37 protein-coding genes (1 of these 37 running past the window's edge) are annotated in these 41,763 nt (G+C 46.3%); 6 read left to right on the top strand and 31 right to left on the bottom strand.

All coding sequences use genetic code 11. The annotated features are described in order from the left end of the window. Positions 1–12 precede the first annotated feature (12 nt). The 7 genes from DWX00_RS15230 to nagA form a co-directional block, all read right to left on the bottom strand. A complete protein-coding gene (locus tag DWX00_RS15230) occupies positions 13–627 on the bottom strand; it encodes a hypothetical protein (protein WP_147398268.1) in 615 nt (204 codons plus the stop codon). Positions 628–745: 118 nt separating this feature from the next. Next, positions 746–1,393, bottom strand: coding sequence for a helix-turn-helix domain-containing protein (locus DWX00_RS15225; RefSeq protein ID WP_055220951.1), 648 nt, complete (start codon positions 1,391–1,393; stop codon positions 746–748). Further along, positions 1,374–2,051, bottom strand: a complete 678-nt coding sequence (locus DWX00_RS15220; protein WP_082426280.1) for a DUF3990 domain-containing protein — start codon at positions 2,049–2,051, stop codon at positions 1,374–1,376. Before DWX00_RS15220 ends, DWX00_RS15225 begins: the two co-directional genes overlap by 20 nt. 208 nt (positions 2,052–2,259) lie before the next feature. Further along, positions 2,260–3,018, bottom strand: coding sequence for a hypothetical protein (locus DWX00_RS15215; RefSeq protein ID WP_118595657.1), 759 nt, complete (start codon positions 3,016–3,018; stop codon positions 2,260–2,262). A gap of 191 nt (positions 3,019–3,209) precedes the next feature. Next, entirely contained in the window at positions 3,210–5,192 is a 1,983-nt protein-coding gene (metG, locus tag DWX00_RS15210) for a methionine--tRNA ligase (RefSeq protein ID WP_118595656.1), read from the bottom strand. Positions 5,193–5,654: 462 nt separating this feature from the next. After that, positions 5,655–6,395 carry a glucosamine-6-phosphate deaminase gene (nagB, locus tag DWX00_RS15205; RefSeq protein WP_022462921.1) on the bottom strand — a complete coding sequence of 247 codons (741 nt, stop codon included), beginning with the start codon at positions 6,393–6,395 and terminating at the stop codon, positions 5,655–5,657. A gap of 34 nt (positions 6,396–6,429) precedes the next feature. Then, positions 6,430–7,539, bottom strand: a complete 1,110-nt coding sequence (nagA, locus tag DWX00_RS15200) for an N-acetylglucosamine-6-phosphate deacetylase (protein ID WP_055220960.1) — start codon at positions 7,537–7,539, stop codon at positions 6,430–6,432. 242 nt (positions 7,540–7,781) lie between these two features. Here nagA and DWX00_RS15195 point away from each other — a divergent pair, with 242 nt between their 5' ends. Genes DWX00_RS15195 through DWX00_RS15180 form a run of 4 tightly spaced genes read left to right on the top strand, consistent with a single transcriptional unit; the run spans position 7,782 to position 10,812 of the window. Continuing rightward, complete coding sequence (locus DWX00_RS15195; RefSeq protein WP_022462919.1) at positions 7,782–8,597, top strand: MurR/RpiR family transcriptional regulator; 816 nt, start codon at positions 7,782–7,784, stop codon at positions 8,595–8,597. Then, positions 8,563–9,027 (top strand): DUF2752 domain-containing protein, encoded by a 465-nt coding sequence (locus DWX00_RS15190; protein ID WP_118595655.1) that lies wholly within the window; start codon positions 8,563–8,565, stop codon positions 9,025–9,027. Before DWX00_RS15195 ends, DWX00_RS15190 begins: the two co-directional genes overlap by 35 nt. Positions 9,028–9,042: 15 nt before the next feature. Continuing rightward, positions 9,043–9,441 carry a DUF4234 domain-containing protein gene (locus DWX00_RS15185; protein ID WP_022462917.1) on the top strand — a complete coding sequence of 133 codons (399 nt, stop codon included), beginning with the start codon at positions 9,043–9,045 and terminating at the stop codon, positions 9,439–9,441. An 18-nt stretch (positions 9,442–9,459) separates the two neighbouring features. Then, positions 9,460–10,812, top strand: coding sequence for an MATE family efflux transporter (locus DWX00_RS15180; protein WP_118595654.1), 1,353 nt, complete (start codon positions 9,460–9,462; stop codon positions 10,810–10,812). Positions 10,813–10,991: 179 nt separating this feature from the next. Here DWX00_RS15180 and DWX00_RS15175 read toward each other — a convergent pair whose 3' ends face one another. From DWX00_RS15175 to DWX00_RS15165, 3 genes are all read right to left on the bottom strand, one after another. Continuing rightward, positions 10,992–11,525: a cob(I)yrinic acid a,c-diamide adenosyltransferase gene (locus DWX00_RS15175; RefSeq protein ID WP_022462915.1), complete on the bottom strand. Its 534-nt coding sequence runs from the start codon at positions 11,523–11,525 to the stop codon at positions 10,992–10,994. Positions 11,526–11,665: 140 nt separating this feature from the next. Beyond that, complete coding sequence (locus tag DWX00_RS15170) at positions 11,666–12,211, bottom strand: NADH peroxidase (RefSeq protein WP_022462914.1); 546 nt, start codon at positions 12,209–12,211, stop codon at positions 11,666–11,668. 170 nt (positions 12,212–12,381) lie between these two features. Beyond that, positions 12,382–12,780 carry a Fur family transcriptional regulator gene (locus DWX00_RS15165; RefSeq protein WP_022462913.1) on the bottom strand — a complete coding sequence of 133 codons (399 nt, stop codon included), beginning with the start codon at positions 12,778–12,780 and terminating at the stop codon, positions 12,382–12,384. Between the two features lie 513 nt (positions 12,781–13,293). Between DWX00_RS15165 and DWX00_RS15160 the strand changes: the two genes are divergently transcribed. Further along, entirely contained in the window at positions 13,294–14,445 is a 1,152-nt protein-coding gene (locus tag DWX00_RS15160; RefSeq protein WP_022462912.1) for an ROK family transcriptional regulator, read from the top strand. 425 nt (positions 14,446–14,870) lie between these two features. Here DWX00_RS15160 and rsmA read toward each other — a convergent pair whose 3' ends face one another. The 4 genes from rsmA to ileS all read right to left on the bottom strand — a co-directional run bounded on the left by rsmA (position 14,871) and on the right by ileS (position 24,550). Then, entirely contained in the window at positions 14,871–15,743 is an 873-nt protein-coding gene (gene rsmA, locus DWX00_RS15155; RefSeq protein ID WP_022461748.1) for a 16S rRNA (adenine(1518)-N(6)/adenine(1519)-N(6))-dimethyltransferase RsmA, read from the bottom strand. 15 nt (positions 15,744–15,758) lie between these two features. Beyond that, positions 15,759–18,653 (bottom strand): hypothetical protein, encoded by a 2,895-nt coding sequence (locus DWX00_RS15150; protein ID WP_118595653.1) that lies wholly within the window; start codon positions 18,651–18,653, stop codon positions 15,759–15,761. 207 nt (positions 18,654–18,860) lie between these two features. Then, entirely contained in the window at positions 18,861–21,323 is a 2,463-nt protein-coding gene (locus DWX00_RS15145) for a glycogen/starch/alpha-glucan phosphorylase (protein WP_118595652.1), read from the bottom strand. 107 nt (positions 21,324–21,430) lie between these two features. Then, positions 21,431–24,550: an isoleucine--tRNA ligase gene (gene ileS / locus DWX00_RS15140; RefSeq protein ID WP_118595651.1), complete on the bottom strand. Its 3,120-nt coding sequence runs from the start codon at positions 24,548–24,550 to the stop codon at positions 21,431–21,433. A 487-nt stretch (positions 24,551–25,037) separates the two neighbouring features. Between ileS and DWX00_RS15135 the strand changes: the two genes are divergently transcribed. Continuing rightward, the gene (locus DWX00_RS15135; protein ID WP_118595650.1) at positions 25,038–26,174 is read left to right on the top strand and encodes a glycerate kinase family protein; all 1,137 of its coding nucleotides are present in this window, start codon (positions 25,038–25,040) and stop codon (positions 26,172–26,174) included. Positions 26,175–26,281: 107 nt separating this feature from the next. On the opposite strand, the gene DWX00_RS15130 is transcribed toward DWX00_RS15135, so the two are convergent. The 17 genes from DWX00_RS15130 to DWX00_RS15040 form a co-directional block, all read right to left on the bottom strand. Beyond that, positions 26,282–26,728 (bottom strand): GNAT family N-acetyltransferase, encoded by a 447-nt coding sequence (locus DWX00_RS15130; protein ID WP_118595660.1) that lies wholly within the window; start codon positions 26,726–26,728, stop codon positions 26,282–26,284. Positions 26,729–26,741: 13 nt separating this feature from the next. Next, positions 26,742–28,430: an AAA family ATPase gene (locus DWX00_RS15125; protein ID WP_118595649.1), complete on the bottom strand. Its 1,689-nt coding sequence runs from the start codon at positions 28,428–28,430 to the stop codon at positions 26,742–26,744. A gap of 113 nt (positions 28,431–28,543) precedes the next feature. Next, positions 28,544–29,083, bottom strand: coding sequence for a kinase (locus DWX00_RS15120; RefSeq protein WP_227094162.1), 540 nt, complete (start codon positions 29,081–29,083; stop codon positions 28,544–28,546). An 80-nt stretch (positions 29,084–29,163) separates the two neighbouring features. After that, positions 29,164–29,913 (bottom strand): nucleoside phosphorylase, encoded by a 750-nt coding sequence (locus DWX00_RS15110; protein WP_118595647.1) that lies wholly within the window; start codon positions 29,911–29,913, stop codon positions 29,164–29,166. Positions 29,914–29,999: 86 nt separating this feature from the next. Continuing rightward, complete coding sequence (locus DWX00_RS15105) at positions 30,000–30,491, bottom strand: hypothetical protein (RefSeq protein WP_330416979.1); 492 nt, start codon at positions 30,489–30,491, stop codon at positions 30,000–30,002. Then, positions 30,460–30,942, bottom strand: coding sequence for a prolyl-tRNA synthetase associated domain-containing protein (locus tag DWX00_RS15100; RefSeq protein ID WP_118595646.1), 483 nt, complete (start codon positions 30,940–30,942; stop codon positions 30,460–30,462). Before DWX00_RS15100 ends, DWX00_RS15105 begins: the two co-directional genes overlap by 32 nt. Before the next feature lie 38 nt (positions 30,943–30,980). After that, positions 30,981–32,567 carry an AAA family ATPase gene (locus DWX00_RS15095; protein ID WP_055225808.1) on the bottom strand — a complete coding sequence of 529 codons (1,587 nt, stop codon included), beginning with the start codon at positions 32,565–32,567 and terminating at the stop codon, positions 30,981–30,983. Positions 32,568–33,030: 463 nt separating this feature from the next. Then, positions 33,031–33,720 carry a TMEM165/GDT1 family protein gene (locus DWX00_RS15090; RefSeq protein ID WP_118595645.1) on the bottom strand — a complete coding sequence of 230 codons (690 nt, stop codon included), beginning with the start codon at positions 33,718–33,720 and terminating at the stop codon, positions 33,031–33,033. Between the two features lie 12 nt (positions 33,721–33,732). Further along, positions 33,733–34,734, bottom strand: coding sequence for a calcium/sodium antiporter (locus tag DWX00_RS15085; RefSeq protein ID WP_118595644.1), 1,002 nt, complete (start codon positions 34,732–34,734; stop codon positions 33,733–33,735). Positions 34,735–35,194: 460 nt separating this feature from the next. Further along, on the bottom strand, positions 35,195–37,159 hold the full coding sequence (locus DWX00_RS15080; protein WP_118595643.1) for an ABC-F family ATP-binding cassette domain-containing protein: 1,965 nt from the start codon (positions 37,157–37,159) through the stop codon (positions 35,195–35,197). A gap of 419 nt (positions 37,160–37,578) precedes the next feature. Beyond that, positions 37,579–38,067 carry a hypothetical protein gene (locus DWX00_RS15075; RefSeq protein WP_117510553.1) on the bottom strand — a complete coding sequence of 163 codons (489 nt, stop codon included), beginning with the start codon at positions 38,065–38,067 and terminating at the stop codon, positions 37,579–37,581. Positions 38,068–38,344: 277 nt separating this feature from the next. Next, positions 38,345–38,869, bottom strand: a complete 525-nt coding sequence (locus tag DWX00_RS15070; RefSeq protein WP_055225836.1) for a GNAT family N-acetyltransferase — start codon at positions 38,867–38,869, stop codon at positions 38,345–38,347. Positions 38,870–38,894: 25 nt separating this feature from the next. After that, positions 38,895–39,335, bottom strand: coding sequence for a GNAT family N-acetyltransferase (locus DWX00_RS15065; protein WP_117510551.1), 441 nt, complete (start codon positions 39,333–39,335; stop codon positions 38,895–38,897). Positions 39,336–39,362: 27 nt separating this feature from the next. Beyond that, positions 39,363–39,857: an AAA family ATPase gene (locus DWX00_RS15060; RefSeq protein WP_117510549.1), complete on the bottom strand. Its 495-nt coding sequence runs from the start codon at positions 39,855–39,857 to the stop codon at positions 39,363–39,365. Next, positions 39,854–40,414, bottom strand: a complete 561-nt coding sequence (locus tag DWX00_RS15055) for a histidine phosphatase family protein (protein WP_279220432.1) — start codon at positions 40,412–40,414, stop codon at positions 39,854–39,856. Before DWX00_RS15055 ends, DWX00_RS15060 begins: the two co-directional genes overlap by 4 nt. A 348-nt stretch (positions 40,415–40,762) precedes the next feature. After that, on the bottom strand, positions 40,763–41,368 hold the full coding sequence (locus tag DWX00_RS15045) for a thymidine kinase (RefSeq protein WP_117802704.1): 606 nt from the start codon (positions 41,366–41,368) through the stop codon (positions 40,763–40,765). A gap of 24 nt (positions 41,369–41,392) precedes the next feature. Continuing rightward, positions 41,393–41,763, bottom strand: partial view of a GNAT family N-acetyltransferase gene (locus DWX00_RS15040; protein ID WP_243001914.1) — the 3' portion only. 4 nt of this gene lie beyond the right edge of the window; the window shows 371 of its 375 coding nt (coding positions 5–375); the start codon falls outside the window, past its right edge — the gene reads right to left on this strand; it ends in the stop codon at positions 41,393–41,395.

Here is a 41,763-nt window from a genome sequence, read left to right as displayed (position 1 = left end):
TGTTCGGGACTTTCACCCGTTAGAGCGCGCCCATGGCGCGCAAACTAAAATATGGAATTGCCCTAAATCAAGGCAATTCCATGCATTATAATTTATCTTTAGTATGGAACCCTCCCATTCTTTACCCATAGCAAAGTAAAGCATCGGTGCATGCAGCAGCAGGCTGTCATATCCCATCAACGACATCGTTTCTGTCAATGCTTTGACCTCATCAGATGTTATGAGCGGAAGCCGCAGCGCCATCAGCCCAAAACAGAGCGAATATCCCAAAAACACAGCCAGAAAGCCGTCGAAAGCCGTCATTAACACATGGGAAAAACTATAAACGCTGCTATGTACCCGCGGTAAAATACAGTTGATATAATTTTTCTGCACATCCTCCCAGTAACTGAGCGCGAACGGCAATACGACAAGAATTGTATTCGTCACCAGAAACGCACTTACACCGCCGCGCGCATTCACCAGATAATAAACCGAGCAGTTTCCTCCTGATCCTGCTGCTTCAGGGTAAATGCTCAGGAAGGTAAGTACGGCAATAAAGGCAATTGTGAGATAAAATTTCCACGATTTTATCATTCTACTGAAATCGGAATGCAGCATTCGAAAAAAGACCATTTTTTTGTTCACCCCCGTCTCGTATGAATGTTTCATGATACCATTTTTATATTTTCATGATAGCGTAAACGCCTGAAATAGTTTATGACGTTTTCTGAAACTTTGAACAAAAAACTTTTTATTCATTTTATCAAGTTGGAACTTTCTCCACCAGATCTTCTACCGTACATACTAATGCCCGCGCAATCTTCAACAAGGTCTCTGTCTGCGCCTTGTTAATATCCTTTCTTCGCTGTTCATACTGCTGAATGGTCCGAACCGAAACACCTGCCTGCTGTGCCAGTTCACTCTGACTTAGATTTGCAAAAGTACGCAATTCTTTCAAGTTTGTCTCCGGTTTTGCTTCACGATATAATTCATTCATTTTATCTACAAACTGACGAACATCCATTTCATGATATGGCGTGTAGAGCATTCGCACTTCAGTTACAGGAATAGCCTGGTTTATTTCCGCAAAAGACAAACTGGTACTCCACTGATAATAGGCCAACGCCCAGCCTGTCCAATATTCAGGGCTGCGATCGTAAGAATAAGAGGGGGCTTGTTCCGGCTTTGGTTCCCCTGCTTCCTGTAATACTTCATATGCAATTTCAACTCCCGACATTCCCGCTACCACAGAACAGTCACCTCGTTCAAACCGTGACGCTGTATTACTCATACAAAACCACTGCCATACAGTTTCCAACGGCCGTTTTAAATCATTGACCATATAATCCAGCATGCAGGCAAGATTTTTTTGTGCAACAGAAAGATATAATTTATCGTAAGCGTGGATCATCTGGTTTCATCTCCTCATCTAAAATTGTGGTGATATATAAATCACCCCGCTGACGGCGGTTTCGTTCCAGATCAAAATATTGCCGACGCGCCATATGATCACGGGATGCTTTCCTCTTATACCATTCCTGCACACTTGCAATCTCATACCCTGTAAATTCCAAACGTTCAAATGCTCTTCTGCTTTTTAAAACAAACTGCTGTCCCAGTTTTCCCAGACGCATTGCATTACTCAACTGACGGTAAGAAATTGCACCATTAATAAAATCCGCTGCAAAAGAAAAATAGCTGTCGTCAGCACGATATCCAATGATAATATCTGCCTTTTCATAATCAAGATGAAAATTTTGTAGCAAATATTCTTTTGCTTCTGCCGCCAACGGTGTGGATGCATCAAATTCTCGATTTTCCAACAAAATCGTAAGCCAATGGAGCATTGTATAGTCGCGCATATTCAAATTGAGAACTTTCAATCCATCACATTCAATCTCATATCTATTTGCGTAACCATTTTTATCCGCACTGACACCCCATTCTTTGGCCATATTTTGGTTTTCTGTACAGTAAAATCCAACACCATAATCATTATAAATTTTTCCATAACCATATTTCGGCCGTTCAATAATATGATCCGAACCATGATAAACTGTTTTTTTCATTTTACCACCTCTGCTTCAAATTATACTCCTAAAGGCGTATAAAAACAACAAATAGAAAAATTCGGATTCAGAAAATACGTTTGAAAGAACTTTTGACATTTTTACAAAAGCGTGATGCTATGATGTCGAAAAAGAGCTCTGCCGACAGACGGTCAGCCTGTTTACTAATTATGTCAAAAATGGTCGCCTAGTTTGCAGACAGGGGTGGCTATTTTTGCGTCTTACCCTTATTTTTTCTCCACCATACGCTTCCTACAACAACTCCTCCCGCCAGCACAAAAATTATTTGTTTTCTCGAAAGCCTCCATCCGAATAACTCAACTCTTACTTCCTTCGGCTGATACGAATACCCCATCAAAATTCTGTTATCATCCCCCGTCCCCACCGACGCATGGCAGTATGTGGTTCCCATGAATTTCATCGCAGATCTCGGTGTTCCCAGCTGGCTCCCGGAATAGCTGGCGCCATTTAGCTGTTGATTGTTTGCAATAAGATTCCCACTGACTTCCCAGTCGCTCATTGTTCTGTCCTTATACCATAAGGTTCCGCCAAATTCATACGGTCTTATCGCCTCTCCCAACAAAAACGAAAAGCTGTCGTTTCCACAGGGTTTTTTGTTCTCTGCAAATTCATAGGTCGGATAAATATAAATCGTCGAACCAATTTGAAAGGCTGATGCATAGAACTCAATCCATTCGAAATCTTCCTCTCTTCCATTCATCGCCTGTTTTCCTACATCGATTTTCATATACTCAAATTTTCCATCCCCATTTTTTAAATCATCGACGATAAACTGCTTCACATGCTCATCCAGCTTTTGTATCTCATTCTCTGGCATCCCTGTTTCCTGCAAATAAGCATCGTAATCAGAAGGAACCTTTTCCTCTGCCTTCACATAAGATACCCCCGCATACAATGACAGTCCGCAACAAAGTAAAACCAGAAATAACGTCCGCATTTTTCTCATACAACGCTCCTCCTTCCTGTTGTCATATTCGATAAACCCGTTCAAATATTCTCTCTTTATCATTATATTATCATAAGATTCAGAATCTTTATATGACGTTTTCCTTAACTTTTTAAAACGCAAAAAATCCCTCCCCACACATCACGCATGGAAAGGGATTTCTCTATTTACTCTATTTTTCTTTTAATCCATCAGCAGATCTCCGCCCCTGCCGGCATTGCTTTTTCCGGGGTCATGAGGCATACGTTGCCTTCGGCGTCTTCTGCGCAGAGGAGCATTCCTTCAGACATCATGCCTGCCAGTTTGGCCGGTTTCAGGTTGGTCAGGACCATAACCTTCATTCCGATGGTATCTTCCGGTTTGTAATATGCTTTGATTCCGGAGACGATCTGTCTTGTCTGGCTTCCGACTTTGACCTGGAAGCAGAGGAGTTTTTTCGATTTCTTCACCGGTTCGCAGGAGATGATCTCACCTACCTGGAACTGCATTTTTCCAAAGTCTTCGAACGTAATCTCTTCTTTTGGCTCTACATCTACAACAGCTTCTTCGGCTTTTTCCTCTTCTTCTTTTGCGGCAGCCATAGCAGCTTTCTGTTTTGCCTGGATCACTTCTACTTTTTCCATCACTTCTTTGACGTCGAGTCTCTGGAACAGGATCTGCGGCTGATCGGTTACCTGATTGCCCGATGTATACAGTCCGAACTGATCCAGCTCTTCGTAGCTGCGTTTCTCTGCATTCAACTGAGCCAGGATCTTCTCGGTGGTCTCCGGCATGAAAGACTCGAGCAGGCATGCGCCGATGGTGATGCTCTCTACCAGGTTGTACAGAACCTCTTCCAGACGATCTTTCTTTGCCTCGTCTTTTGCCAGTGCCCACGGCATCGTCTCGTCAATGTATTTGTTGCAGCGTTTGAACAGACCAAAGATTTCGGTCATCGCATCTGCCACACGCAGCTCTTTCATCTTTGCAGCAACTTTTGCTTTTGTTGCGGTAACGACTGCTTTCAGATCATCATCCACCTCTTCTGCTGCGCCGGTCTTTGTCACAACGCCGCCGAAGTATTTGTTGCTCATGGAGATGGTACGGTTTACCAGGTTTCCAAGAGTATTGGCAAGGTCGGAATTCATACGCTCAACCAGCAGCTCCCAGGTAATGACACCGTCGTTCTCAAACGGCATCTCGTGCAGAACGAAGTAGCGGACAGCGTCTACGCCGAACAGGTCTACCAGATCGTCTGCGTAAATCACGTTTCCTTTGGATTTACTCATCTTGCCGTCGCCCTGCAGCAGCCACGGATGACCAAATACCTGTTTCGGCAGCGGCAGATCAAGTGCCATCAGGAAGATCGGCCAGTAAATGGTATGGAAACGGATGATGTCTTTTCCGATCAGATGCAGGTCTGCCGGCCACAGCTTGTTGAACTGCTCGGAACTGTTTCCGTCACAGTCATAACCGATTCCAGTGATGTAGTTGGTCAGTGCGTCCAGCCATACATAGGTAACGTGCTTCGGGTCGAAGGATACCGGGATTCCCCAGGTGAAGGAGGTTCTGGATACACAGAGATCCTGCAGTCCCGGAAGAAGGAAGTTGTTCATCATCTCGTTCTTTCTGGAAACCGGCTGGATGAATTCCGGATGAGTGTTGATATAATCGATCAGTCTCGGTGCATATTTGCTCATCTTGAAGAAATATGCTTCTTCTTTTGCCGGCGTAACCGGGCGTCCGCAATCCGGGCATTTTCCGTCTACGAGCTGGGACTCGGTGAAGAAGGATTCACACGGTGTACAGTAAAGACCTTCGTAATATCCTTTGTAGATATCTCCCTGATCGTACAGTTTTTTGAAGATTTTCTGTACCTGTGCCTCGTGATCGGCGTCGGTGGTACGGATGAATTTGTCGTAGGACGTATTCATCAGATCCCAGATTCTCTTGATCTCGGTGGATACGTTGTCTACGAATTCTTTTGGCGTGATACCTGCCTCTTCTGCTTTCAGCTCGATCTTCTGGCCATGCTCATCGGTTCCGGTCTGGAAGAATACATCGTAGCCCTGCTGACGTTTGAAGCGGGCGATGCTGTCCGCGAGTACGATCTCGTAGGTGTTTCCGATGTGCGGCTTGCCGGATGTGTAGGCAATCGCCGTGGTGATATAATATTTTGGTCTGATTTTTTCCATTGCTTTCATTTCTCCTTTCAAATAAAAAAACTGCCTTATTCCGCTCTCTTGTAGTCGGAAGAAGACAGGTTTGTTTACCCGTGATACCACTTCTTTTCGTCCCTGCCTCACGGCAGAAACCTCTGCAGGTACATGTGCTATACCTCTCCGCTGTAACAGGCGGAACCTGTCGCAGCCTTACCGTTTCAGATTGTTGTTCTCACGGTTCGGTGCGCCTCTCGGAAGCCATGTTCGATCTGCCGCTCCTTCTCCCCTCTCAGCCTGCAAAACCGGAATAGTTTTCGGGGGTGTTCTCTGTAAATTCGCACATGCAGATGTACTCTCTTCGTCACTGTGTTTTGTTTTTATGCACTGGTTTTATGCTAACACATTTACATCAATTTGTAAACCGCAAAAAAGCCCGCCGTACGGGGATTTTTTCATATTCTCCCCATTCGGCGGACCTTTCATTCATCGTAACAATTATCTGTGGTTTGCTTTGATCACAGACATTGCTGCTTCATCTGCTACAACTGTCAGATCGTTGTGAAGCTGCAGGATGGAAGCCGGAACCTGCGGAGTAACCGGTCCGTACAGAACTTTGTCGAGGATCTCTGCTTTTCCTTCGCCGCTGACGATCAGCAGAACTTTTCTCGCCTGCATGATGTTCTTGATTCCCATGGTGTATGCCTGGGTCGGAACATCCTCTACTTTTTCAAAGAAACGTTTATTTGCCTGAATGGTGCTCTCGGTCAGGTCAACGCAGTGTGTCTCTTTCTCGAATGCTGCGCCCGGCTCGTTGAATCCGATGTGGCCGTTGTTTCCAAGTCCAAGAAGCTGCAGGTCAATGCCGCCGACGCTGCGGATGATTTCGTTGTATGCTGCACATGCTTTTTCGCTGTCCGGCTCCAGTCCGTTCGGAACGAAGGTGCGCTCTTTGTTGATGTTGACATGATTGAACAGGTTGGTGTTCATGAAGTAACGATAGCTCTGATCATTCTCCGGAGAGAGTCCTTTGTACTCGTCCAGGTTTACGCTGGTGACATTTGCGAAATCAAGGTCGCCTTTGTTGTACCACTCAACGAGCTGTTTGTAAGCGCCGACCGGGGTAGATCCGGTTGCAAGGCCGAGCACTGCGTGTGGTTTCATGATCACCTGCGCGGAGATGATGTTTGCTGCTTTTCTGCTCATATCATTGTAATCTTTTGCTTCAATTAATACCATTTGTTTTTCCTCCAAATTTCTTCTATATAATAAATTACATAATAACCTGTTTCAGGTTCAGTTCGTCGTCCACCAGAAGTACATGCGCTTTTTTGCCCGGTGCAATGGATCCTACTTCATCGTAGATACCGATGCTCTGTGCCGGATTTCTTGTTGCCGCAAAAATGGCATCTGCCAGCGGAATATCAAACGAAACTGCTTTTCTCATGCAGTCATACAGGTTCGTTGCAGAGCCCGCGATGGTCTCACCGTCGGTCAGGGTTGCTTTTCCGTCTTTCATCCAGACAGCCTGTCCCCCGAGGGAATACGTTCCGTTCGGCATTCCCGTTGCCATCATGGAATCGCTGATGAGAACCATGCGCTCACTTCCCATCATGGAGAAGGTCGCGCGGACAACCGCACCGTGAATGTGATAGCCGTCACAGATCAGCTCCATGCGGCACTCCGGATCGTCGAATGCGGCGCCGATGACACCAGGGTTACGGTGTGCGAACGGCGGCATGGCGTTGTACAGATGGGTGACATGGTGTGCTCCTGCTTTCATGGCAGCCAGCGCGGTGTCATAATCTGCTGTTGTATGGCCGATGGAAACCATGACTTCATCGGAAACCTCTTTGATAAATTCCAGTGAGCCAGGCATATTCGGGGCTAGGGTTACGAGACGGATTTTTCCGCCGCTCGCCGCATTGCATGCGCGGAAGAACTCAGCGTTCGGAGCCACGATGTTCTCCTCTGCCTGTGCGCCTTTTTTGATCGGATCGATGAACGGTCCTTCCATGTTGACGCCGGCGATCACTTCTGCTTCCGGCTCATCTTTGATTGCTTCGATGGTTCCGAAGATTTTCAGCAGATCGTCTTTTGGCAGTGTCATGGATGTCGGGCAGTAAGAGGTAATGCCGTGCGCTTTCTCGTAGCGCAGGATCTCTTTTAAACCTTCCACGTCTCCGTCTGAAAAATCATGTCCGGCAGCGCCGTGGCTGTGTACGTCAACCAGTCCCGGCAGAACCATCATGCCTTTCGCATCGATCACTTCCTGATCGATCACTTCTTCTTTTGTGGAAACGAAACGTTTTCCTTCTATATAAAGATCTTTTTCCGCAAACGTTCCGTCTTCCTGAAATACACGTCCGTTTTTGATAATCATTGTCTTGCCTTCTTTCTTTGATCTGTTCTGATTATAATTTATGTTGATTTTATTTTCAACTATTTTTATATTTTAGAAATTACTTTCACGTCATTAAAGTTCTTTCCATTTTTCCGCCCGCTTTCCCGTACAATTCACACACAATTGAAAGTTGATTCACCACTCTGCCTGTGATACAATAAAGCAAGAACTGATCTGAATTTCTTTCAGATATTTACAGATACCAGGAGGACTTACGTTCCATGGAACACTTTGAAAAATCAATTATTCCTGTCATTGAGTCTGTCTATCCCTCGTTCACTCCCCTGGAACGGACGGTAGCAGATTTTTTTATTCATAATACCGACGAGTCGGATCTGTCCGCGCGCCACGTTTCGGAACTGCTCTATGTTTCGGAGGCTTCGCTCTCCCGCTTTGCGAAAAAATGCGGCTACACGGGCTACCGCGAATTTGTCTACCGTTACCAGGAAGGTCTAAACGCCGCACTGCCTGGCACGGACGATCACATCAAACAGGTGCTGAATACGTATCAGGAGCTGCTGAATAAAAGCTACTCGCTCGCCGACCGCGCGCAGATTGACCGCATCTGCCATATTCTCACTTCGAAGCGTCGGGTGTATGTCTACGGTCTTGGAAGCTCCGGACTTTCCGCCCAGGAAATGAAGCTGCGTTTTATGCTTGCGGGCGTGGATATTGAAGCAATTACCGACATTCACATCATGAAAATGAATGCCGTTCTGCTCAATGAGAGCTGCGCTGCAATCGGCATTACCGTCAGCGGACAGACACCGGAGGTGCTGCGTGCGCTCGGAGCCGCGAAGGAAAAGGGAGCCTCTACCATTCTCTTTACTTCCCGCAGCTCCAGCGATTACGATGCCTTCTGCGATGAAGTCCTGCTGCTTGCGGTCAAAGAGCATCTGAAAAACGGCGGCGCAATCTCTCCGCAGTTCCCGATTCTCGTTATGATCGACGTTCTGTACTCGCATTTTCTCACGACCGACAGCGAGCGCAAGGAGGCTTTATATGAATACGCCGTCACCAAACTCCATGAAACGTGATCCCGGCCGCGGCAGCGCGTATCTTTCTTTTCTGAAGAAACGTTGCCGTGATTTCTTTTTCTTCTGCCTGCTCCTCGGCGTTTACGTCGCCTTCATCACCCTCACAGGCATCGGCTGTCCGATCCGGTTTTCCACCGGCATTTCCTGCCCGGGCTGCGGAATGAGCCGCGCGGTACTGCTTCTGCTCTCGGGTCATTTTCGGGCGGCATTTCGGATGCATCCGCTCGTCTATGCCGTACTGCCCGCAGGGATATGGCTCTTCTTCGGGCCGGAACAGACGGCGGGACTTCGGCGTTTTAAAAAGGGGATCATCACGGTGATTGTCGTGCTGCTTCTCGCCGTTTATGCCTGGCGCATTTATTACCACGACCCGCTCCTTTCTATTGACCCCTCTCTCGGGCGCGTGCTACAATGGTTCTATCTTAATTAAAGGGGGTATTTACAAATGAATGTAAAAGACAACCGCAGTTTCTGGTTCTATCTTCTGCTCACATTTCTGACGTGCGGACTCTACTCGATCTACTTCTGGTATGTTTATGTGGAAGACCTGAACACCATCTTTTACGGTGACGGCGAAGACAGCCCGAACTACATTATTGTGCTGCTTCTGTCCTGGGTTACCTGTGGAATTTACGGCGTTTACTGGCGTTACAAGCAGGCGAACCGCATGTACCGCGAATCCTACGACCGCTACGGTGTGATGATTGAGGAAAACGGTTCCGCCATTCTTCTGTGGACGCTGCTCGGCTACCTGACCGGCGGCATTGGCCAGCTCGTTGCCGACTATTTCATGATCCAGAACCTGAATAAGACGGCACTCGTTTATAATTCACGTGCATATTAAGCAGGGGAGGCGTTTTTTATGGCAACATCTATGGTAAAGGGAAATCCGGTAAAGCTGATGCTCTCGTTTGCCTTTCCGCTTCTCATCGGAAATCTGCTGCAGCAGACGTATAACATCATCGATGCGGCGATTGTCGGCCAGGCACTTGGCCCGGAGGCGCTCGCCAGCGTCGGTGCAAGCAGCAGTGTACAGTTTCTGGTGCTCGGCTTCTGTATGGGAAGCTGCACGGGATTCAGTGTCCCGGTTGCCAAGTATTTCGGCGCCGGAAAGCTTGATAAAATGCGCGATTATATCTTTAATGGTGCTGCACTTGCTGTCCTGATTGCGGCCATTCTGACCACACTCTGCAGTTTACTCTGTGCACCGATTCTGCACCTGCTGTCGGTTCCGTCCGATATCTTCGCGGATGCCTACGCATATCAGCTTGTGATTTTCCTCGGGATTCCGTTTTCGATTCTGTACAATTATCTTTCCAGCATCCTGCGTGCCGTCGGGGACAGCCGCACGCCGTTTCTGTTTCTGGCATTTTCGGCAATCCTGAATATTTTCCTCGATCTGTTCTGTATTATCATTCTGCATCTGGGATGCGCAGGAGCGGCGATTGCGACGATTTCCGCCCAGGCGATCAGCGGACTCTTATGTCTGTTTTTTATTTCCCGTAGGGTAAAGCTCCTGCTTCCGACAAAAGAAAACCGCACTCTGCGAAAGGATGCCGCGCAGGAACTCCTCGCAATGGGCATTCCGACGGGACTGCAGTTTTCGATCACGGCGATCGGCAGTATGGTAATGCAGTCAGCGAATAATGGACTTGGCAGTGTTTATGTTTCGGCGTTCACAGCTGCTATGAAAATCAAACAGTTTATGATGTGCCCGTTTGATGCGATCAGTACCGCGGCTTCCGTTTTCTGCAGTCAGAATCTCGGAGCAGGCCAGGCAAAACGAATCCGTCAGGGACTCCGCCAGGGTGTGCTTGTCGGTGTCGGCTATGGTGCGTTTGCGGGTGTCATCATGATTCTGTTCGGACGGCCGCTGACAAAGCTCTTTATTGTCAGCTCTGCTTTCGAAGCAATCAACGCTTCGGCAAAATATCTGCGCTGCCTCGGATTTTTCTACTGGATGCTTGGTATTTTGAATGTCTGCCGTATGGTAACGCAGGGACTTGGCTACTCGGGAAGAGCCGTTTTCTCCGGCGTAATGGAGATGCTGGCACGAACGATTGTCTGCCTGGGATTTGTCGGTGCGTTTGGCTTCACCGCAATCTGCTTTTCGGATCAGGCTGCGTGGCTCGCCGCCTGCTGCTATATCGCACCGACATGTCTGTACTGCGTGAAGAAATCTACGAAGATGATTGCGGATCGCGGTGCGAAATAATAACGTTATTTTCTGTCTTACAGCGGCTTCCAGATACTTCTCAGGTTATCGCGGCAATCACCAGAAACTTGTTCCATCACAGATTTTGGTTCATTGCCCGCAAAATCAAGAAAAAGATACTGTTCTGCATGGAATCATCTTCCCCGCAAAACAGTATCTTTTTTCTTGTTTTTTCAGCGTTACCGCTCGATTCCATCTCTTGCCGCAAGACCCTTGTCAAACGGATGCTTGATTTTTTTCAGCTCCGAAACATAGTCCGCCCGCTCAATCAGCGCCTCCGATGGTCCCTGCCCTGTCAGAATCACTTCCAGCTTCTCCGGCTTGTGATCCAGAAAATCCAGAAGGAGCTGCTCATCAAACAGTTTGCTTCCAATCGTATAAACCAGCTCGTCCAGAAACAGTACATCGTATTCTTCCTGAACTGCTTTTTCTGTCACTTTCTGAAACTGCTCTTCATAATACCGTTTCTGCTCTGCCTTCTCCTCCGGTGTCATCAGAAACGAAAACTTTATCTTGTCCTGCCCCGGCACAAACGTCACATTCGGCGACAGTAAGAGCACCTTCCGCTCGCTCGTGCTGTTATCTTTCATAAACTGATAAATCAAAACACGGTATCCATACCCTGCCGCACGCGTACAGAGTCCCATACCACAAGTCGTCTTTCCTTTTCCATCCCCACAGTAGATGTGGACACAGCCTGTCTGTTTTTCCATGGTGAAAACCTCGCTTTTTCTTTCTATGTTCATTTGTAAACAACAGGTAATTCGAAACAAGTTCGCAATCCCAAGTAAAAATTGTAAACAACGGAAAAAGGAGGGCAGATTTTATTCCGCCCCCCAAAAAGGTTTCCTGATTATTTACCGAAATATCTAGCCAGCAGACCAGCGAATGCTTTTCCGTGTCTAGCTTCGTCTCTTGCCATCTCATGCACGGTGTCATGGATTGCATCGAGATTCAGGGCTTTGGCACGTTTTGCAAGATCTGTTTTGCCAGCGGTTGCTCCGTTCTCTGCCTCTACACGCATCTGCAGATTTTTCTTGGTGCTGTCGGTTACGACTTCGCCGAGAAGCTCTGCGAATTTTGCTGCGTGCTCTGCTTCTTCGTAAGCTGCTTTTTCATAGTACAGACCTACTTCCGGATATCCCTCGCGGAATGCTACTCTGGACATTGCCAGGTACATACCAACCTCAGAGCACTCGCCCTCGAAATTGGCTCTCAGGTCTTTTTTGATATCTTCCGGAACATCGGATGCTACGCCAACTACGTGCTCTGCTGCCCAGGTCAGATCCTCGCCCTGCTCGATAAATTTCTCTTTCGGTGCTTTACAGATCGGACAGACTTCCGGTGCTTCTGCTCCTTCATAAACATATCCACATACGCTGCATACAAATTTTTTCATAGTCTTTCTTTCCTTTCTTTTTGTTGTGTATTTAATTTTATCATTTCCAATTTTGTGGTTTATAACAGTTTTTTATTTTTAATATTAGTAACTGTTACTGATATTACTTTAACATAAGCTTCCCTTTTTGTCAATGCCTATTTTTAATTTTTTCTTTCTTCCTGGGGATGCTATACGTTCCCCGGGTGATTTTTGCAGTTCTCGCAGATGCCGTAAAAATTCACAGAGTAATCTTCGATCGTACCTCTGAAATTTTCCGCTGCTACGTTCTTGATTTCGCTGATGTCACGCATTGTAAGGTCTGTCACGCAGTGACATTTTCTGCAAATGAAATGGTGATGCGTGGAAGTATCTCCATCGAACCGGTCCGGGCCATCTCCTGTTGTAAGACGCTTGATCTCTCCTAATTCAGAAAGAAGAGACAGGTTCCGGTATACTGTGCCAAGACTGATATTGGGAAATTCTTTCCGTACATCGGTATAGAGCATATCTGCGGTCGGGTGATCCTTTCGCCCCTGAAGGCAGACTTTGATGCTTTCTCTTTGTCTGCTATACTTGAGTGTTGACATAGTTTTTTTCCTTTCGTATCTTTCAATAACAGTAATTGTTATTATATTTATACTATAAGGCTGCTTCTCGCAAAAGTCAAGAAAAAGATCACTACCCTGTCTACACAGATTTCCGTCTGTCCCAAGATCAAAAATTTCCCAAAAACGAGGAGTGCCCAGGAACCTCTCGGCGCCTGGGCTATTATTATGAAAAAATCTTAATTGTGTAGTGATTGCATACACGCTGTTCCTTTGGAACTGAGATAACTATACCAATTAATTATGAACAAATTATGAACGTGCAGTGAATCTTCTGTGAATATGTACATTTTTTAGAATTATTTTATACTTTCTTTGTGTATTTATCACATATTTTATTTCTAATTCTGTCCCTTACTCTCTACTCTGTCTAGAAATCGTTTTTCTCCGTTAATTTTTCTATTCGTATTGCCCATCCCCGATTTTCCCTGTCATTTCTCTCTCATTTATGTTAAGATTGATGTACAGCCAATGCGGCAGAATGGAGGATTTTTTATGAGTACCGGAAATCAGGAATATATACGAGACATGAACCGCGCCCTGGTTCTCGAGGCAATCGCCAACCATCCGCCGCTTTCCCGCGCAGATCTGGCGAAAATGCTGCATCTGACAAAAGCAACCGTATCCACCATCGTCCAGGAACTGCTCGACCGCCAGCTCGTCATAGAACTCGGCAGCGCCGAAAAAACTTCCATGGGTCGAAAACCGATTCTGCTTACTTTTAATAATCGCTGCGGTTCCATCATCGCCGTCGATCTCGGCGTAAAAAAGATCACCATTCTCACCGGAGATCTGAAGGGAAAATCATGTACTGTAAAAGAATACCCGATTGATCCATCCCTCTCCCTGGAGGAATACCTGATTTCCCTCCTCCACAAAACCAAATCCGACCTCCCCAAGACCCCGTGCGGCCTCGTCGGAATCTCCATCGGAATCTACGGCGTCGTCTGCGACGACCTCGTTTTATTCACACCCTACTACGATCTAAAACACTCCAACCTGAAAAACTACCTCGAAGAAGAATTTCAGGTCCCTGTCATCGTAGAAAATGAAGCCAACCTCTCCGTCATCGGCGAAGCCGCCTGCGCAGAGCACTTTAAAAATATGATCTTCCTGAACATCCACGAAGGCGTCGGCATGGGAATCCTCATTGACGGCGAACTCTACACCGGCCAGAACGGCTACGCCGGCGAATTCGGCCACACCATCCTCTTCCCCGATGGCCGGCCCTGCCCCTGCGGCAACCACGGCTGCCTCGAACAGTACATCTCCGAAGCCGCCGTCCTGAACGATTTTGCCGCCGCCGAAGGCTTAGAAAACGTCTCCGTCGAACGCTTCATCCAGTATTACCAGGAAGGCAACCCCAACGCCCGCAAAGTAATGCAGGATTTCACCCACTACATCGGAATCAGCCTGAACACGGTTCTCCACACCTTCAACCCGGACGTCATCGTCATCAACAGCTCCTTCACCAACTACATCCCAGGTCTGATCGACGAAATCACCTCCGGAATCCAGAACCGCCTCCGCTGGTACCTCCACGTCCTCCCGGCTCACCTGCAGGATGTCTCCGTCCTCATGGGCGGAATCAGCCTCTGCTCCCGGAACTTCCTCGGAATTTCCACCTTTAAGCTGCTGGACCTGTAACTCAGAAATAAGTCCCTGTTCAGAGCCCCATCTCGATTCCGCTGCGCTGCATCTTGATGTGGCTTCTCGCCATATGAAATTTCAGAAAAAAGTGCTCATTCATGCAAGCATGATTCGCAATTTGTTCTGAAATTTCGCATGGCTCTGAATAGTCACAATTTGTTCATGATTTTTTTACAACATGAACACGCTTTCAACATAATTTACCCGTATACTAAAAGCATAAATAATGAATGCCAACATTATTTACACAATTTTCTTTTTCATATTGCCGATTAGAAAATCGGCTCTCCTTCCTTTAAAAATAAAAATGAAAGAAAGCACTGTTTCGCCAACGGTGCTTTTTTTCATGCCCTTTTCCCCGCTTTTCCACCGCTGCCATGCGTATCACGCAAGGGCGGACGGGCGACGGCGAGGCGTCCCCTCTATTTACACAATTCATCCGTCAACCGCGCAAACTCCTGTAAATTCAATGCCTCCCCACGAATCGTAAGCGGCCAGCCGCAGGCTGTGATTGCAGCCTCAATCTCCTCTTTCGAAAAATGCAGCAGCTCCGAATTTTTCAGTCCGTTCGCCAGCGTCTTCCGTCTCTGATTAAACGACGCCCGAATAATGGAGAACATCAACTTCTCATCCTTCGTCTCCACCGGCATCACCTCATGACGCGTCAGCCGGATCACCGCACTTCCAACCTTCGGCCGCGGCATAAAACAGTTCGGCGGCACATTCGCCACAATATACGGCTCCGCATAATACTGCACCGCCAGCGACAGCGCCCCGTAATCCTTCGATCCCGGCCCCGTCTGCATCCGGTCCGCAACCTCCTTCTGAACCATAACCGTAATCGAATCCACCGGCACATGATTCTCAAATAATCCCATAATAATCGGCGTCGTAATATAATACGGAAGATTCGCCACAACCTTGATCGGCCGTCCGTTGTTCTTCTCCTTCGCCAGCGCCGCCAGATCCACCTTCAAAACATCATTGTTGATAACCTCAACATTATCATAATCCGACAGCGTATCCTCCAGAATCGGGATCAGATTCTTGTCAATTTCCACCGCACACACACTCCGCGCAGCATACGCAAGATACTGCGTCAGCGTACCGATACCAGGTCCGATTTCCACAACAAAATCGTCCGGTCCGATACCTGCAGCGGCTACAATCTTATCCAGCACATGTGGATCAATCAGAAAATTCTGACCATACTTTTTCTGAAATACAAAGCCGTACTTCTGCAGTACGGCTATTGTATTCTGCGGCTCCCCGAGCCACGGTTTTACTTTCTCCATAAATTCTCCATGTATTTAGAACTCAAAGTCTTTCTCGTAAAGAATCACGCGGTCGTCCGCATCGGTATGCTTTCTGGACATGCGTCTTCCGAATTTACGGGTTCCCTTTTCTGCATGGGCGATGGCACGATCCACCATATCTTTGACCTGTGAAATCGTCATCGGCTCGCCCTCCTTCTGATTGTTGCCAATCTGTGTATACAGAGCAAGCACACCCATCTCGTCCATCTTGTATCCATTCTCACGCGCATACGTGCGGGCAAACGTAACCAGCTCGTCGTTTGTGAAAACAGGAATCGAAATGACCGTCTCAAACTTCTTCGCAAAATCAGGGTTATTCCGCAGAAGACCTCTCATGCTGACCTTCTCATCCTCGATGATCAGAACCAGACTGTCGGTACGGAAATCCATTGCCTGCGACAGCTTCTCGATCGTCTCCGGGTACATCAGACCGGCACGCTCGATCAGGAGGAAACCTCCCGCCAGCTTTGAAACAATCTGCGCACAGTCCTTTTTGTTCAGAACAGATGCATCCAGACGGGCCATCTTCGTTGCCGGAAGTTTTAAGTCAGCACAGATTGCACGGACGAGATCCTCCGACAGCTTCGTTTTTCCAGTACCGTATCCGCCCATAATGGCAATGTTTCCATGACGGGAAGTACGGTCGCCTGCGTAATGATAAACACCATGCATTGCATCCAGAATCTGGATATCCATGCCTGGAACTTTCGCAAAGTAAGTAAACAGCGCTTTCTGCTCATCACTCAGCTTATCCGGCTGGGTGTCGTTCAGGATGCGGAGTCTTGCCTCCTCCGGCGTCTCCTCGCGGAGCACCTCTTCAATCGATTTCGCAACAGTTCCTTCCGGAATGTTGTCGCGGATCAGCTGAACGGTGGCATCCGTTGTTTTTTCGATGCTCATGTTGATCGTCGCATCGGATACGCGCTCACGCTTTGGCTCGGTCGGAACTTCGATTTCGATTTCCTCCGGGGTAATCTCGATCGGCTGGGTTCCTGCCGGCTCAAACGGATCGGCTGGCTCAGTCTCGGCCGGGGTTTCCGGCTCTGTTTCGCTTTCCGGCTCGTCAGCAGGTTCTGCTTCCGCAGTTTCCGGCTCATCCGGCAGTTCGATTTCCGATGCTTTTTCAGCTTCCTGCACTTCTGCGTTCAGCGCTGCCTGAAGCTCACTAAAATCGATGGTCGGCCGTGTCTCCTCTGCCGGTTTCAGATCCGCGATGACAACCGTTGCATCCATGGACGGTGTCTCCGCCGGTTCTACGGTTTCCTCAATTTCGGCTTCCGCCTGAGCCTTCTCGGCTGCTTCTGTTTCAGCTTCCACTGCTGGTTCTGTAACTTCTGCTTCTTCGATTTCAGCCTCGGCTGCCGGTTCTATAATCTCTTCGATCTCAGCTTCATCCATCGGCTCTGTAGCTTCTTCGGTTTCAGCCTCATCCGCCGGTTCTGTGATCTCTTCGGTTTCCGCTTCATCTGCCGGTTCTGCATCTTCTTCCGGCTCAGCTTCCGCCTGCGGCTCCTCAGCCGCTTCCCGTGCCTCTGCCTCGGACTCCGGATCCATCGGCTGCTCTGCGGTTTCGGCTTCTGCTGCCGGTTCCACTGGCTCTTCTGCTTCTTCCTCCGCAACTTCCTCCGACAGGTTTGCTGCGGTCTCCTGGAACAGTGCTTCGAGGTCCGGCTCTTCGTATTTCTTCTCCGGCTTCGGTGCTTTCGGCATTACCGGCTCGGCTTTTTCCTTCGGTTTTGGCTGCGGTCTTGTCTTGATTGTCGTGTTGGCATCCGGGGATACCTCTACGTTTACATCAAGCTGCTCCGGCTCCAGATCTTTTACTTCGTACTGTACCGGCTCTTCGCTTGTCTCTTCCTCGACTGCCGTCTCTTCCTGTTTCTTTCCGCGGAAGGAGAAGACATCGCGGATGCTCTTTGCAAGCTCTGCGTGAAGATCGATCGTATTTCCAAGGTACGTCGGCGTGCTGTCTGCATACGCCTGCTCTTCCGGAATCTCCTCGATCGGCTCCTCTGTCTGCTGCAGTGCTTCGTACTCCTGCACCTGCTCTGCATCTGCCTCGGCCTGCTGTGTTTTCTCATATGCTTCGTACGGCGAACCGGCTTCTTTTTCTTCTTCACCGGCCACATACTGGCTCATCACACCGCCGTTTACCGGTTTTACTTCCGGCGTCTCTGCCGGCTCTTTCGTCGCAGCCATTTCACCGGCTCCGCTCTCTCCGGCTAACCGCACTTCAAGTGCTTCCGGATCCTCGGACGGCTCTTCATTCTTTTTGTAGTCAAAACGATGCTCGTATTTGATCTGCTGGGACGGTGACAGCGGCTCGTACTTCATTTTCAGATCCATTGCCTTTGTTACATATTTGCCCTCGCTGAACCACAGGATCAGCTCATCACAGGCATCGATGCATTTCTGCGTCTCTCCGGCTTTGCTGTAAAGGTTTGCCAGTTCATATGCCCATCTCTCGGTAAATTCCCGCTCTTTGTATTCCTCCAGAAGGGAAATCTGCTCCTCAAGCGGCGCTTTCTGTCCTCTTAAAATCTTGTATTTCAGCAGATACCGGGAATTATCGTGACGTGCGACTGCTTCAAACTCGTTGTAAAAGTCAATCGCCTCATCAAAGTCTTTCATTTTTACGGAGACCTCTACCAGGCGGTACAGAATGCCCTTTCCGATGGAAGAACGGTCATACGCCATCAGCAGAATCTTCTTCGCCTCCGGATATCGTTTGTTCGCCTCATAGACATCCGCTACCATGCCGAGCGTGCGCAGACTCTTGACACGCTGCCAATCAACGGCTTCTACAACTGCAAGTGCCCCCTCATAGTCCTCTTTTTTTACCAGACTGTTCAGCTCTTCCAGCCGGCTTTGATATTCAGCTTTATCCAATCTTTTCACCTCAATACATTTCAGATTGTTTTAGTTCATAGACACGAACAGTGTACCACACTCCCCGTAGAATGTCAAAAGAATGCCTGTTTTGCAGGCATTTTTCGGGATGCAGATCCTTCCAGCGGGCATCAAAAAAAGAACACCCGCCCCTCCGGTTTTTCCCGGAAAAGCAGGTGTCCCCTAACTACTTATATTTGATTCCGATTACTTTCTGACAGTAATCTTGTCCAGATGCCAGATATCATCTACATACTGCTGGATGGTACGGTCGGATGTGAATTTGCCGCTGTGTGCGGTATTCAGGATCGCGCTTCTTGCCCATGCAGAAGTATTTCTGTATTTATCCTCAACACGCTCCTGTGCTGCCGCATAGGACTTGAAGTCTGCCAGGGTAAAGTACATATCCGGGCGCGGAGCATTCTTCGGTGTGAGCAGGGAGTCATACAGATCACGGAACATCATGATGTCGCCGTTTGAGTATCTTCCGCTGATCAGATCCATCACTACGTTGTGGATGTCCTGATCGTGGATGAAGTAGCTCATCGGATCGTAGGTGTAGTTGTTCTCATATTCGATAACCTGATCTGCGGAAAGTCCGAAGATAAAGGCGTTCTCCTTTCCAACTTCCTCAACGATCTCTACGTTTGCACCGTCCATGGTTCCAAGAGTCAGGGCGCCGTTCAGCATGAACTTCATGTTACCGGTACCGGAAGCCTCTTTACTTGCGGTGGAAATCTGCTCGGAAACATCAGCAGCGGCAAAGATCAGCTCTGCGTTGCTGACACGATAATCCTCGATAAATACAACTTTGATCTTTCCTTTGATGGTCGGATCGTTGTTTACGACATCCCCAACGGAATTGATCAGTTTGATGATCGCTTTTGCACGCTCATAGCCTGCGGAAGCTTTCGCTCCAAAGATGAAGGTTCTTGGGTAGAACGGCATATCCGGGTTCTTTTTCAGACGGTCATACAGGTACATAATATGAAGAATGTTCATAAACTGGCGTTTGTACTCATGCAGACGCTTTACCTGAACGTCAAAAATAGAGTTCGGATCTACATCAATGCCGTTATGCTCTTTGATGTATTTTGCCAGGCGAACTTTATTTTTGTATTTAATCTCCATAAATTCCTTCTGTGCCTGTGTATCATCTGCAAGCTCAGCGATCTTTTTGATCTTCGGAAGATCGGTAATCCAGCCATTTCCGGCATACTCAGTTACCCAGTCAGCCAGGAGCGGATTTCCGTGAAGCAGGAAACGACGCTGTGTGATACCGTTCGTCTTATTGTTGAACTTCTCCGGAGTCATCTCGTAGAAGTCTTTTAAGGTCTGTTTTTTCAGGATCTCGGTATGAAGCTTTGCAACACCGTTGACAGAATATCCGCCTACGATAGCCAGGCGAGCCATATGAACCTGTCCGTCGTAGATCACTGCCATCTGGCGGACTTTCTCTTCATCACCCGGGTACTGCTCTCTTACCTGGATCAGGAAGCGGCGGTTGATCTCCTCTACGATCTGATAGATACGCGGAAGAAGTCTGGAGAACAGGTCAACCGGCCATTTCTCAAGTGCCTCTGCCATAATCGTATGGTTGGTGTATGCGCAGGTCTTTGTCGTAATCTCCCATGCCTCATCCCATCCAAGGCCTTCCACATCCATCAGGATTCGCATCAGCTCCGGAACAGCTACGGTTGGGTGGGTATCATTCAGCTGGAAGGTAACCTTCTCATACAGCTTCGTGATATCATCGTGATGTTTTTTATATTTTGCAACTGCTCTCTGTACGCTTGCAGAAATAAAGAAATACTGCTGTTTCAGACGCAGCTCTTTTCCTTCGTAATGGTTATCGTTCGGATACAGAACCTCTACGATGGTTTTTGCAAGGTTTTCCTGCTCAACAGCTTTGTGGTAATCACCCTTGTCGAAGGAATCCAGTGAGAAGTCCTGAATGGCCTCTGCATCCCAGATAGTCAGTGTGTTTACAACGTCGTTGTCATATCCTACGATCGGCATGTCGTAAGGAATTGCATTGACAGACTGGTAATCCTTCTGTACAAAGTTTACGCGTCCGGTAGCTTCATCGTACTCCTGTGCCACATATCCGCCAAATTTTACCTCTTTTGCATACTCCGGGCGTTTCAGCTCAAATGGATAGCCGTTTTTCAGCCAGTTATCCGGTACTTCTACCTGATAACCGTCGCGGATCTGCTGTTTAAACATACCGTATTTGTAACGGATACCGCAGCCGTACGCCGGATATCCAAGGGTAGCCAGAGAATCCAGAAAGCATGCTGCCAGACGGCCAAGACCGCCGTTTCCAAGAGCCGGATCTCTCTCCTGATCCTCCAGAAGGTTCAGGTTCAGTCCCATTTCCTCGAGAGCTTCCTGTACCTGTTTGTATGCAGTCAGGTTGATCAGGTTATTTCCAAGTGCACGGCCCATCAGGAACTCCATGGACATATAGTACAGAATTTTCGGATCCTGTTCGTCCATTGCCTTCTGGGTTTTCAGCCAGTTATCAATAATAACATCTTTTACTGCATAGCAGACTGCCTGGTAAATCTCCTGCTGGGAAGCCTCTTCCAGGTTCTTTCTGTACAGCATTTTTACATTCTCTCTCACACTGTTCTTAAAAGTTTCTTTTTTGAACTCGGCGTTTAACATCTGCGTCCTCCTTAATAGCAGTCTGCGAGCGGAGAGCTTGTTTTTCTCCCCGCTCGCAGGCCAATTTCATATTAATGATCGTCGTGAAAACACATCCAAAAATAATCTTAGATACGTTCTACTGCCATGGTAACCTTTTCAGAGTTGATATTCCACTCCTTCTCATAGCCCTTTGTCTCTCCAGTCACGATATCTTCTGCCAGAACTTCAGATTTAATTTCATCACCATGGTTTTTCATGATGTCTACAATCTTATCGTTGTCTTTTGCGTATACACGGATCTTGTCCATAACCTCAAAGCCTGCCTCTTTACGCATAGTCTGGATTTTGCTTACCAGCTCACGTACGAAGCCTTCTTCGATCAGTTCCGGAGTCAGGTTAGTATCCAGAACAACAGTGATTGTATGGTCGGATTCGGAAACATAGCCTTCCATCTGTGCCATGTCGATCAGCAAATCCTCCTCTAATAATACAATTTCCTGTCCATCGATGTCAAGTTTAAGTTCGCCGGTGCTCTTCAGCTCTGCCATTGCCTTGTTTCCATCGAGCTCGGACAGTACGGTTTTGATCTTGTTCAGGAGTTTTCCGTATTTTGGTCCTACGGTACGCATCTGCGGTTTGAAGCTGTAGCTGATGAAATCTGCGATGTCATCTTTGAATACAACTTCTTTGACATTCAGCTCGTCCTCGATGATCTCTTTGTAGAATTCGGAAAGCTGGAACTCGCTCTTCACGTACATGGTTCCGATCGGCTGACGGTTTTTGATATTGGCAGTATTTCTTGCGGCACGTCCCATAACGACGATCTCCAGCAGGTCTGCCATATCCTCTTCCATCTTCGGATCGATCCAGTTCTCATGTACCTCCGGGAAGTCGCACAGATGGATACTTTCCGGTGCACTTGCATCGATGCTCTTTACGAGGTTCTGATAAATATCCTCTGTCATGAACGGAATCATCGGAGCTGCTGCTTTTGCAACGGTCACCAGTGCGGTGTACAGAGTCATGTAAGCATTGATCTTATCCTGCTCCATGCCTTTTGCCCAGAAACGTTCACGGGAACGGCGTACATACCAGTTACTCATATCGTCCACGAAGGACTGCAGTGCTTTTGCTGCTTCCGGAATCCGGTAATTTGCCAGGTTGTCGTCTACAGCTTTTACAGTGGATTCCAGACGGGACAGCAGCCATTTATCCATAACAGCCAGCTTGTCATACTCCAGACTGTATTTTGTTGCATCGAAGTTGTCGATGTTTGCATACAGAACAAAGAACGCGTAGGTGTTCCACAGGGTTCCCATGAACTTTCTCTGTCCTTCCACTACCGTCTTGCCTGCGAAACGGCTCGGCAGCCACGGAGCGCTGCTGGTGTAGAAGTACCAGCGGATCGCATCGGCACCGTAGGTCTGCAGTGCGTCAAACGGATCTACCGCATTTCCTTTGGATTTACTCATCTTCTGTCCGTTCTCATCCTGTACCAGACCAAGAACGATAACGTTTTCGTATGGTGCTTTGTTGAACAGCAGAGTGGAAATTGCAAGCAGGGAGTAGAACCATCCACGTGTCTGGTCTACAGCCTCGGAAATAAACTGTGCCGGGAACTGTTTCTCGAAGGTTTCTTTGTTCTCGAATGGATAGTGATGCTGTGCGAACGGCATGGATCCGGAATCGAACCAGCAGTCGATAACCTCCGGTACACGGTGCATCTCTTTACCGCATTTCGGGCACTTAATGGTCACTGCGTCGATGTATGGGCGGTGAAGCTCAATGTCATCCGGGCAGTTGTCGGCTTTTTCTTTCAGCTCTTCGATGCTGCCGATGCAGTCCTGATGGCCGCATTCACACTGCCATACCGGAAGCGGAGTTCCCCAGTAACGGTTTCTGGAAAGTCCCCAGTCCTGAACGTTTTCCAGCCAGTCGCCGAAGCGTCCTTTTCCGATGCTCTCCGGAATCCAGTTGATGGTGTTGTTGTTGCGGATCAGATCCTCTTTTACTGCAGTCATGCGGATGAACCAGGTCTCACGTGCGTAGTAGATCAGCGGAGTATCACATCTCCAGCAGTGTGGGTAGCTGTGCTCAAACAGCGGCGCATCAAACAGAAGATCCTTGTCCTCGAGTGCCTGCAGAACGGCCATATCTGCTTTCTTGCAGAAGGTGCCTGCCCACGGAGTTTCCTCTGTCATCTCACCTTTTTCGTTTACTAACTGTACAAATGGAAGATCGTATCTGTGACCAACTTTGGAGTCGTCCTCACCAAATGCAGGGGCGATATGAACAACACCGGTACCATCGGTCAGTGTTACGTAGGTATCGCAGACTACATAGTATGCTTTTTTGTTTCCGATTCTCTTCTCAGCGTACGGGAACAGCGGCTCGTACTCTTTGAACTCGAGATCTTTGCCCTGATAATGCTCCAGAACCTCGGCGCCTTCTCCAAGAACGGTATCTACCAGAGCGGCTGCCATATAATAGGTATATCCTTTGCTTGTTACTTTTACGTAATCCTCATCCGGGTTGACGCAGAGTGCAACGTTGGACGGAAGGGTCCACGGTGTGGTGGTCCATGCCAGGATGTAAGCGTCCTCGCCTTTTACTTTAAAGCGGACAACGGCTGAACGTTCTTTGACATCTTTGTATCCCTGCGCTACTTCGTGGGAAGAAAGCGGGGTACCGCAGCGCGGGCAGTAAGGAACGATTTTGTGTCCTTCGTACAGAAGACCTTTCTTCCAGATCTCTTTTAATGCCCACCACTCGGACTCGATGTAATCGTTATGATACGTAACGTATGGGTTTTTCATATCAGCCCAGAAGCCAACGGTATGGGAGAAGTCTTCCCACATTCCCTCGTATTTCCATACGCTCTCTTTACACTGCTCGATGAATGGCTCTACGCCGTATTTTTCGATCTGATCTTTTCCGTCCAGACCGAGTTTTTTCTCAACTTCCAGCTCTACCGGCAGTCCGTGGGTATCCCAGCCTGCTTTTCTCGGTACCTGATAACCCTTCATGGTACGGTATCTCGGGATCATATCCTTGATAACACGGGTCTCTACGTGGCCGATGTGCGGTTTTCCGTTTGCGGTCGGCGGTCCGTCATAGAACACGTAGGACGGATTTCCTTCACGCACTTTCATACTTTTTTCGAAGATCTGATTGTCTTCCCAGAACTTCTCAACCTGTTTTTCTCTCTCGACAAAGTTCATGTCGGTTGAAACTTTCTTGTACATGCTTGTACCTCCTGAAACTTAGGTTTCTCGTTTGATTTGCTCGCGTAAAATAAGAAAAAGCTCCCGCCCTGTAATAGGACGAAAGCTGTACTTATCGTAACCACCTGTTACATACTATCATATGCATTTCCTGTAACGGGGAACAACCGGCAACTTCTTACCACTGCTCTCCGGTTTTCTATATTTTATGCGCCGGGTACGCAGATTCAGAACTGCAACTTGGAAGTGATGTTCACCTGCCGCTACTTGTACCGGACTCCCACCATCCCCGGCTCGCTTTCCACAGACCGTTCACGCGCAGACTACTGTCTTCGTCATCGTTTTTCATGCCTTATTATAACTAGGGGCTGTAAGCGTTGTCAAGAGTGGAAAGCATATTTTATCGGTTCTTTTCCGCGATTTTACGGGATTTTCGGGGGTGTGCGTTGCTATTTGGACATGGGGATGGTAAAATCATGGTATCTTATAAGGAAACGGAAGTGAAAGTTTGAAGGTTGCAATTGCAATTGATTCATTTAAAGGAAGTCTCTCATCTCTTCAGGCCGGGAATGCTGCTGCGCAAGGGATTCACAGGGTGGATCCAGATGTTAAAACGGTTGTGCGGACACTGGCGGACGGAGGAGAAGGGACGGTACAGGCCCTGACGGAAGGACTCGGCGGACAGTTTGTGTCCGTTCCTGTGACGGGACCGGCACAAAAGACAGTTTCGTGTACGTATGGCGTAATAGAACAGGCACAGACAGCTGTTATTGAGATGTCCGGTGCAGCTGGAATTACGCTTGTTTCGGATACGGAGCGAAATCCGTTGTATACAACGACATACGGTGTCGGTGAAGTAATCCAGGATGCGGTTCTGCGTGGCTGCCGCCATTTTATTATCGGAATCGGCGGAAGTGCCACGAATGACGGCGGTATTGGTATGCTGCAGGCACTCGGTTTCGGACTGCTCGATGCAGAAGGAAAACAGGTTCCTTTTGGTGCCGTCGGGCTGGAAGCTCTTACCGCGATTACGACAGATCACGTTCTGCCGGAACTTTCGGAATGCACCTTCCGTATTGCCTGTGATGTGACGAATCCGCTCTGCGGTTCCAACGGTTGCAGCGCAGTTTTCGGGCCGCAGAAAGGGGCGGATGCAGACATGATTGCGCGGATGGATTCGGCGCTTGCCTCTTATGCCTCCCTCTGTCAGAAACAGTTTCCAAAAGCTGATCCAGCTGCGCCTGGAACGGGGGCCGCGGGCGGTCTGGGATTTGCTTTTCAGACATTTCTGCCGGCAGTTCTCGAGCCGGGGATTCAGATTGTGCTGGACGAAATCAGACTTCGGGATGATGTGCGCGATGCCGATCTTATCATCACCGGCGAGGGACGGCTCGACGGGCAGACCGTGATGGGAAAAGCGCCGATCGGAGTTGCAAAGCTGGCGAAAGAATACGGCAAACCAGTCATCGCATTCTCCGGCTGTGTCACAAAAGACGCATCCGCATGTAACGCTGCCGGAATTGATGCATTTTTCCCGATTCTGCGAAGCGTCGTTTCACTCGAAGAAGCTATGGATGTGAAAAATGCGGCAGAAAATATGACCGATACGGTAGAACAGGCTTTTCGGCTATTTTTGCTTCAGTAAAGCGGATATTCGCAATCCGCTTCGCTACTTGCTTGAGTCGGTTAAAATACAAGACCGTTTTCTCCTGCTTTAATTTTTGCAGGAAGGACAGAAAACACGTCGTGCTCTCATCGTCTTAATTCCAGCAGATACTCTATCGTATCTGCTTCCAGCTGTTTCGTTCCTGTCCACCGAAATCCGTGGCGGTTGTAAAACGCAATGGCACGCGTATTTTTCTCCAATGCCCATAGATGGTCTGCGTCAAACTTTTCAATTACAAAGGTAATCAGCGCGTGGCCGACCCCGTTGTTCTGCAGACATGGATCTACGTATAGTTTACAGATTTCGGTTCCGTTGATTTCTGTAAAACCTCTTATAATTCCATCATCGTAGACATAGATGCGGTTTAAGATTTCTTCTTTCTTAAAGTACTGGTCGATCATCGGAACTACCTGCATTTCACCGAAGGAATAGGCCTCCTCGTGAAAAATCGGGAAATAATTGATTCGGTTGTTGAATACGAAAATTTCCGCAATTCTGGACAGGTCTTTCGGTTCTGCTTTTCTGATTTTCATATTTTCTCTCATTTCAATTTCCAATCAACACTTTCTTCCCCCGAAACGCAAGTCCATAATGCCTGATCTGCTCCTTTGCGATTCCTCTGGCAAGCAATTCTGTGTCATACTGTTTTTCCTGAATCTGACGAAGTGCATGCTCCACCGTCTCTTCCAGCGACTTTTCTTTTGATGTATTCTGAACCTTGAATTCCATCACGATCGCATCCAGGTTTTCTTTCAATGGCTCCATTACTACGTCATACCGTCCAAATCCACTTTCTCTGTTGGATGTGATTCTGTATTTTCCGGCCAGATCAACAATCAGCCCAAGGACAAATCCATGGTAAAATCTTTCTGGTTCGAGTTCCTCTGATGGTTTTCCGCCCGTGTCGAAACTGCTGAATGTCTGAAGTGCTACCTGATTCATAAACTGGTTCATATAATCCAGATCTCCGGCAAGCAGAGCATCTTTAAAATTGCCATATGCAGAATCTTCTTCTGTAAACCAGTCCTCTATCATTTGTTCAAACATCAGCATTGTCTCATGATTTGTCACTTTCAAATCATACTGGCGCTTTCCTGTTCGGTTATCCATTTCGTACCGATCCACTTTCAGATATCCGCTCGCAAGCATAAGACTCCAGATGGCTCCCCGCTTTCTGCCAAGCTGTTCAAAAATAACCTGCTCATCCAATTCTGTGCAGATCACTCTGCCGTTTAATAAATCTTCCATTTCCGTCTTGATCTTTGCAGGACTTCGACGGATCAGATTGGAGATCAGCATATTTCCGCTGGTGTCTGCCCAGTACGTTCCATATTCTCCCGTGTCCAGATATTTTGTAATGGACCACGGATTGTAAATATCCTTCCGTTTTCCAAAGGAAAATCCATCATACCAATAGCGGACGGTTCCTTTTTCATCGGACAGCCCATTTTCCTCCAGCGCATGAAAGACTTCTTCTTCTGTAAAGCCAAACGAGCCGCTGTACTTTTCCGATGTTGTTGTTACAACTTCAAGATTATTCAGATCGGAAAAGATAGATTCTTTACTGACTCTTGTTATTCCTGTCAGCAGTCCCCGTTCCATATAGGGATTCGTTTTGAATGTGGAATTGAACAGGCTTCTGATAAACGCAGTAAGATTCTCCCAATACCCATGAATATACGATTCCTGCAAAGGAGTATCATACTCATCCAGAAGAATAATCACCTTTTTTCCGTAATAGCGGCTCAGATAATCGGACAGATAATTGACAGCTACTGCTGCCGCATCATCCGACATATTTTCTTCAACGGAATCAAAATAGGCGCGGTCTTTTTCATTTAATACTTTGCTGGATTTGACAAATTCAAAAGTACTATATAATTTTACCAGCTTACGAATTACCGCTCTTCTTGCAGTCTCATATGTGGTTGCCTTGATATCTGCAAAGCTGAGGGAAATCACCGGATACGTTCCCTGCAGCTTACGAAATCTTTCCTCTTTCCAGATGACAAGGTCTTCAAAATATTTGCTGCATTCGGAATGATTTACGGAAAAGAAATATTCGACCATACTCATATTCAGGGTCTTGCCGAATCTTCTTGGGCGTGTGATCAGAGTAACACTGTCCTGATTGTCCCACCATTCCCTGATAAAATCCGTCTTATCGATATAAAAACAGTTATTCTTTCTGATGGATATAAAATCCTGATTTCCAATGGAAATTACTGATTTCATGGGTCTGCTCCTTCCTAAATCCTTTACCACCGACAGGCTTGCAAAAATTTATTTCTGTTTCTATTTTATCATATTTCTCTGGCAGAACAAAGATCATTCCCTGTCCGAAGCAATTATTTTCCATTGGATATTATGTTTTGACAGATGTCACGAACTATGCTTTCTCTGTCCTGATCCGCCGTTATTCTGGTTTCATGCAGAACGGATATATAATCTTTTTCGTTCCACCATCTCTGCATATCTTCTGCACTGAAATCATTGCAGTTCGGCTTTGTTTTGTGGCGCTTCACGGTCTCCTCGAAGGGGATGTCGAAGTAATATGCGTATATATTTTTTCCATATAAAGCTACTGCCAGCTCAAATAATGCACGATACCATTCCGCATTCAGTATTCCTTCCAGAATAACAATCTCGCTGTGTTTTCTTCCATATCGCAGAAGTTCTTCCAGAAGAGGCAGCGCCTTTGTATTTTCTCCGTCTTTGACTTTGAGCATATCTCTTCGGATAACATCCTGCGAGATCAGCATTGTATTATTTCCGAACACTTGCTGTAATTCCTTTGCAATAGTTGTTTTTCCACTGCCGGAATTTCCTCTTAAAATGATTAATTTATTCGTCCGTAAGCAATCGCCCATTGTCATTCCATTCTCCATACATAATTCCCGCTTTCGTATTATCTAAAAGTTTCTGCAAACGGCTCTGAAATATTTCTTTTTCCTCAAACATTATAATTTTATACACTTTTCGCTATCTGCAGCGCCAGAAACAGCTTGTCCAGATCGTGGTTAGCGGCAGATAATCCATCCGTTTCATAGTTTCCTTCGATCAGCACATCTCCCGCAATAAGAAAATCATACAGTTCAAATCCATAAAAATCACAGATCGCCTGAACGCCTGCGAGTTCCATTTCCACGGCAATGCATCCTTCTTCTTTTCTTTTTCTTACAAGATTTACCGTTTCCCGAAGCATACTGTCTGTCGTCCATACGCGCCCCTGAACGTATGGCAGTTTCCTTTCTTTGAAAAATTCCGCCAGTTTGTCCGTGTTTTTTATTTTTATGTAGTCCTGCGGTTCTGCAAAATAATAGGACAGTCCTTCTCCCCGGTATGCCTCCGTTGGGAGAATAAACTTTCCATCGGTTGCTTCTTTGTCCAGACTGCCGCACGAGCCAAACATGATAAAGACGGATGCTCCTGTTAAATGATTGACTTCGGCAATCGTTCCTGCTGCCAGAGCCGAACCAATTGGCGTCAGATAGAAGCCAATCGTTTCTCCCTCATATGGCAGAGTCCAAACCGGTATATTTCCATTGCATGCTCTTACTTCTGCAATCTGTCGGCATGGGAATTTTTCAAGCATGTATTCATATATTACTTTTGAAAAAATTACCATACATTTTTTTACCAGATGCTGCTTCTCCCCATAAAAATTCTCCAGCTTTACAATCGGCTCGCTGTTGATATCATAAGAATCAATAATCATTCTTTCTCCTCCATAAATTTTAATTGTCTTTATCAAAAAGTCCCATATCCGCCGCCCTTACTACGCAGATATGAGACTTCCGTTTTTTATTTTTGCATTGCCTCAATAACACATTCATGTTTCTTCGTTTTTTTATTATAATTGATACCGGCAAGCATTCGAACCACAGAATCTTTCAGGCCATCCATATCCATTTGAATATAAATTTTTAAGGCCTCATACGTTTCCGTCTGGTTCCAATAGGTTCCGAATCTGTGGCGCAGCATGGCTTCTACCACAGATTTCGGGCTATACATGGAATAAATTTCGTCTCCAGTCTGCCGATGCGCAATCAACTGATAACCATCGTACCACGTTTTTGCTTCTTCAAAACTCATCTCATATTTTTCACAGAGGGCAGATATCTCCTGCTCTGTGAAGCCAAAATATTCCGCCAGATCACCGGGATCTGTCATGGAATACTCGGTAAATATATTTAGTGCAGAATGAGAACCATTTTTGTTTGTGAACTTTTCTTTTTTCAGACTTTTTAGCAATACCTTTCGATTATATACATGCGTATTCCACAGTATTTCCATGCTTCTGAATTATTTTCATTAAATCATCAGCCTGCATCCAAACGGTTGCTGTATTATCATTTGGATGAACACCAATTTTATTTCCGACAAATTCCACGTCCATGAAGACTTGAACTCTGTGTTCGGCATCGTTTAGAATACCAAGCGGCGTAACGGCACCGGGTATCAGTTTCATAATATCAAATAATTCCTCCGCAGATGCAAAAGAAAGTGCACGCAGACCACGTTGCCTGCGAAACGCTTTCAAATCTACTCGCTTGTTCCCTTTCATCGTTATCAAATAATAATTACGTTTTTTATCGTCGCGAACAAATAAATTTTTAGCGCCCCACTCTGGATATGGCAAATCAACAGCATCTGCTTCTTCCATATTGAAAACTGCCTTATGTTCCGTAATTTCATACGCTATATTTTGCCTTTTTAAATAATGATATATCTCTATCTTATCCATACTCTTTTATCTCTGTAAACTGAAATTGAAATATGCCCTTATTTTTCATACTTTTCAATCCGGCATTCATGTTCTTTTGTTTTTTCATTGTAGTTAATTCCCACCAGCAAAAGCTCCCCTGCATAGCATGCAACAGACTCCGGATATTTTCTGTCTCTGATCTGATCCAATGCTGCTCTGACGCTTTTGTCCCATTTCAGTTCCACAACAAGCGCCGGGTAATAATTCTGAAACTCCGGCTTTGGAATAAACACAAAGTCTGCAAATCCACGACCCGCGGGAAATTCGCGGATTGGTTTGAAATAGTATTGCATGGAACTCAAATAGGCAATGGACAGAACACTGCTGAGTGAGTTTTCATTGTTATACTGAATCACAGAAGTATATTCCCTGTGAATTTTTTCAATTTCTTTTGCTACTGCGTTTCCATTCATCTGAATTGTATCTTTCAGAAGCTGCTCTGATTCTTTTTGAAATACAATCAACTCATTCCATTTTTTCCTTTTCGTTGCCAGAATCAATTCCTGACGGATTTCCTCATTCGGAATAAAAGCAGTTCTAAATGTCCGGTCATAGGCCAGATATCCAAGGTGAATCAGATACGTCAGCACATCGTCTTTATTGGCGAAGCTAACGGTATCGTTCTGAAAAGAGGTAACATCAACCGGAACATGATCTCCTGAAAGCATTTCGATTACGGCACTTTTCAGGCCATCAAAATCCATATTGATCAGCGGAACAATCGCCTCATAGGATGCGGTTCCGGACCAGTAGCTCTGGAATTCGCCTTCGAGCATCAGGTTCACAACGGCATTTGGATTGTATACATGATATTTCCCAATCTGATAACCGTCGTACCATCGTTTGACTTCTTCAAACTTCTGACCATATACTTCACATAGTTTTTGAACTTCTGTTTCTGTAAAACCTACATATGGTGCAATCGGCCCGGCATACAGCATCGAATAATCTTTGAAATTGTTCAGCGCCGACTGTGTCTTTTCTTTTTTTACAGGCAAAATACCTGTCAGATATGCCAGTTGAATATATTTTGTCGGCTCCGTCCCTTTGAACATCGCCCGCAGAAAATTGATATATTCTTCCTGTGTTTTGAGATCCGCCGCCTCGTCACGAATCAGAACATCCCATTCGTCTATAATCACAATAAATTTTGTCCCGGATGCCGCGTTGATCCGCGACAGCGCCTCCGGCAGTGACCGGATTTCTTCTGGAAGGATATGGGGATAATATTCTTTTAACTCCGAAATCGTTTTTTCTGAGATATAAGAAACAATCCGCTCCGGTCCGCCTGCCGGTTCCATACACCATTGGATATCCCAGTGGAGCACATCATACTGATTCAGATGTTTTTCAAAATCCTTTGCCCTGCTGATTTCCAGCCCGGAAAACATTTCTTTCGAACTGCAGCCCTTGCTGTAATACGCGGTGAGCATGTTTGCCGTAATTGATTTTCCAAACCGCCGCGGGCGGCTGTTGCAGATATATCCCTGCAGAGTGTTCATGACTTTATTCGTATAAGTCAGCAGTCCTGTTTTATCAACATAAATCTCAGAATTTAATGCAACCGCAAATGCTTCATTTCCCGGATTCAGATAACTTCCCATGCAAATCCCTCCCGTCAACATTTTATATGACTCATTATACTTGATCCCTCTGACTATCACAAGGACAGGATTTTCCCACGCAGCTTCCGGTTTTTCACTTTCGTCCTCCTGTGAGAATCCCATACAATTCCGGTCTTCTGTTTTTCAGTCCGCATTTTTCCCGCTTTCTGCATTTCCTGCATTTCGTTGATACTAAAATCAGACATGTTATTATCCTTCATCCTCGTAAATAATGATTTGAAAATATTGTAACTATTCAGAGCCATGCGAAATGGAAGAAAAATCGCGAATCATGTTTACATGAATGAGCTATTTTTCTGGAATTTCATATGGCGAGATGGGACTCTGAATAGTTACAAAATATTATACCCTATAAATGCTTCAATGGTAAACTTTCATTTTGCCGCATAAAAAATACGCGCCGCATTTCTCATCCAAATCATGAGTATGCGGTGCGCAGTTTTTATTTTGCTTTTTTCTTCTCTCTTTTCACAAAAAGACAGACACATACAACAACAAAAACAGCCGTTGCTGCGATCAGTACCGGCCATACCGGCAGTGGACAGACGCTTGCGCTGATCAGTTTCAGTCCCTGGTAAAGTGTGTATACACCGAAAATTGAAAAGATGACAAACGCCAGTGTATTCAGCAGCCCATCCGGTGTCTTGCTCTTTAAGAGGTAGCCGACCAGCATTCCGAGAATATCCGCTGCGAACAGTCCGAGAGAACATCCGATCCATACAACGAATGCGGATCCCATACCTTCATTTGCACCAAAGGTGATTGCGGTAAGCTGTGTTTTGTCTCCGAGCTCTGCTACGAAGAACGTACAGAAAACGGCGAGCGGTGCGAACCGAATTTTGGATTTGCCGCCTTCTTCCTCTTCCTCGTCATCATCAGCGGAAATGGTGGATGCTGCGAAGTAAAGAAATGCGAGTGCTGCAATCGTCTTAATCAGCCAGTCCGGAATGAATTCGCTGACGAGGCCGCCTGCGAGAACCGCCATTCCATTCAGTACCAGAATCGCGGCTGCGGTTCCCAGGATAATGTCTTTCAGCTTGTACTTCGAAGTAAGCGCAATCAGCATGAGCTGCGTCTTATCGCCCATCTCTGCGATGAACTCGGTAAGAAACACCTTTAGAAATAACACCATTTTCCATTCCCCTTATCTTATAATGATATAAATGGCATATGCGGCATAAAATGCGACCATACAGAAACCTTCGACTCTTCCGATTTTCTTTTTGGTTCCTGCAAAAATCCATACACATACCGTGAATACGATCAATACACACAAATCAATTATATTTTCCGTAATGATGGCCATCGGGCTGATTGCGGATGCAATGCCAAGTACCATAAGAATGTTGAAGATATTAGAACCGATCGCGTTGCCAAGTGCCATATCAACTTCATTCTTTCTCGCAGCAACGATAGAAGTTACGAGTTCCGGAAGGGAAGTTCCGATGGAAACAATGGTCAGTCCGATCAGAGTCTGGCTCATTCCGAGATCGCCCGCGATTCTCGCTGCGGCATCTACGGTCACATCTCCGCCGACTGCAATGGCGACTGCTCCACCAACGATGAACACGATACTCTTCGGAACGGAAAGCAGCTTGATATCCTCATCGGAACCGCCTTCAATTTCGACTTTTTTTCCTTCCCTGTTTGCCTTTAACGCAATCCGAACCATGTAGACAATATAGCCTGCGAAAAAACCAATTAAGATCACACCGTCCAGGTGACCAAGCATCATCCCTGATTTGTCTCCAATTCCGATGATTCCCAAAAGCATCAGAAGTCCGGCGCAGATCAGGGACAGCGGGATGTCTCTTTTGATGGTTTCCTTTGCAACTTCTACGGTAGTCAGTACGGCACAGACACCGATGACAACCATCAGGTTAAAGATATTGGAACCGATGACATTGCTGACGGCAAGCTCGTTGTTGCCGGTAAGCGAAGCCGATACACTGACCGCGGTCTCCGGAAGTGATGTTCCCATGGCAACAATGGTCAGTCCGATGATGATCGACGGAACGTGCAGTCTCTTTGCTGCGCTTGAGCTTCCTTCTACGAAAAAGTCCGCACCTTTGATCAGCAGGACAAAACCGATGACGAGACAGACAAGCACAAGAGCAAACGGGGCGTTGTTGATGAAATTTTCCATGTTTTCCTCCTTTGTTTTCCAAGCATATATTCCAAAATAGTATCGTTAACAGAAGCAGGTTTTACTCATTATCCGCAAAAAAAGACTCATGTATATCAAGGAACATCCGATATGCGATACACCGGTGATTCATCGATATACATGAGTCTCATTATTTAAGATTTGCCAGATTATACTCTTTTCTTATAATCAGAATGTTGACAAATCACACATTCGTGCTAACTACTCCCTCATGGAATATTACATTACTTGATAAATACTATCAAATGTCTTCGGGGTTGTCAACAAAATTTGACTTTTTTATCCGAAAGATTTCAGCCCCGCTTACGAATGCATACCAGTCATGGGTGCAGAATACTTTACAAAATATAACAAACCGAATATCCTAAAACGAGAAAAACTTCATTTTCATGATAGTCCATTTTTAGACTGATCTATCTTTTCTATGGTACTCACCTCTCTATTCGTCCTGTGTTTCCATCTCTTCGAGTTCCAGTTCCGTTTCCATCATGCGTTCCAGCAGGGATTCCTGTGTCTGATTTTCTTCGTCTATTTTCGTCTGAAGCTCCATCAGCCGTTCGTAATTTGCGGAAAGTTCCGGGTCCATCATTTCCAGTTGAAGTTCTGACATTCTGCTCTCACTCTCCGCAAGCTGCTCCTCGTATTTTTCGAGTTGCCGTTTTAAGCGGGACAGAATTTTTCCCGGATTATAATATTTCTTTTTGTCAAACACATCATCCAGTGTCGGAACGTCGGCTGATTTCCGTACAATTCCTCCCGCATTTCCCGTTTCTCTGCCCGGTGTCTGCCGTTTGATTTCTTCGAGATACTGTGCATAATTCATTCCGTAAAATTGTACGTCGCTCTCGCCGAACTCCAGAATGCCGGTTGCCACCTGGTTGATGAAATAACGGTCGTGCGATACGAACAGAACGGTTCCCTCGTAGCTGGTCAGCATTTTTTCCAGCGCTTCTTTTCCCGCCAGATCCATGTGATTCGTCGGCTCGTCCAGGATCAGGAAATTCGGTTTCGTATAGAAAATCCGGCAGAGCTCCAGCCGCACTTTTTCACCGCCGGAGAGCTGCCCCATTTTCTTTTCGACATCCTCACCGGAAAACAGAAAGGCTCCCAGTGCGCTTCGGACATCGTTGCGAAGCAGGTTCGGATAAAGACTCCAGAAATAGTCGAGCACCGTCTGCTCCGGGTCGAATTTCTGGTTGACTGCTTGGTGCTGATCGAAGTAGGCAAAATCCACGCGGTTTCCAAACTGATAGCTTCCGCCTAATGCCTTGATTTCGCCCACAACGGTTTTCAGAAGCGTCGACTTTCCTTTTCCGTTTTCTCCGATGATCACAATCCGTTCTGCTTTTTTGATGACGGCCGAAACCTCGCTCAGGACGGTATCGTATCCGATTTTCAGTTTCTTCATCGTGAGCACATCCGTATAGCTTTCGCGTACCGGATGGAATAAGGCGTGGAATGTCCTCGTGTCAAACCGCCGCGGTTTCTCAATTTTTACCATGTGCTCGATCGCCATTCGTTTCGAACGGGTGGCCGCAACTTTTGTCGGTGTGTTTTTCCATTTTTCAATCCACGCCGTCAGACGCTCGATTTCCTTCTGCTGCGCTTCATAGTCTTTTTCCTGTTTGATCTGTGCTTCTTCTTTTTGTTTCACAAATGCCGAATAATTTCCCGGATACCGTTTGATGTCACCGTATTCGATTTCATACGTCACATCAATCACGCGGTCCAGAAACATGCGGTCATGTGATACAATGATAACGGCATTTTCGTAGCTTTTCAGATAATTTTCCAACCACTCCACTGCAGCGATGTCGAGGTGGTTGGTCGGCTCGTCCAGAAGCAGGATGTCCGGGCGCTGTAAGAGGAGCTGAATCAGGGCAATTTTTGTCTGCTGTCCGCCCGAAAATTCACCGATCGGTTTTTCCAGATCTTCGAGCGCAAAACCAAATTTCTGGAACATCGTTTCCATATCTTTTTTCCAGCTGTACCCGTGCAGACTCTCGATTCTCCGCTCCAGAAAATCGTACTCCGCCAGCAGCTTTTTGTGATCTTCCGTCTCGGCGAGCAGCTTTTCGATTTCCTTTTTTCGTGCCTCGCACGCAAAGACTTCTGAGAAAGCCTTCTCCAGCTCCTCTTTTACCGGCACATCTCCATCGGTAAAATTAATCTGGCGCAGAAAACCGATGTTCTGTTTTCCGCTCATTGTAATCCCGCAGGTCTCATCGCTGTCCAGATTACTCATCTCAATATCCCCGGCAATCAGCCGCAGCAGCGTCGTTTTTCCACAGCCGTTTCTACCGACAATTGCAATTTTTTCTGTATCGTGAATTTCGAAATTCACACTGTTTAAAATCGTATCCGCGCCAAACTGTACTTTTGCATTTCTGATCTGATATCTCATGTTTTATACCTTTTCTGTTGTGTGAACCTCACAGTCGGTATTTTCACGGAGTCTGACATGTCGAAAATAGTTCGACTGTGACTTACCTCATGTCAGTGGAGGATACCGATTTCTCTCCGCCCGCCACTGCTGTTATGTTTCTTTTAACAATTCATCCCACCGCTTTAGAAGCGGGGGACTTCTTGTCTACTGATGTTAAAATTCTGCTTCCATTATACCGTCTCCGCCCTTCGTTCTCAATGCCAAAAATTTTTCGAATCAAATTTGGCACGCCTGCGGCATAAAAATATCTCTGTTTTACTGATTTGCTCCAGTAAAACAGAGATATTTAACTTCCTATATATTCCGAAAGTCCCTTACGCAAAAATACTACTCATGAGTAGTATATAATATTCTTCTCTTTTTTTCAATGCTGTCTCTTAACAGATTTTCCCAACCAGCACTACAATCCCAGCTGTCACAAGTGCAATGATCAGATACAGAATCGTCGCCAGGCCTCGTTTTGTCAGCACGGTTTTCCATGGTTTTATGTACGGAATCCCTTCCATTCCTTTGATCTCCCATATTTTACTGTGTCCAACCCACACCCGGTCAAGCATAATTCCGTCGAACCAGTTCATCACCACAAGGAAGAGGTAGGATTGGAGATATGCCGTCTTGAAATCGGTGACTTTATTCCAGACAAAAATGATCGCGATCAGCACCACGAACAAAATGATGCAAAATGGAATCATAACCTGCTTTCCTTTTTTCATGACCGCATCTTTGTCGATCAGTCCACGTTTATCGGCTTCTTCTATATATTCCTTTGGGTAAAAATAAACACAGTTCATTCCATCATTTCTTACCAGACACTTTACCATCAGAATAAACAGAAGACAGTATAATATGTTTTGCAACAACAGCATCTCACATTCCTCCTCAGACTACCGTTTATGTTTCTTATAGCTTCATGTTAGTTCAGGCTAATCACATTGTCAAGAGGACTTGCTGTTTTTACATTAACACTGCCGCAATGGATAAATTATAATCGTTTATAAAGCAAAAAAAGAAACGAGCAAGTCCTGTCAGGCATAAACCTTACCCAGTGAAAACCCATTTCTTTTTTAGACAATGTCAAAGATACCATACTTCTTTCTCCCATCGAACTTTCTTTACACTCGTCCCTCATTTATTTTACAATTTCTATTTCAGATTGCAAAACTCATCCGCCGTCAGCTCATAGTCGACAGAAGATTCCATTTCCCCCAGCTGATTTTTCCAGGAATTGTAATGGACTGCGGTTTTGCGGAAGCCGAGTTTTTCGTAGACATGCTGTGCTCTTGTGTTTTTGAGGTTGGTATCAAGAAAAATAACGTTGGCTCCCATGCGGAACAATTCTTCTATGAGCATGCTCAGTACAACTCTTCCAATGCCTTTTTCCTGGTAATCGGATTCGCAGATTTTGATTCCGATTTCATATCGATGATTTTCGAATACATAGAAACTCATTTCGCCGATTCGCACATCGTTGTATTCTATGATGAGTCTTCGTCTTGTTTCATCGCTGTCGTCGGCAATCTGTTTTTCAATTTCCGCTGCGCTTGTCCCAAGCCCGTTTGGAAATCCGGCGTGGGCCATGACGGTTCCATCGTTCCACCAGACGGCTAATTGTTCACAATCTTTCTTTTCGGCATTTCTAATGCACAGCTGATTGTATTTTATGTTCATTTCTTCTCTCTTTCTCTGCAATCACTTACAGCTTAGACTCATACCATTCCTCCGCCGTTTTCTCAAATCCGACCGACTGGAACATGCGCTGGCTTTGTCCATTAAAAGAATAAATATTGGCTTTTACCCGCTCCATTCCCTTTTCTCTTGCAAGCTTCAGCATCTCCAGAACGCACCGTCTTCCAATATGCTGATTCTGGTATTCTTTACAGACAACGACAGCGATTTCACTATTCTCTCTCAGCGAAACATCTCCCACCAGCACGCCCTTATATTCTATATAATAGCAGTCACCGTGCGCGGTAAGATAATCATACATCCGATGCAACAGCTCCACATCATACGGCTTCTCCCGGTTGTCCACCTGCCTACACACGTCCAGATCCTGATACCACGGAAGAGAGGCCTCGTCATTCCTGTAATATGGGATCAGCCGGAGTTCATTGTCTATGATTCGTTCGGTCATTTTGGTTTGGCTCCTTGTTTTTTGATCTTAAAGTGCTGCAATTTCCTCTGTAATTTCACAGACACTCTTATTACTCGTATCAATTTTTACCGTATCAAGTACCTGATACATCTGAATTCGTGCAATGCTTTTGTCCATAATCTCTTCCGTACGAATCTTATTTGCGATGTCGGATAATAACCGCTTCCGCAAATTTGCTTCATCCACGATCAGCGAAATTTTAATCACTCTGCATTCTTCCGTGTCCAGCTTACTGACGATTTCATCAACAATACTCTGCTCATGCATCACCCAGCAGAAAATAACGTTTTCATAAGCGCTGCAATGCAGAAAGTTATTCAGCAGATAACAGATGTTGTCCATCACCATCTCTTTCGTCTCATCCGTCACCTGAAACGGATCGGCGTCCCAGCACCAGTCGCCGTCAAGAAAAACGCTGTTCGCCAGATCTTTTTTCAGCTGCTGACTTACCGTCGTCTTGCCAACGCCCATCGTTCCGCCGATCAAATATAATGTTTTCATTTTTCTCTCCCCATAACACGAATATCCGAAAAAATATCGTTTTCAAAAAGGATTTCAAATCCATCTGCCGGCTGAAATCTGCCATTCAGGATTTCTTTTCCATGGAAGGATATTTTTCTTGCTTTGTTCGCCGCATCTTTCACCTCGATCTCACAATACGAAAGCAAATATGCGCAGATTGCCGTTGCATGAGAAACCACGAGTGCTGTTTCTCCTTCTTTCATCTGTCCGACGATAGAATCGATCGCGGTTTTCATCCGCACCTTCACTTGATTTAACGATTCCCCGCCCGGATTGCGAAAATCGTGATCTTCATACTGTTTCAGCCAGAAATCCTCCCTGGCATCCCCGATCGTTCTTTCATGCAGCTCCTTCACAATGACCGGGTGATCTGCGATGAATTCAGCCGTTTCCATTGCTCTCCGATAAGGTGAAGAAAAGCATCTGTCCACATTTGAAAATATATTTCTTTTTGATACAGCAAGCGCTTTTCCCTCTTCCGATAGAGGAATCTGCTCATTCGGCATATCCCCTTTTTCCGGGATGGAATGCCTCATTAAAAATATTTTTTTCATTTCACTCTCCCCTGCTGTTATTCCTAAAGTTTTTTAATCAAAAACATCTCCATCGGCTTTTTTCCATATCCTTTTTCTGATGTTCCCCAGCGATAAAAAGCATGGTGCAAAACGGAGTATTATCCCAGAAAAGATTATATTGCAGCAATCAAATGTTTCCAGCGGACCTGCTCTTGTGGATATTCTTGATAAACTGATACGAATGGATGTTGTTGCAAAAGAAGCTCCTATTAACGATGAAAATGATGTGTCGCACGGACGGAAGCTTCCCACAGTTCCACCAGCGTTTCCATCCGCGGCATTCTCTCCTGTACTTCATATATTGTTATCTTACTCATCTTCCTTCCACAGCTTTCCTTCTTTATAATGTTTCCTGCAAAGCGCCACATAACTCTCGTTCGATCCAAGGAAAATCTGCGCGCCTTCCCGAACGATTTTTCCGTCTGCGTATCTCGTATTGCACTGCGCCCGTCTTCCGCACCAGCAGACCGTTGGGACTTCCTCGATGATGTCAGCGATTTCCATCAATCTTCTCGAACCCGGAAACAGATGTGTCTGGAAGTCCGCACGCAGACCGTAGCAGAGAACCGGAATCCCATAAAAATCCACGATGTCCGAAAGCGTATCAACTTCCTCCGGAGAAAGAAACTGCGCCTCGTCGATAAGAACCGCATCCACTTTCTTTCCGTGATACCGGTATTCCCCGCTGTCTGTACTCCAGGTCTCTGAAATTTCTTTTAAAAATTCATCCACATATTCCGCCGGTGCCTCCAGCCCGATGCGGGACTTGATTTCATGTTCTCCGTCGCGGTTGTCCGTCCGCGGCTTCAGCAGGACAGCATACTGTCCACGCTCCTCATAATTATAGCGAACCATCAAAATATTAGCAGATTTCGAACTGCCCATCGCGCCGTAGCGGAAATATAATTTTGCCATTGTTTTTCGTCCTTTTGTCTTTTCTTATTCTTTCAGTTCTTTCCGTAAAAACGGCTCCTCATCAAGCTCTGCGTTTTCAAAGCTGTGATAAAATTTATCTGCATTTGGATTTGTCGCCCGAATCAGATAATATTGGTTAATCCCATGTTTCCTGCAGTCTTTTTCCATCTCCTGAAACAGCCCCTGCACAACGCCTTTATGTCTGGCTTCCGGCAGCACATAAACCCAGTCCACATATGCCATCCGGTAACCGTCCTGCATACATCCGTAAAAATGATACTCAATTCGCCCAAGAACCTGATCATTCTCCATAGCAAGAATGGATGTTGTATTCTGATAGAAGGGATCTTTTACTCTTCTTCGCAGCCCTTCCCGATCCACCGCTTCCACATGCA

It is taken from the genome of Blautia sp. AF17-9LB (assembly GCF_003479185.1).
Lineage (GTDB): Bacteria > Bacillota > Clostridia > Lachnospirales > Lachnospiraceae > Fusicatenibacter > Fusicatenibacter saccharivorans.
The sequence above is the reverse complement of the archived record's forward strand: the minus strand, read 5'-3'. Positions and strand labels throughout refer to the sequence as shown.

Coding starts and splice junctions, on each gene's coding strand:
- DWX00_RS15225 (WP_055220951.1), bottom strand. CDS start 1,393: ATGATCCACGCTTACGATAAATTATATCTTTCTGTTGCACAAAAAAAT.
- DWX00_RS15220 (WP_082426280.1), bottom strand. CDS start 2,051: ATGAAAAAAACAGTTTATCATGGTTCGGATCATATTATTGAACGGCCG.
- DWX00_RS15215 (WP_118595657.1), bottom strand. CDS start 3,018: ATGAGAAAAATGCGGACGTTATTTCTGGTTTTACTTTGTTGCGGACTG.
- metG (WP_118595656.1), bottom strand. CDS start 5,192: ATGGAAAAAATCAGACCAAAATATTATATCACCACGGCGATTGCCTAC.
- nagB (WP_022462921.1), bottom strand. CDS start 6,395: ATGGTATTAATTGAAGCAAAAGATTACAATGATATGAGCAGAAAAGCA.
- nagA (WP_055220960.1), bottom strand. CDS start 7,539: ATGATTATCAAAAACGGACGTGTATTTCAGGAAGACGGAACGTTTGCG.
- DWX00_RS15195 (WP_022462919.1), top strand. CDS start 7,782: ATGGAACACTTTGAAAAATCAATTATTCCTGTCATTGAGTCTGTCTAT.
- DWX00_RS15190 (WP_118595655.1), top strand. CDS start 8,563: ATGAATACGCCGTCACCAAACTCCATGAAACGTGATCCCGGCCGCGGC.
- DWX00_RS15185 (WP_022462917.1), top strand. CDS start 9,043: ATGAATGTAAAAGACAACCGCAGTTTCTGGTTCTATCTTCTGCTCACA.
- DWX00_RS15180 (WP_118595654.1), top strand. CDS start 9,460: ATGGCAACATCTATGGTAAAGGGAAATCCGGTAAAGCTGATGCTCTCG.
- DWX00_RS15175 (WP_022462915.1), bottom strand. CDS start 11,525: ATGGAAAAACAGACAGGCTGTGTCCACATCTACTGTGGGGATGGAAAA.
- DWX00_RS15170 (WP_022462914.1), bottom strand. CDS start 12,211: ATGAAAAAATTTGTATGCAGCGTATGTGGATATGTTTATGAAGGAGCA.
- DWX00_RS15165 (WP_022462913.1), bottom strand. CDS start 12,780: ATGTCAACACTCAAGTATAGCAGACAAAGAGAAAGCATCAAAGTCTGC.
- DWX00_RS15160 (WP_022462912.1), top strand. CDS start 13,294: ATGAGTACCGGAAATCAGGAATATATACGAGACATGAACCGCGCCCTG.
- rsmA (WP_022461748.1), bottom strand. CDS start 15,743: ATGGAGAAAGTAAAACCGTGGCTCGGGGAGCCGCAGAATACAATAGCC.
- DWX00_RS15145 (WP_118595652.1), bottom strand. CDS start 21,323: ATGTTAAACGCCGAGTTCAAAAAAGAAACTTTTAAGAACAGTGTGAGA.
- ileS (WP_118595651.1), bottom strand. CDS start 24,550: ATGTACAAGAAAGTTTCAACCGACATGAACTTTGTCGAGAGAGAAAAA.
- DWX00_RS15130 (WP_118595660.1), bottom strand. CDS start 26,728: ATGAAAATCAGAAAAGCAGAACCGAAAGACCTGTCCAGAATTGCGGAA.
- DWX00_RS15125 (WP_118595649.1), bottom strand. CDS start 28,430: ATGAAATCAGTAATTTCCATTGGAAATCAGGATTTTATATCCATCAGA.
- DWX00_RS15120 (WP_227094162.1), bottom strand. CDS start 29,083: ATGGAGAATGGAATGACAATGGGCGATTGCTTACGGACGAATAAATTA.
- DWX00_RS15110 (WP_118595647.1), bottom strand. CDS start 29,913: ATGATTATTGATTCTTATGATATCAACAGCGAGCCGATTGTAAAGCTG.
- DWX00_RS15105 (WP_330416979.1), bottom strand. CDS start 30,491: ATGGAAATACTGTGGAATACGCATGTATATAATCGAAAGGTATTGCTA.
- DWX00_RS15100 (WP_118595646.1), bottom strand. CDS start 30,942: ATGGATAAGATAGAGATATATCATTATTTAAAAAGGCAAAATATAGCG.
- DWX00_RS15095 (WP_055225808.1), bottom strand. CDS start 32,567: ATGGGAAGTTATCTGAATCCGGGAAATGAAGCATTTGCGGTTGCATTA.
- DWX00_RS15090 (WP_118595645.1), bottom strand. CDS start 33,720: ATGGTGTTATTTCTAAAGGTGTTTCTTACCGAGTTCATCGCAGAGATG.
- DWX00_RS15085 (WP_118595644.1), bottom strand. CDS start 34,734: ATGGAAAATTTCATCAACAACGCCCCGTTTGCTCTTGTGCTTGTCTGT.
- DWX00_RS15080 (WP_118595643.1), bottom strand. CDS start 37,159: ATGAGATATCAGATCAGAAATGCAAAAGTACAGTTTGGCGCGGATACG.
- DWX00_RS15075 (WP_117510553.1), bottom strand. CDS start 38,067: ATGCTGTTGTTGCAAAACATATTATACTGTCTTCTGTTTATTCTGATG.
- DWX00_RS15070 (WP_055225836.1), bottom strand. CDS start 38,869: ATGAACATAAAATACAATCAGCTGTGCATTAGAAATGCCGAAAAGAAA.
- DWX00_RS15065 (WP_117510551.1), bottom strand. CDS start 39,335: ATGACCGAACGAATCATAGACAATGAACTCCGGCTGATCCCATATTAC.
- DWX00_RS15060 (WP_117510549.1), bottom strand. CDS start 39,857: ATGAAAACATTATATTTGATCGGCGGAACGATGGGCGTTGGCAAGACG.
- DWX00_RS15055 (WP_279220432.1), bottom strand. CDS start 40,414: ATGAGGCATTCCATCCCGGAAAAAGGGGATATGCCGAATGAGCAGATT.
- DWX00_RS15045 (WP_117802704.1), bottom strand. CDS start 41,368: ATGGCAAAATTATATTTCCGCTACGGCGCGATGGGCAGTTCGAAATCT.